The sequence below is a fragment of the Serratia sp. CY33802 genome, assembly GCF_052169095.1.
GTDB classification, from domain to species: Bacteria; Pseudomonadota; Gammaproteobacteria; order Enterobacterales; family Enterobacteriaceae; genus Serratia; species Serratia bockelmannii.
The window spans coordinates 224623-282293 of record NZ_JBJNLL010000001.1 but is presented as its reverse complement, the minus strand read 5'-3'; the positions used below and the strand labels follow the sequence as shown (position 1 = coordinate 282293).

The 57671-nt window shown below is 58.1% G+C and carries 48 protein-coding genes, 3 tRNA genes and 1 other RNA gene (1 of these 52 running past the window's edge); 28 read left to right on the top strand and 24 right to left on the bottom strand.

Features of this window, described 5'->3' with window-relative positions:
• Window positions 1–506, top strand: the 3' portion of a protein-coding gene (yeiP, locus tag ACJ8HA_RS01385) for an elongation factor P-like protein YeiP (RefSeq protein ID WP_004935725.1). The gene continues 67 nt to the left of window position 1, outside the view; 506 of the gene's 573 nt are visible here — the last part of the coding sequence; its start codon lies beyond the left edge, outside the window; the stop codon is at window positions 504–506.
• 42 nt (window positions 507–548) lie between these two features.
• On the opposite strand, the gene uxuA is transcribed toward yeiP, so the two are convergent.
• Window positions 549–1739, bottom strand: a complete 1191-nt coding sequence (uxuA, locus tag ACJ8HA_RS01380) for a mannonate dehydratase (RefSeq protein WP_049205260.1) — start codon at window positions 1737–1739, stop codon at window positions 549–551.
• A gap of 293 nt (window positions 1740–2032) precedes the next feature.
• Here uxuA and ACJ8HA_RS01375 point away from each other — a divergent pair, with 293 nt between their 5' ends.
• Window positions 2033–3505, top strand: coding sequence for a mannitol dehydrogenase family protein (locus ACJ8HA_RS01375; protein ID WP_213928345.1), 1473 nt, complete (start codon window positions 2033–2035; stop codon window positions 3503–3505).
• 61 nt (window positions 3506–3566) lie between these two features.
• Here the strand turns inward: ACJ8HA_RS01375 and ACJ8HA_RS01370 are convergent, their stop codons facing one another.
• Window positions 3567–3875 (bottom strand): type 1 fimbrial protein, encoded by a 309-nt coding sequence (locus ACJ8HA_RS01370; RefSeq protein WP_004935734.1) that lies wholly within the window; start codon window positions 3873–3875, stop codon window positions 3567–3569.
• A gap of 318 nt (window positions 3876–4193) precedes the next feature.
• Here ACJ8HA_RS01370 and ACJ8HA_RS01365 point away from each other — a divergent pair, with 318 nt between their 5' ends.
• The 8 genes from ACJ8HA_RS01365 to yejF all read left to right on the top strand — a co-directional run bounded on the left by ACJ8HA_RS01365 (window position 4194) and on the right by yejF (window position 14574).
• Window positions 4194–5168 (top strand): CobW family GTP-binding protein, encoded by a 975-nt coding sequence (locus tag ACJ8HA_RS01365; protein WP_025303551.1) that lies wholly within the window; start codon window positions 4194–4196, stop codon window positions 5166–5168.
• A gap of 78 nt (window positions 5169–5246) precedes the next feature.
• On the top strand, window positions 5247–5957 hold the full coding sequence (locus tag ACJ8HA_RS01360; RefSeq protein WP_025303552.1) for a phosphatase PAP2 family protein: 711 nt from the start codon (window positions 5247–5249) through the stop codon (window positions 5955–5957).
• A 409-nt stretch (window positions 5958–6366) separates the two neighbouring features.
• Window positions 6367–6942, top strand: a complete 576-nt coding sequence (mepS, locus tag ACJ8HA_RS01355) for a bifunctional murein DD-endopeptidase/murein LD-carboxypeptidase (RefSeq protein ID WP_025303553.1) — start codon at window positions 6367–6369, stop codon at window positions 6940–6942.
• 412 nt (window positions 6943–7354) lie between these two features.
• Window positions 7355–8941, top strand: coding sequence for a cyclic di-GMP phosphodiesterase (locus tag ACJ8HA_RS01350; protein WP_025303554.1), 1587 nt, complete (start codon window positions 7355–7357; stop codon window positions 8939–8941).
• A gap of 89 nt (window positions 8942–9030) precedes the next feature.
• The gene (locus tag ACJ8HA_RS01345) at window positions 9031–10839 is read left to right on the top strand and encodes an extracellular solute-binding protein (RefSeq protein ID WP_049205255.1); all 1809 of its coding nucleotides are present in this window, start codon (window positions 9031–9033) and stop codon (window positions 10837–10839) included.
• A gap of 9 nt (window positions 10840–10848) precedes the next feature.
• Window positions 10849–11940, top strand: a complete 1092-nt coding sequence (locus ACJ8HA_RS01340) for a microcin C ABC transporter permease YejB (protein ID WP_197822163.1) — start codon at window positions 10849–10851, stop codon at window positions 11938–11940.
• Window positions 11937–12962 carry an ABC transporter permease gene (locus ACJ8HA_RS01335; protein ID WP_025303557.1) on the top strand — a complete coding sequence of 342 codons (1026 nt, stop codon included), beginning with the start codon at window positions 11937–11939 and terminating at the stop codon, window positions 12960–12962. The genes ACJ8HA_RS01340 and ACJ8HA_RS01335 overlap by 4 nt, the downstream gene beginning before the upstream one ends.
• A gap of 1 nt (window position 12963) precedes the next feature.
• Window positions 12964–14574 carry a microcin C ABC transporter ATP-binding protein YejF gene (gene yejF / locus ACJ8HA_RS01330; RefSeq protein WP_197822164.1) on the top strand — a complete coding sequence of 537 codons (1611 nt, stop codon included), beginning with the start codon at window positions 12964–12966 and terminating at the stop codon, window positions 14572–14574.
• A gap of 8 nt (window positions 14575–14582) precedes the next feature.
• Here yejF and ACJ8HA_RS01325 read toward each other — a convergent pair whose 3' ends face one another.
• The 3 genes from ACJ8HA_RS01325 to rsuA form a co-directional block, all read right to left on the bottom strand.
• A complete protein-coding gene (locus ACJ8HA_RS01325) occupies window positions 14583–14927 on the bottom strand; it encodes a YejG family protein (protein ID WP_004935763.1) in 345 nt (114 codons plus the stop codon).
• A 594-nt stretch (window positions 14928–15521) separates the two neighbouring features.
• The gene (locus ACJ8HA_RS01320; protein WP_025303559.1) at window positions 15522–16718 is read right to left on the bottom strand and encodes a Bcr/CflA family multidrug efflux MFS transporter; all 1197 of its coding nucleotides are present in this window, start codon (window positions 16716–16718) and stop codon (window positions 15522–15524) included.
• A 41-nt stretch (window positions 16719–16759) separates the two neighbouring features.
• Entirely contained in the window at window positions 16760–17473 is a 714-nt protein-coding gene (gene rsuA / locus ACJ8HA_RS01315) for a 16S rRNA pseudouridine(516) synthase RsuA (protein ID WP_025303560.1), read from the bottom strand.
• Between the two features lie 318 nt (window positions 17474–17791).
• Between rsuA and ACJ8HA_RS01310 the strand changes: the two genes are divergently transcribed.
• Together ACJ8HA_RS01310 and rplY are read left to right on the top strand one after the other, a co-directional pair.
• Complete coding sequence (locus ACJ8HA_RS01310) at window positions 17792–19549, top strand: DEAD/DEAH box helicase (RefSeq protein WP_099817470.1); 1758 nt, start codon at window positions 17792–17794, stop codon at window positions 19547–19549.
• Window positions 19550–19711: 162 nt separating this feature from the next.
• Window positions 19712–19996, top strand: a complete 285-nt coding sequence (gene rplY, locus ACJ8HA_RS01305) for a 50S ribosomal protein L25 (RefSeq protein WP_019453645.1) — start codon at window positions 19712–19714, stop codon at window positions 19994–19996.
• Between the two features lie 84 nt (window positions 19997–20080).
• Here the strand turns inward: rplY and yejK are convergent, their stop codons facing one another.
• Complete coding sequence (gene yejK, locus ACJ8HA_RS01300) at window positions 20081–21088, bottom strand: nucleoid-associated protein YejK (RefSeq protein ID WP_025303563.1); 1008 nt, start codon at window positions 21086–21088, stop codon at window positions 20081–20083.
• A 210-nt stretch (window positions 21089–21298) separates the two neighbouring features.
• Between yejK and ACJ8HA_RS01295 the strand changes: the two genes are divergently transcribed.
• From ACJ8HA_RS01295 to ACJ8HA_RS01280, 4 genes are all read left to right on the top strand, one after another.
• Entirely contained in the window at window positions 21299–21526 is a 228-nt protein-coding gene (locus ACJ8HA_RS01295) for a YejL family protein (protein ID WP_004935782.1), read from the top strand.
• 9 nt (window positions 21527–21535) lie between these two features.
• Complete coding sequence (gene yejM, locus ACJ8HA_RS01290) at window positions 21536–23317, top strand: LPS biosynthesis-modulating metalloenzyme YejM (RefSeq protein ID WP_025303564.1); 1782 nt, start codon at window positions 21536–21538, stop codon at window positions 23315–23317.
• 78 nt (window positions 23318–23395) lie between these two features.
• A tRNA-Pro gene (locus tag ACJ8HA_RS01285) sits at window positions 23396–23472 on the top strand.
• 34 nt (window positions 23473–23506) lie between these two features.
• A non-coding RNA gene (locus ACJ8HA_RS01280) (RtT sRNA) lies at window positions 23507–23636 on the top strand.
• A 112-nt stretch (window positions 23637–23748) separates the two neighbouring features.
• Here ACJ8HA_RS01280 and ACJ8HA_RS01275 read toward each other — a convergent pair.
• The 5 genes from ACJ8HA_RS01275 to mhbT are packed head-to-tail and all read right to left on the bottom strand — an operon-like array spanning window position 23749 to window position 28748.
• Window positions 23749–24942: a 3-hydroxybenzoate 6-monooxygenase gene (locus tag ACJ8HA_RS01275; RefSeq protein WP_197759340.1), complete on the bottom strand. Its 1194-nt coding sequence runs from the start codon at window positions 24940–24942 to the stop codon at window positions 23749–23751.
• Between the two features lie 19 nt (window positions 24943–24961).
• On the bottom strand, window positions 24962–25606 hold the full coding sequence (maiA, locus tag ACJ8HA_RS01270; protein ID WP_142591668.1) for a maleylacetoacetate isomerase: 645 nt from the start codon (window positions 25604–25606) through the stop codon (window positions 24962–24964).
• 19 nt (window positions 25607–25625) lie between these two features.
• Complete coding sequence (locus ACJ8HA_RS01265; protein WP_025303616.1) at window positions 25626–26327, bottom strand: fumarylacetoacetate hydrolase family protein; 702 nt, start codon at window positions 26325–26327, stop codon at window positions 25626–25628.
• Window positions 26328–26342: 15 nt separating this feature from the next.
• On the bottom strand, window positions 26343–27380 hold the full coding sequence (gene gtdA / locus ACJ8HA_RS01260) for a gentisate 1,2-dioxygenase (RefSeq protein WP_043136456.1): 1038 nt from the start codon (window positions 27378–27380) through the stop codon (window positions 26343–26345).
• Window positions 27381–27398: 18 nt separating this feature from the next.
• Window positions 27399–28748 carry a 3-hydroxybenzoate transporter MhbT gene (gene mhbT / locus ACJ8HA_RS01255; protein WP_025303618.1) on the bottom strand — a complete coding sequence of 450 codons (1350 nt, stop codon included), beginning with the start codon at window positions 28746–28748 and terminating at the stop codon, window positions 27399–27401.
• A 125-nt stretch (window positions 28749–28873) separates the two neighbouring features.
• Between mhbT and ACJ8HA_RS01250 the strand changes: the two genes are divergently transcribed.
• Complete coding sequence (locus tag ACJ8HA_RS01250; RefSeq protein WP_043136460.1) at window positions 28874–29782, top strand: LysR family transcriptional regulator; 909 nt, start codon at window positions 28874–28876, stop codon at window positions 29780–29782.
• Between the two features lie 38 nt (window positions 29783–29820).
• Here ACJ8HA_RS01250 and ttrA read toward each other — a convergent pair whose 3' ends face one another.
• From ttrA to ttrB, 3 genes are read right to left on the bottom strand one after another with little or no spacing between them, the layout of a single operon-like run.
• Complete coding sequence (gene ttrA, locus ACJ8HA_RS01245; RefSeq protein WP_043136464.1) at window positions 29821–32892, bottom strand: tetrathionate reductase subunit TtrA; 3072 nt, start codon at window positions 32890–32892, stop codon at window positions 29821–29823.
• Entirely contained in the window at window positions 32885–33910 is a 1026-nt protein-coding gene (gene ttrC / locus ACJ8HA_RS01240) for a tetrathionate reductase subunit TtrC (RefSeq protein ID WP_043136468.1), read from the bottom strand. The genes ttrA and ttrC overlap by 8 nt, the downstream gene beginning before the upstream one ends.
• Window positions 33907–34644 carry a tetrathionate reductase subunit TtrB gene (gene ttrB, locus ACJ8HA_RS01235; RefSeq protein WP_043136471.1) on the bottom strand — a complete coding sequence of 246 codons (738 nt, stop codon included), beginning with the start codon at window positions 34642–34644 and terminating at the stop codon, window positions 33907–33909. The genes ttrC and ttrB overlap by 4 nt, the downstream gene beginning before the upstream one ends.
• Window positions 34645–34872: 228 nt before the next feature.
• On the opposite strand from ttrB, the gene ttrS reads away from it, so the two are divergent.
• The 4 genes from ttrS to ACJ8HA_RS01215 all read left to right on the top strand — a co-directional run bounded on the left by ttrS (window position 34873) and on the right by ACJ8HA_RS01215 (window position 38917).
• Window positions 34873–36594, top strand: a complete 1722-nt coding sequence (gene ttrS, locus ACJ8HA_RS01230) for a tetrathionate respiration histidine kinase TtrS (protein WP_442515264.1) — start codon at window positions 34873–34875, stop codon at window positions 36592–36594.
• Complete coding sequence (gene ttrR, locus ACJ8HA_RS01225) at window positions 36566–37165, top strand: tetrathionate respiration response regulator TtrR (protein ID WP_043136478.1); 600 nt, start codon at window positions 36566–36568, stop codon at window positions 37163–37165. The genes ttrS and ttrR overlap by 29 nt, the downstream gene beginning before the upstream one ends.
• A gap of 340 nt (window positions 37166–37505) precedes the next feature.
• Window positions 37506–38168: a VUT family protein gene (locus ACJ8HA_RS01220; protein ID WP_025303625.1), complete on the top strand. Its 663-nt coding sequence runs from the start codon at window positions 37506–37508 to the stop codon at window positions 38166–38168.
• Window positions 38169–38185: 17 nt separating this feature from the next.
• Window positions 38186–38917 carry a metallophosphoesterase family protein gene (locus ACJ8HA_RS01215; protein ID WP_442515161.1) on the top strand — a complete coding sequence of 244 codons (732 nt, stop codon included), beginning with the start codon at window positions 38186–38188 and terminating at the stop codon, window positions 38915–38917.
• Here ACJ8HA_RS01215 and ACJ8HA_RS01210 read toward each other — a convergent pair.
• Both ACJ8HA_RS01210 and ACJ8HA_RS01205 read right to left on the bottom strand, forming a co-directional pair.
• Window positions 38910–39398 carry a hypothetical protein gene (locus ACJ8HA_RS01210; RefSeq protein ID WP_043136490.1) on the bottom strand — a complete coding sequence of 163 codons (489 nt, stop codon included), beginning with the start codon at window positions 39396–39398 and terminating at the stop codon, window positions 38910–38912. The genes ACJ8HA_RS01215 and ACJ8HA_RS01210 overlap by 8 nt on opposite strands.
• Entirely contained in the window at window positions 39399–40052 is a 654-nt protein-coding gene (locus ACJ8HA_RS01205; protein WP_043136493.1) for a helix-turn-helix domain-containing protein, read from the bottom strand.
• Between the two features lie 871 nt (window positions 40053–40923).
• On the opposite strand from ACJ8HA_RS01205, the gene ACJ8HA_RS01200 reads away from it, so the two are divergent.
• Entirely contained in the window at window positions 40924–41166 is a 243-nt protein-coding gene (locus ACJ8HA_RS01200) for a DinI family protein (protein WP_025303629.1), read from the top strand.
• Between the two features lie 224 nt (window positions 41167–41390).
• On the opposite strand, the gene ACJ8HA_RS01195 is transcribed toward ACJ8HA_RS01200, so the two are convergent.
• The 4 genes from ACJ8HA_RS01195 to ACJ8HA_RS01180 all read right to left on the bottom strand — a co-directional run bounded on the left by ACJ8HA_RS01195 (window position 41391) and on the right by ACJ8HA_RS01180 (window position 42641).
• Window positions 41391–41466, bottom strand: a tRNA-Thr gene (locus ACJ8HA_RS01195).
• Between the two features lie 6 nt (window positions 41467–41472).
• Window positions 41473–41560: transfer RNA gene (locus tag ACJ8HA_RS01190), tRNA-Ser, on the bottom strand.
• Window positions 41561–41717: 157 nt separating this feature from the next.
• Window positions 41718–42047, bottom strand: coding sequence for an osmotically-inducible lipoprotein OsmE (osmE, locus tag ACJ8HA_RS01185; protein ID WP_025303630.1), 330 nt, complete (start codon window positions 42045–42047; stop codon window positions 41718–41720).
• 126 nt (window positions 42048–42173) lie between these two features.
• Window positions 42174–42641: a nuclear transport factor 2 family protein gene (locus ACJ8HA_RS01180; RefSeq protein ID WP_025303631.1), complete on the bottom strand. Its 468-nt coding sequence runs from the start codon at window positions 42639–42641 to the stop codon at window positions 42174–42176.
• 107 nt (window positions 42642–42748) lie between these two features.
• On the opposite strand from ACJ8HA_RS01180, the gene ACJ8HA_RS01175 reads away from it, so the two are divergent.
• Window positions 42749–43327: a TetR/AcrR family transcriptional regulator gene (locus ACJ8HA_RS01175; RefSeq protein ID WP_197813467.1), complete on the top strand. Its 579-nt coding sequence runs from the start codon at window positions 42749–42751 to the stop codon at window positions 43325–43327.
• Here ACJ8HA_RS01175 and ACJ8HA_RS01170 read toward each other — a convergent pair.
• Window positions 43321–43737, bottom strand: coding sequence for a VOC family protein (locus tag ACJ8HA_RS01170; RefSeq protein WP_025303633.1), 417 nt, complete (start codon window positions 43735–43737; stop codon window positions 43321–43323). The two genes, ACJ8HA_RS01175 and ACJ8HA_RS01170, sit on opposite strands and share 7 nt — an antisense overlap.
• A gap of 158 nt (window positions 43738–43895) precedes the next feature.
• Complete coding sequence (gene ompC, locus ACJ8HA_RS01165) at window positions 43896–45026, bottom strand: porin OmpC (RefSeq protein WP_025303634.1); 1131 nt, start codon at window positions 45024–45026, stop codon at window positions 43896–43898.
• Between the two features lie 702 nt (window positions 45027–45728).
• On the opposite strand from ompC, the gene ACJ8HA_RS01160 reads away from it, so the two are divergent.
• Genes ACJ8HA_RS01160 through rcsB form a run of 4 tightly spaced genes read left to right on the top strand, consistent with a single transcriptional unit; the run spans window position 45729 to window position 50711 of the window.
• A complete protein-coding gene (locus tag ACJ8HA_RS01160) occupies window positions 45729–46136 on the top strand; it encodes a DUF4186 domain-containing protein (RefSeq protein WP_062826730.1) in 408 nt (135 codons plus the stop codon).
• 54 nt (window positions 46137–46190) lie between these two features.
• Window positions 46191–47345, top strand: coding sequence for an MFS transporter (locus ACJ8HA_RS01155; protein WP_049294881.1), 1155 nt, complete (start codon window positions 46191–46193; stop codon window positions 47343–47345).
• 20 nt (window positions 47346–47365) lie between these two features.
• Window positions 47366–50068: a phosphotransferase RcsD gene (gene rcsD, locus ACJ8HA_RS01150; protein WP_049207299.1), complete on the top strand. Its 2703-nt coding sequence runs from the start codon at window positions 47366–47368 to the stop codon at window positions 50066–50068.
• Complete coding sequence (gene rcsB, locus ACJ8HA_RS01145) at window positions 50061–50711, top strand: response regulator transcription factor RcsB (RefSeq protein WP_004935900.1); 651 nt, start codon at window positions 50061–50063, stop codon at window positions 50709–50711. Before rcsD ends, rcsB begins: the two co-directional genes overlap by 8 nt.
• Before the next feature lie 61 nt (window positions 50712–50772).
• On the opposite strand, the gene rcsC is transcribed toward rcsB, so the two are convergent.
• Together rcsC and gyrA are read right to left on the bottom strand one after the other, a co-directional pair.
• Complete coding sequence (gene rcsC, locus ACJ8HA_RS01140) at window positions 50773–53634, bottom strand: two-component system sensor histidine kinase RcsC (protein WP_089181144.1); 2862 nt, start codon at window positions 53632–53634, stop codon at window positions 50773–50775.
• A 167-nt stretch (window positions 53635–53801) separates the two neighbouring features.
• Entirely contained in the window at window positions 53802–56444 is a 2643-nt protein-coding gene (gyrA, locus tag ACJ8HA_RS01135; RefSeq protein WP_043136507.1) for a DNA topoisomerase (ATP-hydrolyzing) subunit A, read from the bottom strand.
• 212 nt (window positions 56445–56656) lie between these two features.
• On the opposite strand from gyrA, the gene ubiG reads away from it, so the two are divergent.
• Window positions 56657–57382 carry a bifunctional 2-polyprenyl-6-hydroxyphenol methylase/3-demethylubiquinol 3-O-methyltransferase UbiG gene (gene ubiG, locus ACJ8HA_RS01130; RefSeq protein ID WP_043136511.1) on the top strand — a complete coding sequence of 242 codons (726 nt, stop codon included), beginning with the start codon at window positions 56657–56659 and terminating at the stop codon, window positions 57380–57382.
• Window positions 57383–57671: the final 289 nt, after the last annotated feature.

The window sequence follows — 57671 nt, the reverse complement described above, 5'->3', positions numbered from 1 at the left end:
AAGATATCGACGTGCAGAGCCCGAGCGCCCGCGGCGCCAGCACCCTGTACAAAATGCGCTTCTCCGACGTGCGCACCGGCCTGAAAGTGGAAGAACGCTTCAAGGGCGACGATATCCTGGACACCATTTCCCTGTCGCGCCGCAAGGTGAACTTCTCCTATATCGACGGCGAAGAATACGTGTTTATGGATGACGAAGATTACACGCCGTACATCTTCAAGAAAGACCAGATCGAAGACGAGCTGCTGTTCATTCCGGAAGGCGGCCTGCCGGGCATGCAGGTGCTGACGCTGGATGGCCAGGTGCTGGCGCTGGAGCTGCCGCAGACCGTAGATATGGAAATCGTCGAGACCGCGCCGGGCATCAAAGGCGCCTCCGCCAGCGCCCGCAACAAACCAGCCACCATGGCGACCGGTCTGGTGATCCATGTGCCGGAATACCTCAGCGCCGGCGACAAAATTCGCATTCATATCGCCGAACGCCGCTACATGAGCCGCGCTGACTAGTCGCGCCAGCGGGGCCGAGTCTCGGCCCCGTTTCATTTTCCGCTACGGCAATTCCGGGAAAAAGCGCCGCTTGAGCGCCAGCTCGACGCCGCGCAGCTCCGCCAGCCCTTTCAACCGCCCGATGGCCGAATAGCCCGGATTGGTTTTCTTTTTCAAATCGTCCAGCATCTGATGCCCATGATCGGGGCGCATCGGGATCGGCCGCCGATCGCCGGCCCGTTGCCGACGCAGCTCTTCGGTCAGGATCGCTTCGATCACCGCCACCATGTCCACATCGCCCTGCAGGTGCGCCCCCTCGTGGAAGCTTTTCGGGTTCTCCTCGCGGCAGGTGGCGCGCAGGTGGGTGAAGTGAATGCGATCGCCGAAGGTTTCAATCATCCGCACCAGATCGTTGTCGGCGCGCACGCCGTAGGAACCGGTGCACAGGGTGAAACCGTTATGAATGCTGTCGACGGTCTGCTTCAGCCACTGCATGTCTTCAATCGTGGAGACGATGCGCGGCAGGCCGAGGATCGGCCGAGGCGGATCGTCGGGATGCACCGCCAGCCGGATGCCGGCCTCTTCCGCCACCGGCACGATGGCGCGCAGAAAGACCGCCATGTTTTCGCGCAATTGCGCCTTGTCGATGCCGTCGTATTCCGCCAGGCGGCGGCGGAACTGATCCAGCGTATAGCCTTCTTCCGCTCCCGGCAGGCCGGCGATGATATTGCCGGTCAGCGTGGCTTTCTCCTCCTCGCTCATGGCGGCGAAATAGGCTGCAGCCTGACTGCGCTCTTGCGGCGTATAGTCCGCCTCGGCGCCGACGCGCTGCAGGATATGCAGCTCGAACGCGGCGAAGGCGATCTGATCGAAACGCAGCGCTTTGGCGCCGTCCGGCAGCGAATAGGCCAGATCGGTGCGCGTCCAGTCGAGGATCGGCATGAAGTTATAGCAGACGGTATCGATGCCGCAGGCCGCCAGGTTGCGCAGCGTCTGCTGGTAATGGGCGATATGCCGCTGCCAGTCACCGCTGTGAGTTTTGATTTCCTCATGCACCGGCACGCTCTCCACCACCGACCACACCAGTCCTTTTTCCGCCAGTAACGTCTGGCGCGCGCGGATCTCATCAATCGGCCAGACTTCGCCGTTCGCGATATGATGCAGCGCCGTCACGACTCCGGTCGCCCCGGCCTGACGCACATCATCCAAAGAGACCGGATCGTTCGGGCCATACCAACGCCATGTTTGTTCCATGTTTTGTCCTTATGCCTGTCTCGCATCGCGATGCTATTATACCAGTTTAACGTAGATGTCAGTTACCTTTAAGGTACTCTTTCGCAACGCGCTGTCAAAAGTGAACCGCGCATTGGTTGATCCACTTCACGATTTTGGCTTATTTTGGACTGACCAATTCCTTTAACCTGTCGACAGACCTACACTGGTCGCAGTTTTTTATCGCCGGCGCCACCCTGCCCATACGGCGGCAAACTGGTCCGCTAACTTGATGCAAGTGGCCCGCCAGCTGTCCTACACGCTTTGGAGATGAGATGAAAACGATCGCCAACACCCCGCTACCGGGCACCGTCCGGCAACCGAACTATGATCGCCGTGCCCTGCGCAGCCGTATCGTGCACCTGGGTTTCGGCGCGTTTCACCGCGCACATCAAGCGCTGCTGACGGATCGGGTATTGAACGCCCAGGGCGGCGACTGGGGCATTTGCGAAATCAGCCTGTCTGGCGGCGTGCCGCTGTTTGAGGCGCTGCGGCAGCAGGATCATCTGTACAGCGTGCTGGAGAAAGGCGCGGACGGCCATCAGGCCATTGTGATCGGCGCGGTGCATGAAAGCCTGCACCGCAAGCTGGAGGGCATCGCCGCAGTGCTGGAGAAGCTGGCAGAGCCGCAGGTGGCAATCGTCTCGATGACCATCACCGAAAAAGGCTACTGCATCGAGCCCGGCAACGGGCAACTGGATTGGCAGCATCCGGGGATCGTCGCCGATCTGGCGGCGCCGCATCAGCCGCAGACCGTGCCCGGCATTGTGGTAGAGGCGCTGCGGCTGCGGCGCGAACGCGGCCTGCCCGCCTTTTCCCTGCTCTCCTGCGACAATATTCCGGAGAACGGCCACGTGCTGCGCCGGGCGGTGCTCGATCTGGCGCAGGCGCGGGATCCGTCACTCGCCGATTGGATCGCCGCCGCCGCCACCTTCCCCTGCACCATGGTGGACCGCATCGTGCCGGCCGCCACGCCGACTACGCTGGATGAGATCGCCGCCGCGCTGGGCGGCGTGCGCGACGAATGCGCCATCGCCTGCGAGCCCTTCATTCAATGGGTGGTGGAAGACCACTTCGTCGCCGGACGCCCGGCGTGGGAGCTGGGCAGCGCCCAGTTGGTCAGCGATGTGCTGCCGTTTGAACACATGAAGCTGCGCATGCTGAACGGCAGCCACTCGTTCCTGGCTTATCTCGGCTACCTGGGCGGCTACCGCTATATCAACGAGTGCATGGCGGATGAGCACTACCGTCGCGCCGCCCTGCGATTGATGCTGGACGAACAGGCCCCGACGCTGAGCGTCACCGGCATCAGTCTGGCCGACTACGCCGCACAGCTTATCGCGCGCTTCAGCAATCCGGCGCTGCAACACCTCACCTGGCAGATCGCCATGGACGGTTCGCAGAAGCTACCGCAGCGTCTGCTGGACGCCGTGCGCTGGCATCTGCGGCACGGCGGCGACTATAGCGGGCTGGCGCTGGGCGTGGCGGGCTGGATGCGTTACATCGGCGGCGTCGATGACGCCGGACAGCCGATCGACATTCGCGATCCGCTGGCAGATGTGCTGCAACAGACTGTCGCCGCCACGCCGGACGATCGGCGGCGCGTAACGGCGCTGCTGGCGCTCAAACCGGTGTTCGGCGAAGCGCTGGCGACGCATGGGGGGTTTACCGACGCAGTGACGCAAGCCTATTTGTCACTGCGCGATCGCGGTGCGCGTGAAACGGTGAAGGAGTGGGTGAAGCGGTGAAGTGCCTGCAGGCTGAGAATAACCATGCCGACGTAACGTTACGCCGGCATGGCGGAACGACTTAACGATAAACGACCGTCATAACAGCAAGTTTCTTCTGTTGGTCTACCCACTTCATTTCGGTTGTGCCAAGATTCAGCGGAAGTTCTTTGCGTGTAGTATCAAAACCTGACAACGCTTGCTGGGCCTGATAATGCTGGCCGTTGCGGTAACATTGCGTATTCGCCTTAGAATCTGCAATCTTGACCGTGCAAGGACTTTCAACGATAGAGCCGACGAAGCGAATTACCCCGCCGGCCACTCCTGCCTGACTCACTGCCGTCCATGAAAACAACATTCCTACGATCAAAAATAACCGAAAGGTATTCATGGCAACCTCATTTTTAGTTAAGCCAATTTAACCATAGAGGATCTTGTTAGGAATAATCGCAAGGAAAGGGACAGGATTTGATCGTTAATCGCGTCATTAACAATGTAAAAACAAGCTACTAACAAAAGTTAACCGTATCTAATACAGGGTTTTATCTAAGAATTTTCTTGCAAAGAAAGGTGGATTTTATCGGTTGAAAAGCGCAGGGTGACGTGCAAAATTTGCGAGATAGAGCACAAATTAAATCGCGGTCGTTTCACCGATACGGCTGCGTAACTCATTTATTAAGCAGGTTAATTTTTGCGCCAGGAATGATTAATGACCAAAACCAATTTGATTACCGGTTTCCTCGGCAGCGGTAAAACCACCACTATCCGCCATTTGCTGGCTCATAAACCCGAACATGAACGCTGGGCGGTATTGGTCAATGAATTCGGCGAGATCGGCATCGACGGCGCGCTGCTGGCGGACAGCGGCGCGGTGCTCAAAGAGATCCCCGGCGGTTGCATGTGCTGCGTCAACGGCCTGCCGATGCAGGTGGGCTTGAATATGCTGTTGCAACAGGCCAAACCGGACCGGCTGCTGATCGAGCCGACCGGGCTAGGACACCCGAAGCAAATCCTGTCACTGCTGACCCAGGAGAGCTATGCCGGCTGGATCGATCTGCAGGCCACGCTGTGCCTGCTGGATGCCCGCCAGCTTAGCCAACCCCGCTACCGCGACAACGAAAATTTCCGCGATCAGCTGGCCGCGGCCGACGTTATTCTGGCCAGCAAAAACGACACCTATCAACCGCAAGACAGACTGGCGCTGGAAGCCTGGAGGGCGCAAGATTCGCTGCAGCGGCCCTGCTACGCCATCGCGCAAGGCGAAGCAGATGTCGCGCTGTTGTCACTTCCTCGCACAAATCGTACAGAATTGCCGGACGCGCAGCATCATCATGGTCAGGCGAAAAAGCAGGGGCTGGCGGCGCTGCGGCTGCCGGAACACGCCCGTTGGCGGCGAGCGCTGAACGAAGGGCAAGGCTTCACCAGCTGCGGCTGGATTTTTGACGGCGACACCCGGTTCGATACCGTCGGTTTCATGGAGTGGGTGCGGCTGGCGCCGGTCGAACGAATCAAAGGCGTGGTGCGCATCCCCGAAGGCACATTGCTGATCAATCGCCAGGGGCAGGATCTCAACATCGAAACCCGCCCGCTCGCACCGCTCGACAGCCGAATTGAACTGATCCACAGCGAAAATGCCGATTGGAACGCCCTGCAATCCGCCTTGTTTAAGATTCGTTTAAGTTAAACCCCGTACCGTTGCCCCCCGGTTGTCGCAGGGCAACCGGGTTTTGTTTCGTTTTCATTTTTCCAACAGGTTTATGTCATGACACGCCGCAATTTACCCTTCATTCTCTTCTTCAATTTACTGGGCGTTGCGCTGTTTCTGTCCTGGTTCCTGCCGGCCAATCACGGCGGCTGGTTTACCCTGGATTCGGCGATCTTCTTCTTCTTTAACCGCCATCTGGCCACCGACCCGGCGTTTTTGCACCTGGTCGCCATCACCAACAACCGCGCGTTCGACGCGATCTCGCTGCTCGCCATGGGGCTGCTGTATCTGTACTTTTATCTGAAGCAGGACGCCGCCGGCCGCCGCCGTCTGGTGATCACCGGCGTGGTGATGCTGCTGACCGCCGTGGTGCTGAACCAGCTTGGCCATCTGCTGCCGGTGAAGCATCCGAGCCCCACCCTGACCTTTGACAATATCAATCGCGTCAGCGAACTGACCGGCATCCCCACTAAGGACGCTTCCGGCGACAGCTTCCCCGGCGACCACGGCATGATGCTGATTATTTTTTCCTGCTTTATGCTGCGCTATTTCGGCCGCGGCGCCTTTGCCATCGCCCTGCTGATTACGCTGGTCTTCTCATTGCCACGCGTGATGATTGGCGCCCACTGGTTTACCGATATCGCCGTCGGCTCGCTGTCCGTGGTGCTGGTTGGTGCCAGCTGGGTGCTGATGACGCCTTGCAGCGACTGGATCGTCGATCGGTTGAACCGCCTGTTGCCCGGCAAGCACCGTCCCAGCCAACCATAATATGCATTTATGACTCATACCGGGAGGTGCCCGCCTCCCGGCCTTTCCCCTTCGCCGAGCGCAAAATGTCGCCACCAGTCGTTAACGCTTTTGCAACCTGATTTCACGCCAGATTCATACATCGGACAATTGGCGTTTTTTATATGAAGATTTACATTATGTTACATCACAAATTCATATAAAAAAGACGGGAAAAAGGCTCGCAATCCCCTATTTGTTCCGGTAATCTCAGATGCGTTTGTGCCTGGTTTAAGTCGAATCAGTATGGAATCCGATAAAAATGTGCGTTCTCGCACGTTTTCAACGGTAACTGGTTGTCGATGCAACAGGTGCGGACTAGGCTCGTTCCGTTTGGCATTTTTCAGGTAGCGACTTTCGTCGTTAAGGACTTCAAGGGAAAACAACAACAATGGTCAAATCTCAACCGTTTCTGAGATATTTTTTGCGGGTAGTCCCTGCAATTGCCGCTGCGGTTATGCTGTCAGCGTGCAGCTCGACTCACACTTCGAACTTGAATAACGCACAAACTGAGATGCGTGCAGTTAATGACAAAGACGGTCTTTTACTGCAAGCCTCTCAGGATGAATTCGAAGCGATGGTCCGCAACGTTGACGTCAAGTCAAAGATTATGGATCAGTACGCGGACTGGAAAGGCGTTCGCTACCGCTTAGGCGGTGACACCAAGCGCGGCATCGATTGCTCGGCGTTTGTACAGCGCACCTTCCGCGAACAGTTCGGTATGGATTTACCGCGTTCTACCTATGAACAGGAAGATCTCGGCAAGAAAATCCAGCGCACCAAGCTGCGCGCCGGCGATTTAGTGCTGTTCCGCGCCGGTTCTACCGGGCGCCATGTCGGCATCTATTTAGGTAACGATCAGTTCGTTCACGCTTCTACCAGCAGTGGCGTCATGATTTCCAAGCTGACCGATAACTATTGGAATAAACGTTATCGAGAAGCACGCCGAGTGTTGACCAACGGCTGACGGCGCAACGCCCTGAAGATCCTGAATACCAAACGAGCGATAAGCGCCGCCTACGGGCGGCGTTTTTTTTGGCTGTCGAATGGGTATCATCAAGATTGATCCCTGCCTTATCGTCACCGTTCCCGACTTAACACTGCCGCACGTCGTTATTTTGATAAACTGTTGGCAGGAAATCGCGCCGTCGAGGAAAAACTCGCCTATTATCGTCAGATGACGGCAACGGCGCCCCGGCGTTATTTAAAACGTTTCCGCTTAAAATAGGCGCATTATATTTCTGTCGGCGACGCCGCGTATTTAAACGGCGCCGCCGGTTGGTTCGGGATAAAAAGTCAAAAATGAAAAAAAAGCCGTTGGCACAATCCATTAACCGGCTGTGCGACACCCCTGACGCCCGGTTGCAGAGGACTCGGTTATGGGCTTGAAAAGAGCTTTTGCCCGCAGCGTGTCTCACCGACAGCGCAGCCTGGCTAAAAGCGGTGTCGCTGCCCTGGTATTTTTTACGCTCTTCACTGCGGTCACGCTTTCTTTGATCAACCACCAGCGCACGCAATATCAACACAAGGTCGAAGCGCGTACGCAAAAATTCACGCTGGGTTATATCTCGCACCTGACGGCAGTGATGCAGCAAATGATGCCGCTACTGGACAAGCCTTGCCTCTCCAGCCAGTCGGATATTACCTACCAAGCGGCCTTTACCAGCGGCGTGCGCACCTTCCTGTTGGTAAAAGGCGGCTACGCCTATTGCTCTTCCGCCACCGGTGACATGATGTTGCCGATGAAAAATCTCTACCAGGAAATCGACTGGGATCTGCCTTTGGATCTGAAGCTGCAGCAGGGCACGCCGATCGTACCGAACAAACCGGCGGTGGCGGTTTGGCTGCGGCATCCCGGCGAAAAGGCCACCGGCATCCTCGCTACGCTGGACATCGATCTGATGCCCTATTTACTGTTCACCTCGCATGACGAACAGGCGCCGGGCATCGCCATCGTGATGGGCAACCGCGCCCTGACCACCTTCAGCCCGAACCTGATGCCGGTCGATCAACTGCCGAAAGGCAAGGCGGATACCCTGACGATGCCCAATCTGCCGCTGACCATCCTGTTCTACAACGAGAAACTGACGCCCAATGACATTCGCCTGACGCTGCTGGGCAGCCTGGTGCTGTCGCTGATGATTGGCGTGCTCTGCTACTATATGCTGCTGTTGCGGCAAAGCCCGGAGCGTGCGCTGCTGCGCGGCATCAAGCGCAACGAGTTCTTTATCGAATACCAGCCGGTGTTCCATACCGACAGCAACAGCATTGGTGGGCTGGAAGCGCTGATCCGCTGGCAGCATCCGCTCGAGGGCCGCATCCCGCCCGATGTCTTTATCCCCTACGCCGAAAGCAACGGGCTGATCGTGCCGCTTACCCGCCATCTGTTCAGGCTGATCGCCGAAGATGCGCCGCAGCTCGCCAAAGCGCTGCCACGGGGAGGCAAAGTCGGTCTCAATATTTCCCCTGCCCACCTTAGCGCGCCGTCGTTCCATCAGGACGTGTATGAACTACTGACGCAGCTGCCGGGCGATTACTTTACGCTGGTGTTTGAAATCACCGAACGCGGCATGGTGGAAGAAGAGAGCGCGCTGGCGGAGTTTGACTGGCTGCACAAACAGGGTATCGAGATCGCGGTGGACGATTTCGGCACCGGGCACAGCGCGTTGATCTATCTTGAGCGCTTCACCATGGATTACCTGAAGATCGATCGCGGCTTCGTCAACACCATCGGCCAGGATACGGTCACCGCGCCGGTGCTGGATGCGGTGATCTCGCTGGCGAAAAAGCTGAAAATGCTGACGGTGGCCGAGGGCGTGGAAACCGCCGAGCAGATGCAGTTCCTGCAAGAACACGGCGTCAACTTCATGCAGGGCTACTACTTCAGCAAGCCGCTGAGCATCGATGATTTCGTCGCTTACTGCAATGCTAATCAGGTCTTTGATTATCAGGAAAAAAATAGTTAATCTTTAGGCAACTTTACCCTGCGCCCACCCGAAGAATGTTATGCTGGGCGCAGGTTGTACCTTATTCCACAGCAGGAGCTTACCGTCCGATGTCCGTGCGCATTTTCGCTGCTCTGGTGCTCTCGGCACTGAGTTTCGGTCTGCAGGCCGAAGCCCTCAACGAAAGCTACGCTTTCGCCCTGCTCGGTGAACCGAAATACGCCACCGACTTCAGCCATTTCGACTACGTCAACCCGGCGGCGCCCAAAGGCGGCGACGTACGGCTGGCGGCCATCGGCACCTACGACAACTTCAACCGTTTCGCTACCCGCGGCGTACCCGGCGAGCGCACGATGGAGCTGTACGATACGCTGTTCACCAACTCCGACGACGAACCCGGCAGCTATTACCCGTTGATTGCCGAATCGGCCCGTTTCCCGGCCGACATGCGCTGGATGGAATTGGATATCAACGCCCGCGCCCGCTTCCAGGACGGCAGCCCGATCACCGCCGCCGACGTGGCCTTTACTTTCAATAAATTCATGACCGAAGGCGTACCGCAGTTTCGCTCCTTTTACAAAGGCGTCACGGTCAAGGCCATTTCCCGGCTGACGGTGCGCATCGAGCTGCCTAAGGCAAATCGCGATCAAATCCTCAGCCTGCTCAGCCTGCGCGTATTGCCGGAAAGCTTCTGGAAAAACCATAAGCTCAACGAACCACTCAGCACCCCGCCGCTCGCCAGCGGCCCGTACAAAATCGGCGATTACCGCCTCGGCCAGTACATCACCTATCAGCGGGTGCGCGACTACTGGGCCGCCAACCTACCGGTGAATCGCGGCCGCTATAACTTCGACAGCATTCGCTACGATTATTACCTGGACGATAAAGTGGCGCTGGAAGCCTTCAAGGCCGGCGCTTATGATTTCCGCATCGAGCCGTCGCCCAAGAGCTGGGCCACCCAGTATCAGGGCGGTAATTTCGCGCGCAACTACATCATCAAACAGGACGAAACCAATCAGGCGGCACAGAATACCCGCTGGCTGGCGTTTAACCTGCAAAAACCGCTGTTCGCCGATCGTCGGGTACGGGAAGCGATCGGCCTGGCTTTCGACTTCAACTGGATGAACAAAGCGCTGTATTACAACGCCTATCAGCGCGCCGACAGCTATTTCCAAAACACCGCCTACGCCGCCCGCGGCTACCCGGACGCCGCTGAACTGGCCTTGCTGGCGCCGCTCAAAGGCCAGATACCGCCAGAGGTGTTTACCAGCATCTACCAACCGCCCTCCTCCGACGGCAGCGGCAACGATCGGCAAAACCTGCTGAAGGCGACCCAACTGCTGAAAGAAGCCGGTTGGGTGGTCAAAAATCAAAAGTTAGTCAACGCGAAAACCGGCCAGCCGTTCACCTTTGAATTGATGCTGCTGAGCGGCAGCAACTTCCAGTACGTGTTGCCGTTTCGCCACAACCTGCAGCGGTTGGGCATCGATATGCAAATCCGCGAGATTGACGCCTCGCAGTACACCCGCCGTCTGCGCGAGCGCGATTTCGACATGATGTCGACGGTGTATATGGCAATGCCGTTCCCCAGCGCCAACTTGCAAATCATTTGGGATTCGCAGTACATCGATTCCAGCTATAACACCCCCGGCGTCAAGGACCCGGCGGTTGACAGCCTGGTCAGACAAATCGCCGCCCATCAGGGCGATGAAAAAGCCCTGTTGCCGCTCGGCCGCGCGCTGGACCGGGTGCTGACCTGGAACAACTACATGCTGCCGATGTGGTACTCCAACCACGATCGCTATGCCTATTGGGACAAATTCTCCACGCCGTCGATCCGCCCGGCCTATGCGATCGGCTTCGACAACTGGTGGTACGACGTCAACAAGGCGGCGCGCTTACCGGCTCAGCGGCAATAAGGAGTCGGAATGGCGGCCTATCTGATACGCAGACTGTTATTGGTGATCCCCACGCTGTGGGCGATCATCACCATCAACTTTTTTATCGTGCAAATCGCGCCCGGTGGCCCGGTGGATCAGGCCATCGCCGCCATCGAGCTGGGGCACGGCAGCGGTTTTGGCAGCGGCGGTGTCGGCGAAGGCCTGGGCCATGCCCGGACGGGCATCGCGGCAGGCGACGGCCAATATCGCGGTTCGCGCGGCCTGGATGCGGAGGTGATCGCCGAGATCACCCAACGGTACGGCTTCGACAAACCGCTGCACGAACGCTACTTCACCATGCTGTGGAACTATATGCGCTTCGACTTCGGCGACAGCCTGTTTCGCGGCGCTTCGGTGATGCAACTGATTAGCCAGAGCCTGCCGGTCTCCATCACGCTGGGCCTTTGGAGCACGCTGATCATCTATCTGGTGTCGATCCCGCTCGGCATCCGCAAGGCCGTCCACAACGGCAGCGCATTCGATACTTGGAGCAGCACGCTGATCATCATCGGCTACGCCATTCCGGCTTTCCTGTTCGCTATCCTGATGATCGTGCTGTTCGCCGGCGGCAGCTACCTCGACTGGTTCCCGCTGCGCGGCCTGGTGTCCAGCAACTTCGACACTCTCTCGTGGCCGGCGAAGATCGCCGACTACCTGTGGCACATCACATTGCCGGTGCTGGCGACGGTGATCGGCGGCTTCGCCACCCTGACCATGCTGACCAAAAACGCGTTCCTTGATGAGATCCGCAAGCAGTACGTCACCACCGCCCGCGCCAAAGGGCTGGACGAAAAAAAGATCCTGTACCGCCACGTGTTCCGCAACGCCATGCTGCTGGTGATCGCCGGTTTTCCGGCCACCTTCATCAGCATGTTCTTTACCGGATCGCTGCTGATTGAGGTGATGTTCTCGCTCAACGGTCTGGGGCTGCTGGGCTACGACGCCACGCTGCAGCGCGACTACCCGGTGATGTTCGGCACGCTGTATATCTTCACCCTGATCGGCCTGCTGTTGAACATCCTCAGCGATGTCACCTACACCCTGGTCGATCCGCGCATTGACTTCGAGGCCCGCCAATGAGCCGCCTAAGCCCGATCAACCAGGCGCGCTGGGCGCGTTTTCGCCGCAACCGCCGCGGCTACTGGTCGCTGTGGATCTTTCTGGTGCTGTTCACCCTGAGCCTGGCCGCCGATCTGATCGCCAACGACAAACCGCTGTTGGTGCGTTATGAAGGCCGCTTGTACCTGCCGTTTATGATTAGCTACAGCGAAACCGCCTTCGGCGGCGAGCTGAACACCGAGGCCGACTATCAGGATCCGTTCGTCCAGCGGCAGATCGAACGGCACGGCTGGGCGGTTTGGGCACCGATCCGTTTCAGCTACGACACCATCAACTTCGCCACCGAGGTGCCCTTCCCCTCGCCGCCTTCGCGCCATAACCTGCTGGGCACCGACAGCAACGGCGGCGACGTGCTGGCTCGGGTGCTGTATGGTTTTCGCATTTCGATGCTGTTCGGCCTGGCGTTGACGCTGTTTTCCAGCCTGATCGGCGTGTGCGTCGGCGCGACCCAGGGGTATTACGGCGGGCGTTTCGACCTGTGGGGGCAGCGATTTATCGAAGTGTGGTCGGGCATGCCGACGCTGTTTCTGATCATCCTGTTGTCGAGCATCGTCCAGCCCAATTTCTGGTGGCTGCTCGGCATCACCATCCTGTTCGGCTGGATGAGCCTGGTGGGCGTAGTGCGCGCCGAATTCTTGCGCACCCGCAACTTTGACTACATCCGCGCCGCGCGCGCCATGGGCGTGCCGGATCGCGTGATCATGTCCCGCCATATGCTGCCTAACGCCACGGTGGCGACGCTGACCTTCCTGCCGTTTATCCTTTGCGGCTCGATCACCACCCTGACGTCGCTCGATTTCCTCGGCTTCGGGCTGCCGATAGGCTCGCCGTCGCTCGGCGAATTGCTGCTGCAAGGCAAAAACAATCTGCAGGCGCCGTGGCTCGGCATCACCGCCTTCTTGGTATTGGCAGTGCTGCTGTCGTTATTAATCTTTATCGGCGAAGCGGTGCGCGACGCCTTTGACCCCAGCAAGGCGCATTGATATGGCCACTCCTTTGCTCGCAATTCAAGATCTCAGCATCGCCTTCCGCCAGGGCGACACCGTCACGCCGGTGGTCAACGAACTCTCGCTGCAAATCGCGCCGGCGGAAACGCTGGCGCTGGTAGGGGAATCCGGCTCCGGCAAAAGCGTCACCGCCCTGTCGATACTGCGCCTGCTGCCCGCGCCGCCGGTGGTTTACCCTGCCGGCGATATCCTGTTCAACGGCGACTCGTTGCTGCATGCGCCGGAAGCGGCGCTGCGCAAGGTGCGCGGCAATCAGATCGCGATGATCTTTCAGGAGCCGATGGTGTCGCTTAACCCACTGCACACCATCGAAAAACAGCTGGCGGAAGTGTTGATGCTGCACCGCGGCCTGCGGCGCGAAGCCGCGCGCGCAGAGATCGTCGAGTGCCTGGAACGCGTCGGCATCCGTCAGGCCAAGAGCCGGCTGCAGGATTACCCGCATCAGCTGTCCGGCGGCGAACGCCAGCGGGTGATGATCGCCATGGCGGTGTTGACCCGCCCAAAACTGCTGATCGCCGACGAACCCACCACCGCGCTCGACGTTACTATCCAGGCGCAGATCCTGACGCTGCTGCAAGAACTGAAGCAGGAGATGGGCATGGGGTTGCTGTTTATCACCCATAATCTGAATATCGTGCGCCGCCTGGCGGATAACGTGGCGGTAATGCGTCAGGGGCGCTGCGTAGAGCAAAACTCCCGCACGCAGCTGTTCAGCCGGCCGCAACATCCTTACACGCAGCAGCTGCTGGCCGCCGAGGACGTCGGTGAACCGCTGCCGCTGCCTGCCGCAGCCAACGGGCGCCCCGGCGACGAGCGGCCGCTGCTCAAGGTGGAAGATCTGCAGGTGCGCTTCCCTATTCGACGCGGCCTGCTGCGCCGCACGGTGGATTATCACTATGCGTTGAAGTCATTGAGTTTCGAGCTGCGCGCCGGGGAAAGCGTGGGGCTGGTGGGAGAATCCGGCTCGGGCAAAAGCACCACCGGGCTGGCGCTGCTGCGCCTGCTGGCCTCTCAGGGCGCCATCTGGTTCGACGGCGAACCGCTGCACCCGCTCACGATGAAGCAAATGCTGCCCTACCGCAGCCGAATGCAAATCGTCTTCCAGGATCCCTATTCCGCCCTGAACCCGCGCCTGAACGTACAGCAGATCATCGCCGAAGGGCTGGAAGTGCACCAGCGGCTTACCGCCGAGCAGCGGGAACAGCGCGTGATCGCGGTGTTGCAGGAGGTCGGGCTGGATCCGCAGCTGCGCCACCGCTATCCCACCGAGTTCTCCGGCGGCCAGCGCCAGCGTATCGCCATCGCGCGCGCACTGATCCTGCAGCCACAGTTGCTGATCCTCGACGAGCCGACCTCTTCGCTGGATAAATCGGTGCAGGCGCAGATCCTGACGCTGCTGAAATCGCTGCAGCAACGCCACCGGCTGGCTTATCTGTTCATCAGCCATGACCTGCAGGTGGTGCGTTCGCTATGCCACCAGGTCATCGTGTTGCGACAGGGAGAAGTGGTTGAACAGGGAGACTGCCGGGCGATTTTCGCGGCGCCCGCCGCCGACTATACCCGTCAACTGCTGCAGTTGGCGGACTAGCGGCGAATTTAGAAAGGGTATTGCGCGCTGAGCGGTTCGGCGATCGCGGCGCCGACGTTTTTCAGGCGGCACATGGTGGCGCTCTCGTCGCTGCGCTGCACGAACAGGCAAGGTTCCCCTTCCCATTCAACAATCGCGCAGTCGACCTGAATCTCCTGCAGCGACAGATTGAGCTGTTGCATGACCTGCCAGGCCTCGGCCCCTTCATGGCTGAGTAACTTCAGACCAATCAGGTTGTTATCTTCGTCTATTCCGTTAAACGGAATCGGTTCGACCTTCACGCCGGTGAAACCAGATAGCCAACGATAACTTTGCGGCAAGCGATGCACTACCGAAAGTTGGATACTCTCCACATGAAATCCCTAGATTGAAAAGGTGAAACACTTTTACCTGACAGGGTTACTAAGTTATAGCCGCTGACTCCCGACTCTGCCGCGCACAAATGTTATTTAAATGTAAATTTTGCCGCTAGCCATTAACCTGACCCCGTGCTTGCCGATGCCGTGCCATTTTTTGGCGCGCCGTGCGGTGTTATTTCACGGCATTTTGCGACTCAGCTCGCATTTTTGCGTTATATGTAACCCTTTCCCGCAGCGATCTCAACTCTTTTTTCTTGCAATGCGACTACTTTTCAGACGCCATATTTTTACAATGAAGAAACATTTAGCCCGCCACGTTGGCGCAGCCTCCCCTGCTAATGCCTTGATTTACATCAATCCTAATACAAACCATCCGCAGCACTCAGCCGGCAGAACGCTGCGCCTCCCGAGGAATATTAGGCGATGCGGCGGTGGAATTTTTTAACAAAAAACACACAGAGGGGAAAACGGCCAATTAATTAGCTTGCGTATATTTAGCAACAAATTTTTCATTGCCAGTTGCACCCTGAAATGGCAAGGCGCAACCCTAAGGCGATGCGGGGCAAAACGCCCCGAATCGGGAGAACGTCAGGCTGCGCGATCGCGCGGCCGGCTGGCGTAAACATAGAACAGCACCGCCACGATGCTGCACAGCGCCATCGAGGTGACCATGGGCCAGGCGCTTTTGCCCGGCGCCATCGACAGCACCGCTCCCACCAGCGCACCGATGCTGAAGCGCAACGTACCGGCCAAGGAAGAAGCCGTGCCCGCCATATGCGGGAAATCATCCAGGATCACCGCCATGGCGTTGGAGGAGATCATCGCGATGCACCCCAGATAGACCGCAACGCCGATCACCAGCGCCCAGAAACCCAGACCGACAGCGCTCACCGCCAGCAGCCACAGCCCCATCGCCAGCTGTACCAGCAGCCCCAGCTTGAACATCTTGACCGCGCCGAACCGCCGCACGTTGCGGCTGTTAATCAGCGTCGTCAGGAACAGGAACACGATGTTCAGCGCAAAATAGTAGCCGAAGTGTTGCGGCGAAACGTGGTTCAGTTCGATGTAGACGAACGGCCCGGCGCTGAGGAACGAGAACATGCCGGCGAACGAGAAGGCGCTGGCCAGCATGTAGCTCAGCACCCGTTTGTGGCGGAACAACGAACCGAAGTTGCCCAGCGTGGTGCGCAGGTGGAACCGCTGTCGCCGTTCTTTCGGCAGCGTCTCCTTGATGAACAGGGCCACCAGCAGTGAACCGATCAACGCCGCGGCGCCCATGGTCCAGAAGATGGCGTGCCAACTGAACCACAGCAGCAGCGCCCCGCCGATCATCGGCGCCAGCAGCGGCGCGATGGTCATCACCAGAATGACGAACGACATCATGCGCGAGAACTCGTCCTTGGTGAACATGTCGCGCATCAAGGCGTTGATCACTACGCTGGCGGCGGCGGCGGCCAAACCGTGCAGGAAACGCAGCCCGATCAGCTGATCGATCGATTGCGCCATGGCGCAGGCGCAGCCGGCGATGGCGAAGATCAGCGTACCCCACAGGATCACCGGCTTGCGGCCGATGCTGTCCGACATCGGCCCATAGAACAGCTGCCCGAAGGCAAAGCCGAGCATATAGGCGCTGAGCGTCATCTGCACGCTGCCGGACTCGACGCCAAACTGGGCGGCGATCACCGGCATACTGGGCAGGTACATGTCGATGGCCAACGGCATCAACATGGACAACAGGCCCAGAATGAAAATCAAACCGAGATGAGAGGTTCGGTTCTGTTGCACGTTCCACGACTCCTTAATCGGCCGCAATCGATGATCGGTTATCAGTCCTGCAGGTGCGGCGCGCCCACGCTGGCGATCTCTTCTTCGGTCAGTGGGCGGTATTCGCCCGGCGCCAGATCGTCATCCAGCACGATGGCGCCGATGCGCTCGCGGTGCAACTCGATCACCCGATTGCCGACGGCAGCGAACATCCGCTTCACCTGGTGGTAGCGCCCTTCGCTGAGGGTCAGGCGCACCACGTGCTCGTCGACCTGCTCCAGCGTCGCCGGCCGCGTCAGATCTTTCTCGTTGTGCAGTTGCACCCCTTCGGCGAAACGCTGCGCGGTGTCTTCCGCCAGCGGGTGCTCCAGCGTCACCAAATAGGTTTTCTCACAGTGGTGGCGTGGCGACGTGACGCGGTGCGACCACTGGCCGTCGTCGGTCATCAGCACCAGCCCGGTGGTGTCGATATCCAACCGCCCGGCGGCGTGCAGCTTGTACGCGACCGGCTCATCGAGGAAGTACAGCACCGTCGGATGATCGGGATCGTCGGTGGAACAGACGTAACCCTGCGGTTTGTTGAGCATGAAATAGCGCGGGCCGTTCTGCTGCTGCAGCGGATTGCCGTCGAACGCCACTTCTTGCTCCGGGGTCAGTTTGACAGCCCCGCTCTTCACCACCTCACCGTCCACGGTGACGCGTTTAGCCCGAAGTTCGCGCGCAACCAGCGCACGGCTAATGCCTAACTGCTGAGATAAAAACTTGTCCAATCGCATGGGATCTGCTTTGCCTGTCGTTGTTATGATCGCATTGATCGTATTGCCAAAATATGACGCCCGCCGTTGCACCGGGTGCAAATGGCAGGTTCAGGGGGGAAATCGCGTGGGGGAACAGCGATTGCTGTCACACGAGTATAGCGGTACAACGCGTTGCCCGACAGGGGTAATTTTCACGCTTCTCGCACCGCGCGCGCGCAGAAGGCATAATAATAGAAATTTTTCGGCCGCCCGGCACGTAAAATGTCACGGTTTCTGTGGGAACAGAGGTGACAAAACCGGTTCCCGGCGGCCCATTCCAACCTACGGCGTTCATTTATGGCCTTTACCCTACGCCCCTACCAACTGGAAGCGGTCGAAGCCACCATCAACCATTTCCGGCGGCACCCCGAACCGGCGCTGATCGTGCTGCCGACCGGTGCCGGCAAAAGCCTGGTGATCGCCGAGCTGGCGAAGCGCGCCCGCGGGCGGGTGTTGGTGCTGGCGCACGTCAAGGAACTGGTGGCGCAAAACCACGCCAAATACTGCGCCTACGGCCTGGAAGCGGATATCTTCGCCGCCGGCCTGCAGCAGAAAGAGAGCGCCGGCAAGGTGGTGTTCGGCAGCGTACAGTCCGTCGCGCGCAACCTGCCGCTGTTCGACGGCGCCTTTTCGCTGCTGATCGTCGATGAATGCCACCGCATCAGCGACGACGACGACAGCCAGTACCAGCAAATCATCCAGCATTTACAGAAAACCAACCCGCAGCTGCGGCTGCTGGGGCTGACCGCCACGCCTTACCGACTGGGCAAGGGCTGGATTTACCAGTATCACTACCATGGCTTCACCCGCGGCGACGGCGCCAGTCTGTTTCGCGACTGCATCTACGAGCTGCCGCTGCGCTACATGATTAAGAACGGCTTCCTGGTGCCGCCTGAGCGGCTGGATATGCCGATCGTGCAATATGACTTCAGCCGGCTGGAGGCCAGGAGCAACGGCCTGTTCAGCGAAGCGGATCTGAACCGCGAGCTGAAGCGGCAAAACCGCGTCACGCCGCACATCATCAGCCAGATCGTGGAGTACGCAGAGGATCGCAAAGGCGTGATGATCTTCGCCGCCACCGTCGAACACGCCCGCGAGATCCACGGCCTGTTGCCGAACGGCGAAGCCGCGCTGGTCAGCGCCGAAACGCCGCCCGCCGAGCGCGATGCGCTGATCGACGCGTTCAAACAGCAGCGGCTGCGCTATCTGGTCAACGTCGCGGTATTGACCACCGGTTTCGACGCGCCGCACGTCGATCTGATCGCGATCCTGCGCCCCACCGAGTCCGTCAGCCTGTACCAGCAGATCGTCGGGCGCGGGCTGCGTTTGGCGCCCGACAAAAAGGATTGCCTGATCCTCGACTACGCCGGCAACCCGCACGATCTGTTCACGCCGGAAGTCGGCGTCAGCAAGCCGCACGGCGACAGCCAGCCGGTGCAGGTATTCTGCCCGGCCTGCGGCTTCGCCAACCTGTTCTGGGGCAAGTGCACCGAGAACGGCGATATCATCGAGCACTACGGCCGCCGCTGCCAGGGCTGGCTGGAGGACGACGACGGCCACCGCGAGCAGTGCGATTACCGCTTCCGGTTCAAGAGTTGCCCGCACTGCGGCGCGGAGAACGATATCGCCGCACGCCGCTGCCATCAATGTCAGGAAGTGTTGGTCGATCCCGATGACATGCTGAAGGCGGCGCTGAAGCTGAAAGACGCGCTGGTGCTGCGCTGCGGCGGCATGGAACTGCAGAGCGGCCGCGACGACAAGGGCGAATGGCTGAAGGCCACCTATTACGACGAGGACGGCACCAGCACCAGCGAGCGCTTCCGCCTGCAGACGCCGGCGCAGCGCAAAGCGTTCGAGATGCTGTTCCTGCGCCCGCATCAGCGCGCGCCGGGCGTGCCGTTCGCCTGGCACACCGCCGCCGACGTGCTGGCGCAACAGCAGGCGCTGCGCCATCCGGATTTCGTGGTGGCGCGCAAGCGCGGGCAGTTTTGGCAGGTGCGTGAGAAAGTGTTCGATTATCAAGGCCGTTTCCGCCGCGCCAATCAGTTGGCCTGAGCGAACTGTCCCCAACCTGGGCAGGTTTTCGTTGCCCTGCGGGCGGCTTTCCGTTAAAATGCCGCGCGCTTTACCTGGGCCTGCCCAGCGTTAAAGCGGGTTTCCGAACTTGCTACTTGGGTCGCCTGTAGCAGGGTAAATTTTCTTTTAAGAGAAAAAACAATGTTCACTATCAATGTAGAAGTACGTAAAGACCAGGGTAAAGGTGCGAGCCGCCGCCTGCGTGCAGCAAACAAATTCCCAGCTATCGTTTACGGTGGCAAAGAAGCTGCAGTTTCCATCGAATTGGACCATGATTCTGTTAAGAACATGGAAGCTAAACCAGAATTCTACAGCGAAGCAGTAACTCTGGTTATCGACGGTAAAGAAACCAAAGTTAAGGTTCAGGCTGTACAGCGTCACCCGTTCAAGCCAAAACTGGCTCACATCGACTTCGTTCGCGTTTAATCGCTACGTTTTCGAACCTTTCGGGACGCCGAAATAAAGAACGCCGCAATTGCGGCGTTTTTTATTGTCTGCGATTCGGCACGCTTACTTGCCGCTGCCGGTCCGGCGCTGCAGCTGATCGCGCAGGTTCGGCGGCGTGCCTCTGATGGTCAGCGTGTCAGTGGCCGCATCCCAGAAAATGCGTTCGCCCAGCAGCATGGCGTCGAAGTTCAGGCTGATGCCGCCGCCGCTGCCGGCAAATTTGGTCAGTTGGCGCAGCGTGCCGCGATCCGCCGGGAAGCTCTCTTCCAGCTCATACCCTTGCTCGCTGGAGAACTGCATGAAGTCTTTCTCGCCGAGCGGCGACAGCTCCTGCGACAAGGCCTGCAGTTCAATCTCTTCGCCGGCCTGCAGCTGTTCGTTGCAGTAGCTGTACACCTGCTGGCGCACCGACTGGCGCTCGTTCTTGTCCAGCTGCGCATCGGCGCAGTAGTCGTCTACCGCCTGCAGCAGCCCGCGGTTTTGCGCCTTGGTGTCCAACCCTTCGGACGCCGCCAGGAAATCCATGAAGAAGTCGGCGACCTTACGGCCTACGCGCCCGCGCAGGAAGGTCAGATAGCGGGTCGATTCCGGGTTGGTTTCCCATTCGGTCAGATCGATGCGCGCGACGATATCGGCGTTGTTGATGTCCAGATAGTGCGTGGTGTTGATATCCAGCTCTTCGTTGACGCGCATGCTGTTACGGCTGTTCAGCACCGCGATCAGCAGGTACTCCACCGCCAGATAACGGTATTGGCCGAACAGCACCACGCCGCCTTCGGCAAACGGATACTTCGCCAGTTCGTCGCGCAGGCGGCCGGTCGCCGCGCGGCTGAAGGCCAGAAAGTCCTTATCGTCCTTGCGGCAGGTGCGCAGCGCTTCCGCCAGCTCGCTACCTTCGTTGAACAGGCCTAAGGCCTTGCTCTTGGCGCTGTAGACGCGATGCAGTTCCGTCATCATTTCTTCCACCGCCGCGTTGGTAGGAAGCAAGGAATCGCGCAGCACCACGTCCAGCGTTTGCTCGTCGCGTTTCACCAACTGATGCAAAGCGATCTGGTCGATATCCAGACTCATGGTAAATCCTCCTGTTCTTTAGGCGCGTATTCAAACACTGAAGGCCCCGACCTGCAATACTAAAAACCGCGGCAAACCGGAAAGGCGCTGCGAGGAGCAGCCCCGCCACGGGCGCCCCCTTCCCCAAATGACAGGAAGTGATAAAAGAGCGGAAAATCACTGCCCTATACGGTAAGATAGGGCACTTTGCAGATTACTAAGCGCAATTTTATGCCACAATCATCCCGTTACAGTGACGAACACGTTGAACAACTGCTCTCAGAGCTGGTCAATGTTCTGGAAAAACACCATACCCCCACCGATCTTTCCCTGATGGTGCTGGGCAACATGGTCACTAATTTGATCAACACCAGCGTTGCCCCCGCGCAGCGGAAAACCCTGGCAAGATCGTTCGCGGAAGCCCTGCAGGCTTCTGTCCGTGAAGACAAAGCACATTAATATTGACTTATGGTGACAAACCGTCAGCGTTATCGTGAAAAAGTCTCCCAGATGATCAGCTGGGGGCACTGGTTCGCCTTATTCAACATCCTGCTCGCCCTTGGGCTGGGCAGCCGCTACCTGTTTGTTACCGACTGGCCCGCATCCCTGCTGGGCCGGGTCTATGCCTTTGTCAGCCTGCTGGGGCATTTCAGCTTTATCGTGTTCGCCGGCTATTTGCTGGTGATCTTCCCGCTCACCTTCGTGGTGATGTCGCAGCGGCTGCTGCGATTTATTTCCGCCGCGCTGGCCACCATCGGGCTCACGCTGTTGCTGGTCGACAGCGAAGTGTTCTCCCATTTCCACCTGCACCTCAATCCGGTGGTGTGGGATCTGGTGGTCAACCCGGACCAGAGTGAGCTGTCGCGCGACTGGCAGCTGATGTTTATCTGCGTGCCCGTGATCTTCCTAGTGGAGATGTTGTTCGGCACTTGGAGCTGGCAGAAGCTGCGCAGCCTGAACCGCCGCCGCTTCGGCAAACCGCTGGCGGCGCTGTTTATCAGCGCCTTTTTCGCGTCGCACCTGATTTACATTTGGGCTGACGCCAACTTCTATCGCCCGATCACCATGCAGCGAGCCAATCTGCCGCTCTCGTACCCGATGACCGCGCGCAAGTTCCTCGAAAAACACGGCCTGCTCGACCAGCAAGAGTATGAGCGCCGCCTGATGCAACAGGGCAACCCGGAAGCGGTGGCGGTGGAGTATCCGCTCAGCGATCTCAGCTACGGCGATAAAGGCAGCGGCTATAACCTGCTGATGATCGTGGTGGACGGCATTCGCGCCAAAGACGTGGCGCAGGACATGCCGGCGCTGACGCGCTTCGCCCAGGAAAACGTGCGCTTCAGCGATCACTACAGCTCGGGTAATCATGCCGACACCGGGCTGTTCGGCCTGTTCTACGGCATTTCTCCGACCTATCTGGACAGCGTGCTCGCCGGCCGCAAGCCGTCGGCGCTGCTCAACGCGCTCGGCGATCAGGGCTACCAACTGGGGCTGTTCTCTTCCGACGGTTTCAACGCCAGCCTGTACCGCCAGGCCCTGTTGACCGACTTCTCGCTGCCGACGCCGGCGCCGCAAAGCGACGCGCAAACCACGCAGCAATGGCAGCGCTGGCTGACGGATCAGGGCGGCAAAGAGCCGTGGTTCTCCTATATCAACTTCAGCGGCGCCGAGCCGGCCGAAGGCGACAAAACCCCGGCGCCGGCCGATTTTATCCAACGCTATCGCACCGGCGCGCAAGACGTGGATGCCCAGATAGCCCAGGTGCTGGATACCCTGAAACAGCGCGGTCTGCTGGACAAAACCGTGGTGGTGATCACCGCCGAACACGGCGTCGAATTCAACGACAGCGGCAAAGGCCAATGGGGCGCCGGCACTGCCTTCAACCAGGCGCAACTGCAGGTGCCGTTGGTGATCCACTGGCCGGGCACCCCAGCGCAGACCATCAGCAAGCTGACCGGCCATAACGACGTGATGCGCACCTTGATGCAACGGTTGCTGCACGTGAAAACCGCGCCGAAAGACTATTCGCAGGGCGAAGATCTGTTCACCGCCCAGCGCCGCAACGACTGGATCGCCACCGGCGATGGCAATCAGCTGGTGATCACCACGCCGACGCAGACGCTGATGCTGGACAACAGCGGCAACTATCGCGTCTACGATCAGAACGGCGAAGAAATAAAAGACGAGAAACCGCAGCTTGCTCTGCTGCTGCAGGTGCTGACCGATGTAAAACGCTTTATAGCCAACTAACTGCTTAAAACTAAAGCAATCAAGTGGCGAGGTGCTTGCATTAACATCGGGAATCGGTAGTATGATTTTTCATAGCGTCGGCATGTAGCGCAGCCTGGTAGCGCACCGTCATGGGGTGTCGGGGGTCGGAGGTTCGAATCCTCTCATGCCGACCAAATTTAAGAAAACCTGCTGTTACAGCAGGTTTTTTTTCGTCTGCACGTCGAGAGGATGAGAATCTCCGAAGGAGGTTTGAGCCGAACGTAGTGAGACCACGTTGCTTTAGCAACGGCCCGCAGGGCAAGCATCGAAGATGCGCATAATCCTCTCATGCCGACCAAATTTAAGAAAACCTGCTGTTACAGCAGGTTTTTTTTCGTCTGCATATTGAGAGGATTAGGCCGCACCGGTTTGGCCCATGCGCTAGCGGAGGCCTGGGCAGGGCCTCTCTCTCAGCGCGGCTGCAGGCAGTTTTCTTCTTTCCAGCCGTACAGCCATTCCATTCCGCGATAAAATTCCGCCTGAGATTTGCCTTTCCATAACAGATTACGCACCTGGCGCTCAACGCCTGCGGCGTGATAAACACGGCCCATCTCACGGGTTGACCAGACGATGCGCGCCGTGCGTGGAATACGTACCGACTCGTACAGGGCAAGCGCTTTTGCCGCATCCCCTCCATGCTCTTCCAGCGCTTTACCCAGCGTTACCGCATCCTCCAGCGCCATGCAGGCTCCCTGTGCCATATACTGTGCCACCGGGTGCGCTGCGTCTCCCACCAGCGTGATACGGTCGTTGCCCCATTTCTCCACCGGTTCACGATCGGCGGTTGACCAGCGGCGCCATGAGGTCGGCTTATCCAGCATCTGGCGCGGACGCGGGTGAATACCGGAAAAATAGGAAAGTACCTCCTCTTTACTGCCCTCCTTCACACCCCATTCCTCCTGCTGACGGCTATGGAACGTCACCACCAGGTTATACTGCTTCCCGCCGCGCAGCGGGTAATGCACCAGATGGCAATGCGGCCCCGCCCACAGTACCGGCGCGTTAATGCGTAAATCCTCCGGCATCTCATCGCAATTAATCACGGCGCGGTAAACCACATGTCCGGTCACCCGCGGCGCATCGCCCAGCAGGTACTGCCGCACCACCGACCTCACGCCATCGCAGCCGATCAGAATATCCGCCGTCCAGCGATTGCCCTGCTCATCAAATACCGTCACATCGTCCACCGTTTGGCTGATACCCGCCACCTGCGTTGAGGTACGGTATTCCACATCCGGATGGGTCAATACCGCTTCCCAAACAGAGGTGTGGATATCCGCCCGATGGATAACCGCATAGGGACCGCCAAAGTGATCGCGAAATGCTTGCCCGGTCTCAATATGCACCACCTCCTGGGCATTGACCGCATCCATCAGGGTAATGTGATCGGTAAAGACGGCGCGCTGACGCGCTACGCCGCCCACACCCAGGCTATCCAGCGCGGAAAAGGCGTTGGGGCCGAGCTGAATACCCGCCCCAATCTCACCAATCTCGTGCGCCTTTTCCAACAACATCACTTTAATGCCCTGGCGAGCCAGCGAGAGCGCAGTCGCTGCGCCGCCAATGCCTCCCCCGACGATAATTGCGCGCATCACTTTAGCCATTGTTTTCCTCCTTTCGGGCTCAGGCTGAGATTTTGTCTTGTTGGTTTTCGGGCGCCGCGGCGATGAACGCCGGGAGACGAGTACAGGCGTCGTAAACCGCTTTACAGCGCGGGTACCCGCTCAGATCGCACCCCATCCGCAGGGCATTCGCCCACTGAGGGATCAGGCAGCAATCCGCCAACGTCGGGGTATCGCCAACGCAGAAGGGTCCTGGCGGCCTCTGGAGCAACAGCTGTTCTACGGCGCTCAGCCCTTGTCGGATCCAGTGCGCATACCAGCGTTTTTTCTCTTCCTCACTCACCTTCAGCTCTTCACTCAGGTAGCGTAAAACCCGCAGGTTATTTACCGGATGAATATCGCAGGCAATAACATAAACGATTTCCAGTATCCGGCTGCGCGCCGGATCGGCCGTCGGTAACAGCGGCGACTGAGGAAAATGGCGATCCAGCCAGTCAATAATCGCCAGCGACTGGCTGAGAGACTCACCGTCGTCCGTGAGCAGCGTCGGCACCAGTCCGACCGGGTTCATTCGCCGATATGCCAGCTCATTCTGCTGCCCGATGCGAATATTGACCCCCACCGTCTGGTAATGGATGCCTTTCAGCGCCAGCGCAATGCGCACGCGGTAGGACGCTGAGCTATTAAAGAAACTGTACAGCTTCATCATTCACCTCTGAATCGGCTCAGACAATCTTCACGGCGATTGGGGTTAGCCCCTCTACATTGCCGGTAATCACATCGCCTTTCACCACCGCGCCCACCCCTTCCGGCGTCCCGGTAAAAATCAGATCGCCGGGCTGCAGCTCAAAAAAGCCGGACAGATAGCTGATGGTTTCATTCACCGACCAGATCAGATGGCGGATGTCGCTGCGCTGGCGATCGCTGCCGTTGACCTGCAGCCAGATAGGCGCGTTGTTCACGTCGGCGCTGTCGCCGGCTTTATGCAATGGCGCGATGGGCGCAGAAAGATCGAACGACTTGCCGATTTCCCATGGGCGTCCCATCTGACGCATGTCCATCTGCCGATCGCGGCGGGTCATGTCCAGGCCTGTGGCATATCCCCAAATGTATTCATGCGCCTTTTCCAGCGGAATATCGCTCCCCCGTTTGCCAATCGCCACCACCAGTTCGATTTCGTAGTGATAGTTGTCGGTTTGCGACGGATACGGCAACGCCAGCGTTTCGCCGGCCGCCACCGGCACCACCGCATCGGCAGGCTTGCAGAAGAAAAACGGTGGCTCACGATCCGGGTCAAAGCCCATTTCGCGGGCATGCGCAGCATAGTTACGCCCGACGCAGTAGACACGGCGCACGGGAAACTGTTTATCACTCCCCACAACAGGAACCGTCACGGGGGCTTGCGGTGCAAATACGTATTGCGTCATTTTGTCTCTCCCAAATTAATAACGTGCTTCGCGGAACAGTCCCAGGGCTTCCTGAACCGGCCTGTCCGAGAAACTGAATAACACGGTGTCTTCGTCCGCCTGAAACGACACGTCGAACCAGGTCGGCGCCACGAAGATATCTTTTGCCGAAAAGTGAAGGGTTTCGCTGCCGATGCTGACCTGGCCGCGCCCTTCCACCACGTGGTAAATGGTGCTGTCCGTGGTGCGCGCCTTCCGTGAGGAAAAGCCTTTCGGCAGCAGCTGCAGGAAGGCGCTCATCGAGGGCATGGGATAGCCGCCGGTCACCGGGTTGGCGTAGCGCATCTTGTAGCCGTCCCACTCGTCGGCGTCCCCCATGCGGGTGAGGTCGTGCAGCGCTTCCCGGCTGCGATCGTAGCGGTAGTTGAAAATGGGCGATGAGTTGCCTTTCTGATGGCGCAGCGGCAGCATATTGGCCGCATAGCGCGGTAAATAATCCCCCTCCTGGCGCGTCACGGGCTGCTGCTCTTGCGGATAGTCTTCCGCGAAACCGCAACCCAGCAGGTTCACCAGCGGCAGATCCAGCCCGTCCAGCCATACCACCGGCTCCTCGCCGGGATTACCGTGATCGTGCCAGCGCCACTGCGGCGTCAAAATGAAGTCGCCTTCATGCATTTGCGTACGTTCACCGTCAACGGCGGTAAATGCCCCTTTCCCCTCGACGATAAAACGCAATGCCGACTGATTATGGCGATGGCTCGGCGCGACTTCGCCCGGCATGATCAACTGCAATCCGGCATACAGCGTCGGGGTGATGGAGGACTGTCCGCGCAGCATCGGGTTTTCCAGCACCAGCACGCGGCGAACCGCCTCTTTGGCGCCAATCAACTCGCCGCTGGCCAGCAGGTGCGGGCGAATCGCCTGATAGTTCCAGTAAGCCGGAGCGCAGTTTGCATTCGGCGTTTGCGGCACCAAATGGTGCAGCGACTCCCACAATGGGGTCAGGTTCTGCCCTGAAATATGCCGGTAGAACTGCTGGCGGCTGGGATTAACATCCTGATTGCGTTCAGGCATAGGGATTCTCCTTTTCATTCACGACGCTGCGCGAGGCAACGTATCAGGGGCTGGAGCAGACTGGCGAACAACAGCCGTCAGCAGCATTAACATCACCGTGCTGATCGCCGCCGGCACGGCAATAATGAAAAATAGCGTATCGAATGAGAAATTCATCGCCATCATCACGCCGCCGGCAAGCGAGCCGACAATCGCGCCGCAGCGGCCAATGGCATTGGACCAGCTGACGCCGGTCGCCCGGCTTTGCGTCGGATAGAGCGTGGCGGTCAAGGCATTCAGCCCAACCTGCGAACCGCTGATGCCGATGCCGGTGCCGAAGATGGCCAGCGCCATCAGCCACAGGCCGTTCTCGCTCAGACCAATCATGACGATACACGCGGCGCCCAGGGCGTAGCTCGCCGCCAACACCCGGAAGGGATTGTATTTGTCCATCAACGCGCCCAGCCCCAGCGCCCCCAACGTTCCGCCCATCTGGAAAGCGGCGGTCACCCAAGAGGCATGCTGCAGATCTATACCGCGATGGTTAAGCAGCGTCGGCATCCAACTGGAGAGCAGATAGATAATCAACAGGCTCATAAAAAAAACCGCCCAGAGCATGAGAGTAATGCGCAGCTGGCGGCCGGCAAACAGCGGGCTGATGCTCCCTTTGGCCGCTGTAGCGGCTTCGTTGAGGTAAAAATGGGTCTCTTCATCGCACTCTCGGGTGATGCCGCTGACCGTTTTGGCAATCACCTTGCGCGGCAGTTGGCGGCGGACCTGCCAGCGCGGGGATTCCGGCAGGGCAAACAGCAGCACCACAAAGAGCATCAGCGGCAAAACGCCTCCGAGCACCAAAATGCCGTGCCACCCCATCACCGGCACCAGTTGGGCGCTGACGATCCCGCCCAGGGCTGAACCGAGCGTGAAACCGCAGAACATCAGCGTGACCAGCGCACCACGGCGGCGAGCAGGCAGATATTCAGAGGTCATCGTGATGGTGTTCGGCATCGCGCCCCCCAACCCCAGGCCGGTGAGAAAACGTAAAATGACCAGCGTTGGCATATCGGGGGAGAAGGCCGAAATCAGGCTCAGCGTGCCAAACAGCGCCACGCAAAGTTCGATGACGCGCTTGCGGCCAAAGCGGTCAGAAAGCGGGCCGCAAAGCAGTGCGCCCGCCGTCAATCCCAGCAGCCCCGCGCCAAACAGCGGTGCCAGTTCGCCGGCGGTCAGTTGCCATTGGGTACGGATGTCGGGTGCGATGAAACCAATGGCGGCGGTGTCAAAACCATCGAACATCACCACCAAAAAGCAGCAGATGATAACGCGCCACTGCGTCTTACCGATGGGAGCAGCATCGATCAGTGCTTGTAAATCACGCCGTTGAGTCATAGTGAGCGCCTCGGTGCAGGTAGGGAGATGTCTGTCTTGTTTTAGGTATGTTACGAATTTGTATCCTTAGCGATAAAATGTACAATGGCTTTTCAGGCAGAGACATAACCGGAGGGTTATAGCAAATGGCGAACTGGGCGCAGAAAATGAAACTTCACCATCTGCAAATGTTGGTGGCGTTGGGTGAGCAGGGAAATCTGACCCACGTTGCCCGGATGATGAACATCTCCCAACCCGCTCTGTCAAAATGGTTGTCACAGCTCGAAGATGAGATTGGGATCACGCTGTTTGAGCGGCATAGCAAAGGGCTGCGCCCCTCCGAGGGGGGGAAACTGCTGCTTCAGCATGCGCAGCGCTTGGTCAACGATCTCGAGCGTTCGCAGTCTGAAATCGCCCGCTTTAAGCAAGGCGGGCTGGTGGGAAGCCTGAAAATCGGCTGTTCGCCGGTCGCCACCGACTGCGTTTCGCAGGCCATATTGAGCCTGCTGCAGGAAATGCCAACGCTGCATCTCAATATTGAGGAAAAGGTGATGACCCCGCTGCTGCACGATCTGATCGCGGGCGCGGTGGACGTCGTCGTGGGCCGCGTTGGCGGGCGGGCGCTGCAACTGCCGCTCAACTATCAAGTGCTCTACACCGAACCGGTATGCTTTGTTGCCCGCCCTCACCATCCGCTGGCGGAATCCGCCTCCCTCACCTGGCGCGATCTCACCCACTGGCGCTGGATTGTCTGGCCGACCGGCACGCCCATCCGCCTCAGCATTGATAATGCGCTGGCGGATAACGGCGTGATGCTGCCCGAAAACACGGTTGAATCGGCATCCATGAACGTCAGTACCAACCTGCTGCAAAGCAGCGATATGATCTCCATTCTTTCCCTACGGCTGGCGCAGCGTTATGCCAGCCAGGGGCAGCTGGCGATCCTGAATCTGCCGAAGATAGAGCAGAAAGGCAGCGTGGGCGTCTTCTGGCGCAACAGCGAACCGCCTTTTACCGCGCTGAGCCGCTTTTTGCAGCTGCTTACGCAGGCTTAACACCCCCACCTGCAGCCACAGCAGATTTACGGCTGCGCCTACGCGGAAAGCTTGACGATGGTCGCAGGGATCCCCTGACGCACCGCCGCTCCGGTCACCCAATCCAGCCAGGTATTCGGCACTTCACGCGTCGGATCGGCAAAGCCCAAATCGTTGAGGTTGATGCCGGCGGCAATGCGCTCATCCATCGCCAGCGGTTCACCGTCCAGGTAGTGCTGACTGGCCCCCATCTCCCGGTGGCCGTAGCCGTGCTCCACCGCGATCACGCCGGGCATCACGCCCGCCAGTAAACTGATCCGCACCTCTCGACTGCCGCCCGGCGTGCTGATACGTACCCGGTCGCCGTGTTGAATGCCGAAACGTGCCCCGTCTGCCGGATTCAGCGCCACCAGGTTCACCGGTTTCACGTCGTGCAGGCGCCGGATCACCGCGGTGGAGCTGCTCATCACGTTGGATTTGAAGGACATCAGGCGCAGTGGCCACTGCTGCTCAGGGTAGAGCGCTTCCACCGCGCGGCCGTCCGACAAACGCGCCGGATAGCAGGTGGGGCAGCCGCTGAAACGCTCACCGGTGATCGCATGCCGGTGCTTCGCCACTTCCGCATTCCAGATCTGCAGCGGTTTCTCCCAGCGGTTGCCCACGCTGCCGTCGCGGCGGCCGCTGTCGTGAACTGCGAACCGGCCGCCGCGGCTGTAAATAAACGCCACGCGGTCGATTTCATCGGCGCGCAGCGTCTGCGCAAGCTGCGGCAACAAGCGATCGACACCGCTCAGCGTCAGTTCGTCCGCCCTCGCGGCCGACACCGGCGCCTTGCCGGCAAACGCCACGTTGGCGGCGGCGCGCAGATAATAATCCTCGGCGCAGTTGAGCGGCAGCAGCTCGCCCTGGCCGTCGCCGATAGCGCGATCGCCGAACCCCGGCAGCGCCAGGCGTTTAGCGACGGCGATGCAAAACGCCTCCATGGAAATCGGCTGCCCTTGCGCCGTTTTCGCGGTCGCCGGCGTCACTATCGGCCAGCGCGCGGTAGTGGCCTTGCTGGCGACGCCGCCCCAGGGGGCGCTGAACCCCCAACTCTCAAAATTATGGGTGTCCGGGACGATATAGTCGGCCAACGCCGTCGTTTCGTTGATAAACGCATCGATAGCGATAAACAGCGGCAAACGCGCCGGATCTTTCAATCGTTCCTCCGCCACGCCGCGCAACCCGGCGATGCCGTACAAGGGGTTGGTCATGTTCGAGATCCAGGCTTTCAGCCCGTACGGATACCCCGCCAGCGCCGATGTCAGCAGCTCGGTCAGTTGCCCGGCGACGAACGGATACCAGGGCGCCCTGGCCGGCCAGGGGGAAACGCCCGCCGCTACTTTTTCGCGGTACTCGTCGGAGGTTTCATAGGCGGCCTTGCTGCGTGCGATATTCAGCCCCTTCGGTTTTACCAGGCCGGGAAACTCGACCAGGTTATAGCGCGGCCCCTCAGCGAAGCCGTTGAATTTTCCGCCGCCGACGAACACGCCCCCCGCCAGGCTCAGGTTGCCGATCAACACGTTAAGCATCATCACCGACCAGGTATTGTAAAACCCGTTTGCCGCCATCATCCCGCCATGGGCGATCACCGCCGCCTTGCGCCCGTGGGCGGTAAAGGCCTCGGCCAGTGCCGCGATGCGTGCCACCGGCACGCCGCATTGCCGGCTGTACGCCTCCGGCGACAGCTTGTCGGCGGCCTCTTTCAAACACTGGAAGCCGCTTTTCACCCCCACCTGCACGCCGTCGTGCAGCGTCACCGTACGGCTTACCCACAGCTCGGCGCTGTCGCACGCCTCGGCCGCCACCAGTTCCCCCGCGCCGTTGACCACCAACGGCGACGCCGACTCGGCGCCATTCAGATCGGCCAACGTCAGATGCTGCCCCGCCCGCGGATGCTCGCTCTCGGCGATCACCAGATGCGTGGCGTTGGTCCAGCTCTTCTCGCCGGCACGTTGCATGGCGGCCTCGGACGGGATGGCGAGATAACCGGCCTGATAACGCCGGTGGTCGAGGATCCAACGGATCATTGCCATCGCCAGCGCCGAGTCGGTGCCCGGCAATATCGGGATCCAATGGCCATGATCGTCCGCCAATGTGGTGGTCAGCGGCAGCGCCGGCGCCACTACCGCATAACGGAACTCGCTGCGCAATCTGGCGCTGGCCAGTTGCCGAGCCTGCCGCTTGAATGGGTTGCCGGACTGCGCGGGCGAGGTCCCCATAAACAGCGCGAACTCGACCTGTTCCCAGTCGGGCTTTACATGCGGATTTTTGTCCAGATCGTTCATCAACGCACCGGAACCAGCACGGTAGGCCAGCCCGCAGTAAGCGCCGTGCGCGCCGAAGTTTTTGCTGCCGAAACTGTTCTGGGCGAAACGCCGCAGGAAGCTGTCGCGCCCGTCGTCACCGGCGTTGGTCACCAGCAGCTGATTGGCTTTCGGCCCCAGCCCCGGCTGTCGGGCATCGATCGGCGTCTCCAGATCGCGGATCGCCCGCAGGCCCTCCACATACCCCTCGCCGAACAGATCGCCGCCCTCCACCACTTCAGCGATCAACTGCTCGAAGCTGATGCGCTGCCACTTGCCCTCGCCGCGTTTGCCGACGCGCTTCATCGGCTCCAGCACGCGCAGCGGGCTGTAAAGCCCTTCCAGCAGCGTGGCGCCGCGCGCGCAGGCGGTGGAGCGGGCGTCGAGGCCGCTTTCGCCGCCCAGCTGCGCCAACGCGTCCTGCAGCGGCAAGGCCGAGTCGACGTGCCGTTCCTGAGACAGCGGATGATACGGGTTGCCGGCAATGCGCAATACCCGGTCGGTCTGCCTGTCCACCCGCACCCGCACGCCGCATTGCGTCCAGCAGCCGAAACACTGGGTCATCGAGATGGCCTGCTGCGGATTGCCTTGCCATTCCGGCCTTGCCCGCCCTTCGGGCGGCAGGGAGTTGCCGTTGATGCGATCCAGGGTCACCCGCCCTGAAGTGCCGTGAATCAAGCCGTCGATCGCCCGTTTGGCGACCTCGCGATAGCTCAGGCCAAAGGCGGACAATCCGCCGAAGGCCAGGCCCACTTTCAACCACTGACGCCGGGTGAGTTTAGCCATGTTGTTTTCTCCGCAGTAAAAACGCCTGTGCTTCACGCACCATGATCATTAACGCCAGCCACAACCCGAAAGTGCCGACGATCGCCAGCAAGCCATCGGTGCCGAGCGGCAGGCTATAAGGGGAATACGTCGCGTTGTATTTCGGGATGGTTTGCACCTCGATCAACAGCGTCCAGCGCATCAGCCAACTCAGCCCCAGTGCGCCGGCCACCAGCAGCGTCGTACCGCCGCGCGGCAAGCGCCGAGAGCCGGCCCAAGCGGCGCACGCCAGCGTCAGCCCCCACAGCGCAATCCATCCCACGGCATACCGGCGCGCCATCGCCTGCGTCTGCAGCCAGTGGCGTACCGCCGCGCCGGATAACGTATCGCCGCATACCCACAGCAGGATCGCCCCGCCGAGCAGCAGTAACGTCAGCAGCATCCCGCGCGCCAGCGGCGCCTGCAGACCGGGCCGTTCGCGCAATGTCAGCAGCAGCAAGGCCAAGAGCGCCTGCAGCGCGCTGAGGAACATCACGATCGGAAATCCGTAGCTGAACCAGATTGGGCGGGCACGCACGACGGAAACCTCACGCCCGGTGTACAACAGCAGGCCAATAGCCACCAGCGCGCAAGCGGGCGCAATCCCACGCAGCAGCGCAACCGGCCTGCCCGTCAGCCGCGCAAATTCGAGTGCGAGAAACCACAGGCCGATCAGCAGGGTAAACAACGGCAAGAACAGTGCGCCCCACGGCATCCAAGACCAGGGCGTCGGGTAGGCGTAGAAATGCCAGAAGCGGGCGGTTTGATGCAGGTCGGCGGTCAGCGCCAGCGGCGCGGTGATGGCGCACGTCAGCCCGATAAACAGCGCCATGCGCTCCAGATGCGCGGCGTTATCTCCACCGCGCCAGCGCCACACGCAGGCCAGCAGCGCGGCGCAGGCGGCGATGCCGATAAAGAAGAAATATTGTACGGCCCACGGCAGCCAGCTCACCGCCTGCGGTTGGCTCAGCACTTCTGCGATCATCAGTTGGCGACTCATCGTCCCTCCCCCCATAAGGCGACCTGCGCCCGCCCCGGCAGCGGCGTGACGAAGGCGTCATCCAGCCCCAGATAGAACACATGGGGCGCGGTTTGGTTCTCCGGCTTGAGGACGTTGATCTCGGCCTCATGGCGCCGCAGCATTTTGCTCAGCGTGCTGTGCGGATCGCGCATGTCACCAATGATCCGCGCCCCGCCCACGCACGACTCCACGCACGCCGGCAACAATCCCGCCTCCAGCCGGTGTACGCAGAAGGTACATTTGTCCGCCGTTTGGGTGGCGTGATTGATAAAGCGGGCATCGTACGGGCAGGCCTGCACGCAATAGGCGCACCCCACGCAGCGTTTGTTGTCGACCACCACGATCCCGTCCTCGCGCTGGAAGGTGGCCTGCACCGGGCACACCGGCACGCAGGGCGGGTTGTCGCAGTGGTTGCACAGCCTGGGCAGCAGCACGTTGGTCGCTACTTCTTCCCCTTCGAGGCTGACCTGGTACTGGTTTACCGTGGTGCGAAACTCCCCGTGCGGCGTCTGGTTTTCAATGGCGCAGCTCACGGTACAGGCCTGGCACCCGACGCAGCGTCGCAGGTCGATCAACATCGCATAGCGGCGGCGAACATCCCCCTCGCGCCGCGTCGGCGCTAACGTCAGCCCGGCCTCCGCCACGGGGATCAGCGAAGCCCCCGCCGTCAACACGCCCAGCTGCTGCAAAAACTGCCGTTTACTGAAGTCCATGCGCCTCTCCCACGCCCTGGGCATCACCCCGATCACGCTATTGATGCCTGTTAGATGAATAAACAATGTCGATGATTTACAGTGTAAAAATGGCATCGATGGCGCTCTATTGTGGTTAACCACATACCGGCCCCAACGTTGATCTAAAACAAGTGGCGGCAGGCAAATTGCCCATCAGGAGGGGCTGTGAGGGTCGTGTTATTACTGCTGTTCAGTCTCGGTTGGGGGATGGCGGCACAGGCGGGAGAGTGGTCGGTCGGCGTGCTGGCGATGCGCGGCGATGCGGCGACCGCGCGTGACTGGCAGCCGCTGATCGACAGCCTCAACGGCAGTGTCGGCGGTGAGCGCTTCCGCCTGCAGCCGCTCGATCTGACGCAGATGCGCGAAGCGGTCAATCGGGGCAGCGTGCAGTTCGTGGTCACTAATCCGGCGCAGTTCGTGCAGTTGAACAGCCGCTATCATCTGCGCTGGCTGGCATCATTGCGCGCCGCCAACGGCGATCGGGCAACGGGCAACATCATCGGCAGCGTGATTCTGGTGCGGCGCGACAGCGGCATCACGACGCCGCAGGCGCTGATGGGCAAAACGGTGGGCGCCATCGATCCGCAGGCCTTCGGCGGCTATCTGACCGGCTATAAGGCGCTCAGCGATGCCGGTATGCGGCCCGATCGCGATTTCCACCTGCGCTTTACCGGTTTCCCTGCCGATGCCCTGCTCTATCTGTTGCGCGAGCGCGCCATTCAGGCCGCCATCGTCCCCGTCTGCCTGCTGGAGAAAATGGATCGAGAAGGCCTGATCAACCCGGCGGATTTTCGCCCGCTGTTGCAACGGCCCACATCGGTTCCCTGCGTCAGCAGCACGCCACTTTACCCCAACTGGTCGTTCGCCGCCCTGCCCGGCCTGGATAACTCACTGGTGGATGCGGTGGCAAGAGCCTTGCTGACCGCACCTCCGCAGTCTCCCTTTCAATGGGGCGCACCGGTCTCGACCAGCGAGGTGGAAGCCTTGCTGCGCGCCGTCAATCAACACCCGGAACAGCGGCGGCTGTGGCTGGATATCAAGAGCTGGCTGATCCAGCATCAGACGGCCGTCGGCCTGTCGCTGGCGGTGCTGGCGCTGTTGATCGTCAACCATATCTGGATCGCGCTGCTGGTACGCCGGCGCGGGCGGCAGTTGCTCCATGCCGGAGAGCAACTGCAGCGGCAGGAGCAGGCGCTGGAGAACGCCAGGCAGCTGAACGTGCTGGGGGAAATGGCCTCCGGCTTCGCGCACGAGCTCAATCAACCGTTGGCGGCTATTCGCCTTTATGCGCAGGGATGCCTGATCCAACTGCGCAAAACGGACGCCGGGCATCCGCTGTTGGGTCCGCTGGAAAATATCGACCGACAGGCGCAGCGCGGCGGCGAGACGATTCATAACCTGCGCCAGTGGGTGCAGCCCACCGCTGAGGCGATAGATCAAACGCGCTGGCGACCCGCGGTGGTAAGCGAAACCGCCGAGCGGGTGTGGACGCTGCTGCGCCTGACGCAGCGCTATCCCGACCTGAAACTGTTCAACAACGTGGCGCCTTCGCTGACGCTAACCCTGCCGCCGGCGCTGCTGGAACAGCTGCTGGCGAACCTGCTGCTGAATGCGGCGCAGGCCGGAGCCAATGCCGTCTGGCTTTCCGCCGTCCAGAGCGAACGGGCGATCGAGTTGCATCTGCAGGACAACGCGGGCGGCATGACAACGGCCGGGCTGGAACAGGCTTTTCGCCCCTTCAACACCACCAAAGCCGGCGGCATGGGGCTGGGGTTAGCCATTTGCCGGCGCCTGGCCCGCTACGGCGGCGGCGAAATCCGCCTGGCTAACCGCCCCGCCCCCGACAGCCGCAATGGGCTGTGCATAACGCTGCATTTCATATTGAACGATGAGGAAAACCATGTCGCTAATTCATCTGGTGGACGATGACGCCGCCGTCACCGACGCCTGCCATTTTTTGCTGACCAGCCTCGGCCACGACGTGCAGTGCTGGAATGACAGCGCCGGCTTTTTGGCGCAGGCCGATCTGTTTCAGACCGGGATCGTCTTGCTGGACATGCGGATGCCGATACTCGATGGGCATCAGGCCTACGCTGAGCTGCGCCGCCGCGGTAGTACGCTGGCGGTGGTGTTCCTGTCCGGCCATGGCGACGTGCCGATGGCGGTGGAGCAGATGAAGTACGGCGCGGTGGATTTCCTGCAAAAACCGATCGCCGCAGAACCGCTGATCGCCGCCCTCGAACGGGCACAGCAGGTCTCGGCCAAAGCCCAGCAGCGCCATGAAACTTGCGGCCGCTACCGCACGCTCACGCCGAAAGAACGCGACATCGCGCAGCTGGTGGTGCGGGGCATGATGAATCGGGAAATGGCGGAGCGGCTGAATATCGCCCTGCGCACCGTAGAGGTTCACCGGGCAAAAGTGATGGAGAAAATGCAGGCCGCCAGCCTGGCGGAATTGGTGATTCAGCTGCAGGCTCTACCGCCCACGCCCCGGGAGTGAATGCATAAAGCCCTCATCAAGCTAACGTCCCGTATTCCTCTTTCCTTGATTGACACAGCGCGATCCAGGCAATATATTTATTAGAAATATTAATGAATTACGGTGAGATCACCTTTTCTCAACCAACAGGCTATCAGCATTCTCCGCAAAACCCAGCGTAGCGCTCTCGCCTTCAGGAACCCCGTGAGGGAAAGAAGGGGCGTTGCCTTGAATGAAGAGAAATGATGGCCATGCAACATGGCTCGAGCATCATTACGCCACTATCTGGCCATCCGGTTAACGTTTTAAATAAGTATGGATTATGAATAACAGAAGAATACGGACTAAATAAGGAATAAAAATGCAAGGAAATCTCAAGCTCTATGGCCTTTTTGTTGGCCTGACGGTGACCATTATGATCACCTGCGACACGTTGGTTTATAAGGTCTTTGATATCTATGGTTTTAAAATAACGGCAAGCGGCATTGTATTCTCCTTGTGTTTCTTGATATCCACATTGCTGACTGAGGTTTATGGCTATAAATTGTCGGTAAGAGCAATATGGATCATGGTGTTCTGCCAAAGTTTATATGTCATAATACTTAATCTCTCAGCCGTTATTCAGCCAGAAAACAACGATATCGCCACACACTATTATTCTTTATACCATGAATTCTGGCGAGTCATGATAGGCACCTGGGTGTCCGTTCCGGTCGCTTATTTCGTCAATGGTTTTATTATTTCAAAGATGAAGATTATCTTCTCCGGCAAATACTTCTTTATCCGATATATTGTTGGCTCCATGTCTACACAGGCCGCCCTGTTGCTGACAGCCTATCCGATCAGTCTTTCAGGAAAATACACCTTCATGGAGTTGGTTAATATCATAAGCACGACGTGGTCTTATAAAGTTGTCGTCTCTATTGTATTACTGCCGCTCGCCATCGCCTTAGTCGAGTGGGTGAAGAAGATAGAAAACACCGATCATTATGATTGGGGCACCTCATACAATCCATTTAAGTAATATCAACAGGGTCTCGCATGAAAGTAATTCAGATTAGCGACATACATATTATGCCTAATGAAAGCGCGCTGGCTTCGAAGCATCTTGCTAATTTCGACAGGGCCATTGACTTCATTAATGCCAATGCCGATAAAATCAATGCCGACTTAATCATTGTGACGGGTGACATCTCTCATGATGGCGATATCCCCTCTTATGAGCGCTTCTTTAAGATAATGAACCGCACTTCCTTACCTTTCTATTTTTTCCCAGGCAACCACGACAACAAAAAGAACCTGGACGTTACAGCCCGTAAGCAGGGTGGCAGCTACGATATAAACTCGTTTGAAGATGACGAATGGCGCATGCTCAGCATCGACTCGGTGGTTGATAATGAAGATTTCGGCAGAATCTCGACGCAATCGCTCGACACGCTTGAAAAAGCCATCGTCGCAAGTGACAATAAAAAGGTCGCCGTCTTCTTGCATCATCACCCTATTCCGGTAGGCACCCCGATTGTTGATAGCTGTATGTTAAACAATGCCGAGGAGTTTTTGAGCCTCTGCCAACGATTAAACGTTAAGTTTATCGGCTCAGGCCATGCACATACGCTATTCCAAAGAAAGCTGGGGGAAACCTTAGTCTCTGTTTCCCCAGCGATTTGTTCGCAATGGAAGAACGGCACAAGCGCTGTCAGCAGCATAGACAATTCTGCCTTCAGCGTGATTACGTTCGATGAGCATATTCACGTCGAACCCTGGTTTATTTAATCAACGTCAGTATTGTTTTTTTAGATCTGTCGCTTTTCTTAGCATTTTTCAATGAGGCAGAGAGTGCTCTGCCTTCCTTTACCCCGGCATAGAAGGCTATTTTCGTCGCATCCAAGGACTCGGTTTTGTCGACAAGATCGCGATCCCTTAGAAAATCCGCCCCTGATATTGATATCGAGTCAACATCGTTTTTCAACGTCCACATACAGTTTCGTTTCTCTTCATGAATCGACAGTTTGGCCGAGGCGATTTTTATTTTAGATTCGGTCTCGGCGATAAAAGCGATATCTTTCGGGTTAACATGCCTGAGAAAATCGCCCTCGATGAGTTGCCCCCAGTTTTTTTTCACGAAAGTATGGGTGCCAAACTCTTTGAAAAGCCAATATCCATCCGCCGTTCGGATCACGCTACGATCTAACGTATAGAGGTAACTGGGAGAGTATATTTTTCTTAACCTTCTCATTATGTTAAATAAGTCCATTTATTTCAGCCTCTTTATCGTTTTCAATAGAACACCGACGATCGCATAATCGCTATAGGACTTCACACTGCTATCTGAATCTAATGAGATGTTTGTAAACAACAAGTCGCCGTCGGAAACAAAAACTCGCCTTAAGCATATTGGGTAATTTTTCAGCTTAACCAGGACGATATCGCCATCGCAAAATGGCTCCTTGAGCGAGATCACACAATACGTTCCACGGTCTAATTCAGGCGACAGTGAATTATTCGTTATCTCTACCACAAACAGCGAATCGTCCGTCATGTCATCGACTTCTGTCGTATAGGTATCTGCCGTTCTGATCGTGTTGGCCAGAAAACGTTCTACATCGCTGTAGCTAATGAGCGGAAGCGATCTCACATTGTGTTTGGCCTCTCCCGTGACGCTTAAATCCTTGTCAGTCAGCTCCCCTACTTTTACGCTGAAAAATTCACCAATGGACGCAAGCGTAGAGATCGTGGGATTCCCCACGCCTTTCCTCAGATTATTGATCGTGGCAATACCTATCCCTGTTTCGCTGCTCAACCGACTGGCGTCAATCCCGTGCATGCGCATGAGGTAAGTAAGGTTTTCACCTATCATTTTCAATGACATACCATTTTCTTCTGATATTTTAATGTTGTTTGGTTGCATTATAATGTTTTAAACCTATACTTTAGTGTCATTAAAGTGAATTAAAAACATTAAACCACTTCTAGGGTGGCTATGACAATGACTCGGGGCCTTTTGTATACGAAATATAAATATAATACATTGTAATATAATAATTTTATTGTAAATCACCGGTCTTGCCGAACATGACTGGCTGCCTTTTAAATGATTCAATTTACTTATAAAAATGCTGTCTGCACAGGCTAACTCATATGCCCGTTCATCAAACATCAGAGGCGCTTTACAACGCCCGGGATATCTTCATCGCATTCACGCCATAGCCGACGTGGGAGAAACCCAAAATGCTAAACATTAACCCCGCAGCAATTTAACGCACAGAAGCCAACCTGGAGAGCAAACCGCATCCCGGTTCGATAATTTTAAAGGAAATGAGATGAGTGCTTTATTCATCGCTCTTCGAGCGACCATTGGCCAATACTCGGGATTTTTTCTCTGTCAGAACGCGAAGAAGCTGCGTCAGCGCCCGTAGCGCCGAGTTCCGGCGCATACCTGCATTGATCGATATTATGCCAAGAACGGCGACCAGAAAGGTGGCGTCGGGCCCCCAACACCAGGGAGCCCCCAGCCCGACGCCACCGCCTTACATACTGATTAGTAAGGGAGAAAAATGTAGGTTGCGGAGGATAATCGTGCCCTTTGAATATTCACGCACGAAGTGAGCGAGGAAAATGCAGACCACTGGCCAGACGTAAAGAAAAGATTCAGTGGCAGGCTTGGCAGCCCGCTGCGCAAGTAAGAATAAACGCCTTATGCAAAATTGCGCCCCCCTCTTGCCAACCCGCCTTCCTCAGGCCAGAATACTGTACATTAAATCAGTGTTTACAGGTGAGTCATGTTTGTAGAATTAGTGTACGACAAGCGCAACGTCGCTGGGCTACCCAACGCCGCCGAGATTATTCGCAACGAGCTGGAAAAACGCGTGCATGTGCTGTTCCCGGAGGCGGAGGTGCGCGTGAAGCCGATGCAGGCCAACGGCCTGAACTCCGACGCCAGCAAAAGCGATCGTGAGAAGCTGAACCGAATGTTGGAAGAGATGTTCGAAGAAGCGGATCAGTGGCTGGTCACTGATATTTGAACCTGTCTGATAGCCGGGCTCGCCCACCGGCTATATTTCCGCCAGTATATGCAAACGTTCAGCCCTTGGCTAATGGGATTGACGCGGTGCCTCCCCCATCCGGTTATCGGTTGGTTAATGTTAATATCGATGCTATTCCAAGCGCGCACTGCTGCAGTGTGCACTTTTCTAGTGCACCAATACCATAACAAAAAGCCCCAGCATCGCTGCTGGGGCCTCTGTCATGGTGCCGGCTACCGGAATCGAACTGGTGACCTACTGATTACAAGTCAGTTGCTCTACCTACTGAGCTAAGCCGGCTGAATTTGGCGGAAGGACAGAGATTCGAACTCTGGGAGCTGTTACACTCGACGGTTTTCAAGACCGTTGCCTTAAACCACTCGGCCATCCTTCCAATGGGCGCTGATATTAGCGATACCGTTATGAAATGTCTATCGTTTTGATGCAAAAAAATGGCACAACCGGTGCAGTTGCCTAAACTTCAGGCCTTAAACGCTTAAAAAATGAAAAGCCCCGCGCAAGCGAGGCTTTTTTGGTCGGCCGAAACGCGATTATTTCGGCTGAGAATCGTAGTCTGAACAGGTTTGATAGCCCTTGTTCATGACATGGCCCGTGTCGTTGTAGCTGACAAAGTAGGTTTGCACCTTGCCGTCGCGCGGCGCCACCGCATAGGTGTCGCAGGTGCCCTGCGCATGAACCAGTGTGGCAGTGGTCGACGGTGGACCCGCGATAGCCCGCACCTGCTGCTTGGTCATCCCTACTTTGACATCGCTGACCACCGGCTCATTGACATAGCTGGCTGCGCGATCATAGGTGGTACAACCGGCAAGAATGGAGAATACCGCCGCAGTGCCGACGGCCAAAACCAACTTCTTCGTCATAGCTTGTCCTCTTGGAGTGCATTTGTTGTTCCCTAAGTCTAGAAGCGGGAAGGCTTTTCTACAAATTCCCCTTTGTCGATCGGTGCGCTTTTGCTCTCAAAAGGCCATCGCAGCATCCCATCAGATTCAAAAACCGAAATCGCTCAGGGCCGGGACATCGTCCGGGCGCCGGCCGAGCGGCCAATGAAAACGCCGATCCTGTTCGCGGATCGGCATGTCGTTGATGCAGGCGTGACGGTTGATCATCAGCCCCTCCTGATTGAACTCCCAGTTCTCATTGCCGAAGCTGCGATACCAGTTGCCGGAATCGTCGCGCCATTCATAGGCAAAACGCACCGCGATGCGCGCGCCGTCAAACGCCCACAGCTCCTTAATCAGCCGATACTCCAGTTCTTTCGCCCACTTGCGTTGCAAAAAGCCGACCACCGCCGCGCGCCCATCGACAAATTCCGCGCGGTTACGCCAGTGGGTATCGAGGGAATACACCTGCGATACACGTTCGGGATCGCGGCTATTCCAGGCATCCTCCGCCAGCCGCACCTTCTCGATAGCGGATTCGCGGGTAAAAGGCGGCAATGGGGGTTTAATGCTCATGTTTATCTCCTAAGTGAAGGCGTGTAGACAACTCTGTCTACATCATTACGCTAGCGCATGTAGACAGAGTTGTCTACAATCACTCGGAAATAGCCAGGGAGAAAATGATGACCGCCGATCTCAACGCCTTACCCGCCCGCCAGCGTATCCTGCTGACGGCGCACGATCTGTTTTATCAAGAAGGGATCCGCGCCACCGGCATCGATCGCATCATAAAAGAATCGGGCGTGACCAAGGTGACCTTCTATCGCCACTTTCCCAGCAAGAATGATTTAATTACGGCGTTTTTGACCTATCGCCATCAGCAGTGGCTCACCTGGTTCAGCACATCGCTGGCCCATCATGTGGCGCAAACCGGTGGGCTGCTGCCGGCGTTGGCGCCCTGCCTGGCGGAGTGGTTCGACGAACCGCGCTTTCGCGGCTGCGCATTTATCAATACGGCGGTGGAAATCGCCGATCTGCTGCCGGAAAGCCTGCACATCGCCAGCCGGCATAAGCGGCAAATGGCGGAGGAACTGGCACGTCACCTGCCCGCCGGCCCACGGCGGGAACAGCAGGCAGCAATGCTGGCGATGCTGATCGACGGCGCCATCGTCAGAGTGCAGATAGAGCGGCAACCGCAGGCGGCGCTGCAGGTGCTGAATGCCGCTCTGGCGTTGCTGGCACTAGGCGGGTTCGATCAGTAATTGGCCCAGATGCCCGGCGTCACCAGTTCTAACAGGTGGGCGTCGGGATCGCGAAAATAAATACTCTCCCCGCCGTGTTCCCAGCGCATCCGCCCCTCAATCTCCACGCCGTTGGCCGTCAGATGCCGTTCCCAGTGTGGCAGTTGCGCTTTCGCCACCGCCAGCCCGATATGCGCCGGCCCCACGCCATCGTGCGCAGGTATAAACCCGGTAGGATAGTGCGCCCCGCGCAGCGAGTCGCCCTCGATAAACAGCAACAGTACGCTTCGATCGCCGACGTTATAGGCGCGAAACCGTTCGTTAGCGACCATCGCCGGCAGTTTCAGCACCTCCCGGTAAAAAGCGTCCGCGCGTTCAATATCGCTGACGTACAGCACCGTTTCGATCACCTTGTCGATCTTGAGTTCCATATCATCCCCCTCTTTTTCTTTACTGACAGCGTAGGCTTAGAGGAGGAAAACCACGGTACTTCCCGTGCCGATAGCGGATCAATCCGTGCTTTTTTACCGGCTTACAGGCAAAAAAAACGCGGCCCGAAGGCCGCGCGATGACGTTCACACTGAGGTGCTTAGAACTGGTAAACCAGGCCCACGGCAACCACGTTGTCGGTGTTGATACCGGCAGCGTCGGTGAAGTCGTTGTTGTCCACCAGGTTGATTTTGTAATCAACATAGGTGGACATGTTTTTGTTGAAGAAGTAGGTCGCACCCAGGTCGACGAATTTGACCAGATCTTGATCGCCGTAGTCCTTGCCGTTGCCGGCGCGGCCCAGGTCTTTACCTTTGGTCTGGTTATAACCCACGAACGGACGCAGACCGAAGTCGAACTGGTAGTGCGCGTAGGCTTCGAAGCTCTGCGCCTTGTTGGCGTAGCCATAAACGCTGCTGTCAGAACTACCGAAACGCGCCGCATTGTAGGACTGGGTGAACATCACCGCCAGGTAGACGTCGTTGGCGTCATATTTCAGACCGCCGGAGTACCCTTCGGCCTTGTCGCCGCGACCCATGATGTTCTGATGACCGTTACCGCCGTTCTGCTCGCTGGTACGACGCGAGTTGAAGAAGGCACCTGCGGCGCTGATGCCGTAGCCCATGTCATAGCTCATGGACATACCGTAGCCTTCGCCGTTTTGACCCAGAACGTCACGACCGTTGTTGGTCTCTTCGCCGTTGCCGTTTTTACCCTGGTACTGCAGGGCGAAGTTCAGGCCGTCAACCAGACCGAAGAAGTCGTTGTTACGGTAGGTCGCCAGGCCGCTGGAGCGCTGGAACATGAACTGGTCGGCGCCGTAGGTCATACCGTCGAACTCAGGCTGCAAGTCGGTATACGCCGCGACGTCGTACAGCACGCCGGTGTTACGGCCGTAGTCGAAGGAGCCATAGTCGCCGAATTTCAGACCGGCGAAGCCGTAACGGGTGAAGTTCTTGTTGTCCTGGCTTTCAGCGTGATTCAGGTTCGCCTGATATTCCCACTGGCCGTAACCGGTCAGCTGATCGCTGATTTGCGTTTCGCCGCGCAGGCCAAAACGCATATAAGACTGATCGCCGTCCACGCCGTTGTTGCTGGAGAAATAGTGAAGACCGTCGACTTTACCGTACAAATCCAGTTTATTACCGTCTTTGTTGTAGATTTCCGCCGCGCCTGCTGTGCCTGCAACCAGCAGTGCGGGTACCATCAGAGAGAGTACTCGAAGTTTCATCGTTATTATCCTCGTTAATTATGTCGAGCTACGGCCACTGCCCTTTTCGAGCATTATTAGCACGACTGTGCATTACCATTCTGGTAACAAGGGTTATATTAATCCAGAAAGAAAATGATACCAAGTATCCGATAGTGTTTCAGTGTAATTAATAAAGGTTTCCAAATGTAAATACGCGCGAACTTTCACAAAACATTACAGACAAACAAAATAAAGCACTTAAAGACAAAGAATAGATTAATTGATAAAAAATCATGTAGTTATACATATCTTTAAGAAAAAAAAGCCAACCATACAATTGAGCCAGACAATAAGCACATTGTGCCAAAACGCCGTCCGCACGCAGCCGCTATAATCACCTCGCTATCATCATTATTTTCATTATTACCTTCATTATCCGAGATCCGAGGATAATTTCTGCACTCCTTTAACCGGCTTCTGGCCGGTTTTTTATTTTTCTCCATACTCTCCTCACAATTCCGACTCGTACAAATAGCACGCAAATAAATAACCTAATGATATAGTTTCATTAATTTACTTTCGCACTAATTGCTAATCTTTTCCCTTATTTTAGTCTACAAATTGAAATTACTTTTCATTTCGTGCTTTATCCCACCGATTATTTCCCGCCACAGGCACAATTAGCCGCAGAGTTTCAATTCTGATAACCTGAAAAAAGTGCACCTCCAGCGAGTAAAATTCATGATGCCCTTTCAACCCGACGTGCTGTGGCGGCGGCTACAAACCTCCCCCTTCCGCGCTCGCTTCCGTTTAAATGCCAAAGACCAGACTTATCTCGACGGCAAGGGATTGCCGCTGATACTCAGCCATGCCCGCGATTTTATCGACCGCCGCCTGGCCGCCGCCCATCCTAAGAATGACGGCAAGCAAACACCGATGCGCGGCCACCCGGTGTTCGTCGCCCAGCATGCCACCGCTACCTGCTGCCGCAGCTGTCTGGAAAAGTGGCACGGCATACCGCAAGGCGTCGCACTGAACGAGCAGCAAAAGGAGTATATTGTCCAAGCTATCGCGCTGTGGCTGGTGCGCAGAGGCGGTGCCAGGGAGATGTCAGGCGCGAATATTTTCGATCCGGATCGCGGATTGTGATAAAAACTGTCAGTAACTTTCACCATTCTTTTGACCCAAGATCCTGACGCTTACATGACAGCTACCTTGTGCAATGAACAGCAAACGCCCGGCATTCCTCAACAGATCGCCACCCGTCTGGCCTTTTTCGTCGCCGGTCTCGGCATGGCCGCCTGGGCGCCGCTGGTCCCCTTCGCCAAAGCGCGCATCGGTATCGATGACGGTTCGCTCGGCCTGTTGCTGCTCTGTATCGGCGCCGGCTCCTTGTTGGCGATGCCGCTGACCGGTTTCCTGACCGGCAAACTGGGCTGCCGCGCGGTGATCCTGATGGCGGGTCTGGGATTGTGTATTGATCTGCCGCTGTTGGCACTGATGGATTCCCTCGGCGGCATGGCCGTAGCGCTGCTGCTATTCGGTGCGGCAATCGGCATGATCGACGTAGCGATGAACGTTCAGGCGGTGATCGTCGAACGCGCCAGCGGCAAGGCGATGATGTCCGGCTTTCACGGTTTCTTCAGCATCGGCGGCATTGCCGGCGCCGGCGGCGTCAGCGCGTTGCTGTGGTTGGGGCTGACACCGCTGCAATCCACCCTGCTCACCGTGCTGGCGGTGATAGTCCTGCTGGCGCTTGCCAGCCGCCATCTGCTGCGTGAGAGCGGCGCCGACGACGGCGGGCCGATGTTCGTCTTGCCGCGCGGTTGGGTGATGTTCATCGGCATTCTGTGCTTTATCATGTTTCTGGCGGAAGGATCGATGCTCGACTGGAGCGCGCTGTTCCTCACCACGTTGCGCGGTGTCGAACACAGCCAGGCCGGTCTGGGCTATGCGCTGTTTTCCATCACCATGACGCTCGGCCGCCTCAATGGCGATCGGGTGGTGAACTCGCTGGGCCGCTACCGGGTGCTGCTGCTGGGCAGCCTGTGTGCCGCTTTCGGCCTGGGTCTGGCCATCGCCTTCAATCACGCCACCGTTTCGCTGGCCGGTTTCATGTTGGTCGGCCTGGGCGCCTCGAACGTCGTGCCGATCCTGTTCAGCGCCGCAGGCAACCAGCGCGACATGCCGGCCAATTTGGCGATCGCTTCCGTCACCACCGTCGGCTATGCCGGTATTCTGGCCGGCCCGGCGCTGATCGGCTTCATCGCTCAGTTTTCCAACCTGACGGTGGCCTTCGCCTGCGTAGCCGCTCTGCTGTTGGCGGTGACCGCCAGCGCCAGGGCCGTCACTCGCTGATTCAGGAATGCGCAGCCACTATGCAAAATAAACAACTGACCATAAGCTCCAGCAACATTACCCGCTGCTTCCTGCTGTTTATCGTGCTGCTGACGATCGGCATCGGTCTGTATGGCTACAACTACACCAATGCCTGGCTGGCGGAAAAGAAGTACACGCTCAATAGCATCGCCGGTTCGCTGCAAAAGCGTATCGATACCTACCGCTATATGACCTATCAGGTCTATGACAAATTCGGCAATGCGCCGGCGCAGAATGTCGATCCTGGTTTGCAGGAAACCCGCCTGCGGCCCGACGTCTATTATGTCGAGAAACCGCACAAGAAAACCGACGCGGTGATCTTCGGCAGCCATGACGAGAACACGCTGGCGATGATCGCCAACATCTCGGACTACCTGGATACCCGCTGGGGCGCCAAGACCGAGAACTACGCCATGTATTACCTCAATGGTCAGGACAACAGCCTCAGCCTGATCACTACCCAGCCGCTCAAAGAGCTGGCTTCGCGCTTTCGGGAAAGCTACCTGACCACCTCGGCGGACGAACGCCGCGCCGAGATGCTGCAGCAGGCCAATATGCTCGACGAACGCGAGAGCTTTTCCGATCTGCGCAAGCAACGCTTCCAGAACGCCTATTCGTTTTCGATTCGCACCACCTTTAATCAGCCGGGGCATCTGGCGACGGTGATCGCCTTTGATTTGCCGATCAACGACATCATTCCGGCCAATCTGGCCCGCGCCAATTTCCTGCTGCTGCCGGATGATGTCGATCTCGACGACAGCACCATCCCGTCGGAAACCGTCCTCGGTACCCATGCAACGATGAGCGGGGGCTGGGTGGAGTTCAGTGCCGCCCTGCCCAATGCGCCGCTGAAGGTGGTGTATCGCGTTTCGGCTATCAATCTGGCCATCGATCTGCTGCGCAACAACATCTGGCTGATCGCAGTCAACTTGCTGCTGCTGGCGCTGTCGATGCTGAGCATCTACTTTATCCGCCGCCAGTACATTCGCCCGAGCGAAAACATGGCAGTGGAACTGGAGGCCGAGCGCGCGCTGAATCGGGAGATCGTCTCCAGCCTGCCCTCCGGCCTGCTGGTCTACAGCTTCGCCAACAATACGGTGATCGCCAGCAACAAAATCGCCGAGCACCTGCTGCCGCATCTCAGCCTGCAAAAGATCGCCCATATGGCCGAACAGCATCACGGAGTGATCCAGGCGACGGTCAACAACGAGGTGTATGAAATTCGCATTTTCCGCAGCCAGCTCTCACCGGACACCTACCTGTTCCTGATGAACGATCAGGATAAAGAGGTGATGGTGAACAAGCGGCTGCAGCAGGCGCGGCGCGAATACGACAAAAACGTTCAGGCGCGCAAACTGATGCTGCACAATCTGGGCATCGAGCTGAATCAGCCGGTACGTCAGATGCACGATCTGGTCGACCGCCTGCACAACCGGCCGGATGAGGAACAACAGCAGGCGCTGCTGGGCCAGCTGACGACGGCGTCGGCTTCGGTACTGGAGTTGATCGATAACATCACCCTCCTGACCCGGCTGGAAACCCAGGACTGGCAACCCACACGCGAGCCGTTCAACCCAACGGCGCTGATCGACGAGTTACTGCTGGAGGCCCTGCCAGCCCTCAATCAAAAGGGGCTGGCGCTGTTCAAGCATTTCCAGCTGGACGTCGAGCAGAACTATATCGGCGACGCCAACGCGCTGCGCAAGGTGATCTCGCTGCTGGTGCATTACGCCATTATCACTACCGCCTGCGGCAAGATTTCTCTGGTCATCGACCATGAGCCCGAGCACCCTGACCGCCTGATTTTCCAAATCAACGACACCGGCTCCGGCATCTCCAACGAAGAGATCAGCAACCTCAACTATCCGTTCCTCAGCCAGACGCTGGTGGACCGCTTCAACCACGGTTCCGGCCTCACCTTCTTCCTGTGCAATCAGCTGTGCAAGAAGCTCAACGGCCAGTTGGACATTCGCAGCAAGGTGGATATCGGCACTCGCTACACCATTCGCGTCGCCATGGAGATGGAGAAAAAAGAACCGCAGGAGCAGGAAAAGCTGCTCGACGGCGTCACCGCCCTGCTGGACGTCACGTCGGATGAAGTGCGCGGCATCGTGACCCGCCTGTTGCAGGCCTACGGTGCCGACTGTCTCGTCGCCGAAGATCGCGCGGTCAATCGCGATTATGACGTGCTGCTGACGGATAACCCGCAGCGGGCCGATGACTACACCCTGCTGCTGGCGACCGATGAGCCGGGTTGGCAAGCGCTGGATAAACGCTACATTCGGGTGAACTACAACCTGAACGGCGCATTAATCGACGCCGTGCTGATGCTGATCGAACAGCAAATGGCCGCGCTGGAACAGGAAGAAAGCCCGCTTTCATTGAGTTCAGAAGATATCCAACTCTATGAAAAACAATTGAAATCAAGTGATTACTATGGGCTGTTTGTCGATACAGTACCCGACGATGTCAAAAAACTGTATACTGAGGCGGGCAGCAGTGATTTCAATGCGCTGTCACAAACCGCACACCGCCTGAAAGGCGTGTTTGCCATGTTAAATCTGCTTCCCGGCAAGCAGCTGTGCGAATCGTTAGAACAGCGCATCGCAGAAGGTGATGCGCCCGAGATCGAGAATAACATCAGTCAGATTGATTTTTTCGTCAGCAGACTGCTGAAGCAAGGTAGCCAACAACATGAATAACCTGAACGTAATTATTGCTGATGACCATCCTATCGTACTGTTTGGCATCCGGAAGTCACTTGAGCAAATTGAATGGGTGAATGTCGTTGGGGAGTTCGAAGACTCAACCGCACTGATCAACAATCTGTCCAAGCTGGACGCCAACGTGCTGATCACCGATCTGTCGATGCCGGGTGACAAGTATGGCGACGGCATCACGCTGATTAAGTACATCAAGCGTCACTATCCGCAGTTGTCGATCATCGTGCTGACCATGAACAACAACCCGGCGATCCTGAGCGCGGTATTGGATCTGGATATCGAAGGCATCGTGCTGAAACAAGGCGCGCCGACCGATCTGCCGAAGGCGCTGGCCGCCCTGCAGAAAGGCAAGAAGTTCACGCCGGAAAGCGTCTCTAAACTGCTGGAAAAAATCAGCGCCAGCGGCTATGGCGACAAACGCCTGTCGCCGAAAGAAAGCGAAGTGCTGCGTCTGTTCGCCGAAGGTTTCCTGGTGACCGAAATCGCTAAAAAGCTCAACCGCAGCATCAAAACCATCAGCAGCCAGAAAAAATCGGCGATGATGAAGCTGGGCGTCGAGAACGACATCGCCCTGCTCAACTATCTCTCGTCCGTCAGCATGACGCCGTTGGACAAAGACTAAAGCCCGCCTCACGGCAGGTGAACGCCAAACAGGCACGGCATCCGCCGTGCCTGTTTGTTTTTCAAGCCTCGCTGCGGCTGTAGCGCACCTGTTGACTGTAGTAAGCCAGCGTCTGTTCCAGCGTCTCCAGCGTAACCGGTTTCGACAGGCAATTATCCATGCCCGCCTCGAGACAGCGCTGCTTCTCTTCCGCCAGCGCGTTCGCCGTCACGCCGATTACCGGCGAGCTGAACTGCATCTGTCGCAGTTCCTGCGTCAGGCGATAACCGTCCATGTTCGGCATATTGACGTCGGTCAGCACAATATCGACGTGATGCTGTTTCAGTACGCCGAGCGCGTCGACGCCGTCGTTGGCGGTCACCACCTGATACCCCAGCGACCCCAGCTGATCGGACAACAGGCGACGGTTGATCGGATGATCGTCGACCACCAGCAGATGAATATCGCCGTTGTCCGCCGCGCTGGCCTTGGCGGGCACCGGCAGCTGCACCAGCCCCTCTGCCGCGCCGCCGCCGACGCCAAACAACCGGTTGAGCAAGGTCAACGTTTCACGCGGCGTGGAGGTGCTGTGCATCCAATAGCCTGGCCGGGTTTCCTGCGACGGGCCGATATGCTCGGTGGAGAATTGGATCTGAGCCAGCAGCGGCGTGTCCAGCATCAGCGGGTAATCGCTGAGCAGCACCTCACCGGCAGCGGTCTCCTGCCCGTCATAGCGTTGGATATCGGCGCCGTAACCGCCCAGGATCGCCATCAGGTAGCTTTCCAGCCGCTGATTGCGGATATCCAGCCACAGCCGCCGGCCCTGCCAGGTATCGCTGGCCTGCGGGATCGGGAACTGGGCGTTGAACAGCGGAATGCGAATGCTGAACAAGCTGCCCAACCCCGGTTCGGACTCGACAGAGACATCGCCGTCCATCAGGTTGACCAATTTTTCGCAGATCGCCAGCCCCAAACCGGTTCCCTGGAAGTGGCGCTGAACACCGGTCCCCACCTGGAAGAACGGGTCGAACAGGCGCGAGACCTCTTTCTCCGGAATACCGACGCCGGTATCGCGCACGCTGAACTCCAGGTAGCTGCCGCGGGTGCAGACCTGCAGCACGATACAGCCGGTATCGGTGAACTTGATGGCGTTGTTCACCAAATTGGAGAGCACCTGCTGTAACCGCACCGGATCGCCGAAGATGCGCTCCGGCACGTTCTGTTCGATAAAGCAGTACAGCCCCAGACGTTTCTTGACCACCAGCGGCAAATAGTTGCCGGCGATATGGGTGATCACCTCCAGGCAGGAGAACTCGCGCGGTTCGATCTTCAGCTGCTCGGACTCGATTTTGGAGAAGTCGAGAATATCGCTGATGATTTTCAGCAGCAGGCCGGAAGAGTTGTTCATCGCATTGACCAGCCGATCGACCCCTTGCGGCAACGCCTTGGTTTGCAGCAGATCGAGGTTGCCGATAATGCCGTACAGCGGCGTGCGCAGCTCATGGCTGACGGTAGCCAGGAACATCGATTTGGACTGGCTGGCCTGCTCCGCCGCCGCCGCCATCTCCTGCAACGACTCTTCCATCTTCACGCGCGCGCTGACGTCCACCAGCACGCAAATCGCCACCTCTTCGTTACGGTAGCGCGAGTGAACAAAGCTGATCTGCAGGTTGTTGTTGTTGCTGGTCATCACATCGACGAAATTCGCCTGCTGTTCGCAAATGATACGCGTAATGCGATCGCGATCTTCGTGGGTCAACAGGTTGATGTAGTTATGCGCCAGTTCGTTACTCAGGATATTGGTACCGTCGCTGATGCGCAGGATACAGATACCCACCGGCGCCGAGGCGACGATCTTGCGGTTGAACTGCTCGTGCTCTTCCAGGCGAAACGCGTTGTCCTCCGCCGGCAGGAACATCTTGCGCTCAAACAGCCACGCCAGCGTGAACAGCACGATGGCTGACAACAGGTTCAGCAACAGCGCGTTGAGGATCAGCATTTTGAAGCGTTCCACCACGCTTTTCACCGGCAGTGCATAGACGATGCTCAGCGAAGAAGGTGGCAGCGCTTTCTTCAGAATCAGGTCGCGGTAATTGTCGACATAGCCGAAGTACGCGTGCTCTACGGGATAGCTGTTAAGTGAGGCGGCATAACGATCGCCGTCCGCCAGACGCAGCACCGGCTCGTTGTTCTCATCCAGCAGCGTGACGCCGATCGGCAGGTTGCCGGCGGTAACGAAATCCTCCAACCGAACGGTTTGTTCGATGCCCAACAACGCCTCCAGCTTGTTGCCGATATAGATCGGCGTCAGTACATACAGATAACCGACGTCCGGCCGCTGCGCGCTGGGGCTGATCCAATACAGGTTGTTGTCTTTGTCCTGATTCTTGGCGTTGCGGTATTTCAGAATGCGCTCGTGCAGTGACTTCAGCACATTTTCCCGATTGGCACTCGCATTGCCGCCGCCGAATTCTGCCATACACAGGCTATCGCCGCCGATGAAGAACACCCGGTTGAGATCGTATGCCGCTACGAAGTTCTCTTTCCAATACTGGATCAGGCCGCTCAGTGAATCGAGCGAACTGCGGTAGGTGGTGCTCAGCGCACAGTTGGACTCCGGGTACAGCGGAAAGAATTGCGGCGGGCTGCCCTTGCCGGGAAACACGCCGCTGAACATGTCCAGGCTGCTGACTGACCCGTTGAGGCGGTTCTCCGCCATATACTTGATGTCGCGGATGATGTCGGCGGAATGGCGGATATAGCCCTGTGCCTGGTCGAAATTGAGGTTGTACTCCTGCCGGATGTCCGATTCTTTCTGATGCAGGATATTCAGAATATAAAAGGTGGTGAGCAGCGCTCCCAACGACCACAGCAAAATCGCCAGCACCCGGAACAGATAGCGGGATATCTTCAGCGTAGTTCGAAAAGAGGCTAAGTATTTCAATCGGATACCATACGAAAGTCAGTGGCGGCGCACGCTATCGCCGGCACGGCGGCCGGCGGCTCGGTGCGCCAATTAAACCATATAACTGAAAAAGGGCCTAGCATCGCTGCCAGGCCCTTTTGTCTCAGTGCATTACGGTGTCGGCATGCCGACGCCCTCACCTTGCTTTAAACGTTGTCGTCGTCCATCGGCTCAGCCGCGTCGTCGCCATCGTCCAGCGGCGTGGTGTCTTCTTCCACCGCTTCCGCGCCCGGTTCCAGGCTATCCAGCTCTTCGTCTTCCACCGGTTCGGCCACGCGCTGCAGACCGACGACGTTTTCGTCTTCCGCCGTGCGGATCAGCGTCACGCCCTGGGTGTTACGGCCCACCACGCTGACTTCCGAAACGCGGGTGCGCACCAGCGTGCCGGCATCAGTGATCATCATGATCTGGTCGCTGGTTTCCACCTGCACGGCGCCAACCACCTGGCCATTACGCTCGCTCACCTTGATGGAGATAACCCCCTGGGTGGCACGTGACTTGGTCGGATACTCGGTCACGGCGGTACGTTTACCGAAGCCGTTTTGCGTGACGGTCAGAATGTCGCCTTCGCCGCGCGGCACGATCAGTGAGATCACGCTGTCGCCTTCGCCGAGGTTGATGCCACGTACGCCGGTCGCGGTACGGCCCATCGAACGCACCTGCGCTTCCGGGAAGCGCACCACTTTACCGTTGGCGGAGAACAGCATCACTTCGTTGCTGCCGTCGGTCAGATCGACACCAATCAGCTCGTCGCCCTCGTTGAGGTTGACGGCGATGATGCCGGCGCTGCGCGGACGGCTGAACTCGGTCAGCGCGGTTTTCTTCACGGTACCGCTGGCGGTGGCCATGAACACGTGGCGCCCTTCTTCATACTCGCGTACCGGCAGGATGGCGGTGATACGCTCATCGGCTTCCAGCGGCAGCAGGTTGACGATTGGACGACCGCGCGCGCCACGGCTGGCTTCAGGCAGTTGGTACACCTTCATCCAGTACAGGCGGCCACGGCTGGAGAAGCACAGGATCGTATCGTGGGTGTTGGCCACCAGCAGGCGATCGATAAAGTCTTCTTCTTTAATACGCGCGGCGGACTTGCCTTTGCCGCCGCGGCGCTGGGCTTCATAGTCGGACAGCGGCTGATACTTCACGTAGCCCTGGTGAGACAGGGTCACCACCACGTCTTCCTGGTTGATCAGGTCTTCGATGTTGATGTCGGAAGTATTGGCGGTGATCTCGGTGCGACGGCCGTCGTTGTACAGCTCTTTGACCGCCACCAGCTCTTCGCGGATCACTTCCATCAGGCGCTCTGGGCTTTCCAGAATAAAGATCAGCTCGGCGATGAAGTTGAGCAGCTCTTTATATTCTTCCAGCAGCTTTTCGTGCTCCAGGCCGGTCAGTTTCTGCAGACGCAGATCCAGAATCGCCTGAGCCTGCTGCTCGGTCAGGTAGTACTTGCCGTCGCGGATGCCGAACTCCGGCTCCAGCCACTCAGGGCGGGCGGCGTCGTCACCGGCGCGTTCCAACATGGCGCTGACGTTGCCCAGATCCCACGGCTGAGCTACCAGCGCGACTTTCGCTTCCGCCGGGGTCGGCGCACGGCGAATCAGTTCGATGATTGGATCGATGTTGGCGAGCGCGATAGCCAGCGCTTCCAGGATATGGGCGCGATCGCGGGCCTTGCGCAGTTCGAAGATGGTGCGGCGGGTAACCACTTCGCGGCGGTGGCGCACGAAGGCTACGAGGATGTCTTTCAGGTTCAGCAGCTTAGGCTGCCCCTGATGCAGAGCGACCATGTTGATGCCGAAGGTGACCTGCAGTTGCGTCAGCGCATACAGGTTGTTCAGCACCACTTCGCCGACCGCATCGCGTTTGACTTCGATCACGATGCGCATGCCGTCTTTATCGGACTCGTCGCGCAGCGCGCTGATGCCTTCCACGCGTTTTTCTTTCACCAGCTCGGCGATCTTCTCGATCAAACGCGCCTTGTTCACCTGATACGGGATCTCGTGAACGATGATGGTTTCACGCCCGGTCTTGGCGTCGGCTTCCACTTCCGCGCGCGCGCGCAGGTAGATTTTGCCGCGCCCGGTGCGGTAGGCCTCTTCAATACCGCGGCGGCCGTTGATGATCGCCGCCGTCGGGAAATCTGGCCCCGGAATGTGTTCCATCAGCCCTTCGATGCTGATGTTTTCATCGTCGATATAGGCCAGGCAGCCGTTGACGACTTCCGCCAGGTTGTGCGGCGGAATATTGGTGGCCATGCCCACGGCGATACCCGATGCGCCGTTAACCAGCAGGTTCGGGATCTTGGTCGGCATGACGGCCGGGATCTGCTCGGTGCCATCGTAGTTAGGCACGAAGTCGACGGTTTCTTTTTCCAGATCCGCCAACAGTTCGTGAGCAATCTTGGACATGCGCACTTCGGTATAACGCATCGCCGCGGCGGAGTCGCCGTCGACGGAACCGAAGTTACCCTGACCGTCCACCAGCATGTAGCGCAGTGAAAACGGCTGAGCCATACGCACGATAGTGTCATAAACCGCGCTGTCACCGTGTGGGTGATATTTACCGATCACGTCCCCGACGACACGGGCCGATTTCTTGTATGGTTTATTCCAGTCGTTACCCAATACGCTCATCGCGTACAGAACGCGGCGGTGAACCGGCTTCAGTCCATCACGAACATCTGGCAGCGCACGTCCGACAATAACGGACATCGCATAGTCCAGATACGAGTTTTTCAACTCGTCTTCGATGTTTACCGGTGTGATTTCTCTGGCAAGGTCGCTCATGGAGCTGCTATCCCTCTACTAATGATTCATCTGCCCGCTGCCATAGTGGCAAAGGTGTAAAACTATATCACAAAGCACGCTTTACGGGAAAATAACCGCCGCTGTTTCACGGAAATTGTGCAGATAAGTGCGCTAAAAACGCATCGGCGCAGACGATGCCGCGCCGGAACATGTATAATCCGCGCAACGAGAACAAGGAGCCAGACCCGCCCATGAACGCAGAATCATCCAGCCGAGTGCAAAACGTTGACCATCAGGAAATCGCCAAGTTCGAGGCCGTCGCCTCCCGCTGGTGGGATCTGGAAGGCGAGTTCAAACCGCTGCACCGCATCAACCCGCTGCGCCTGAACTACATTATGCAGCGCGCCGGCGGCATTTTTGACAAGCAGGTGCTCGACGTGGGCTGCGGCGGCGGCATTCTGGCGGAAAGCATGGCGCGCGAAGGGGCGCAGGTGACCGGCCTCGACATGGGTGCGGAGCCGCTGCAGGTCGCCCGGCTGCACGCGCTGGAAAGCGGCGTCAATGTGACTTACGTGCAGGAAACGGTGGAAAGCCACGCTCAGGCCAATCCGCAGCGCTACGACGTGGTCACCTGCATGGAGATGCTGGAGCACGTGCCCGATCCGGCCTCGGTGGTGCGCGCCTGCGCCCATCTGGTGAAACCGGGCGGCCACGTGTTCTTTTCAACGATTAACCGCAATACCAAAGCCTGGCTGATGGCGGTGATCGGCGCCGAGTACGTACTGAAGATGGTGCCGCAGGGCACCCACGATCATAAGAAGTTTATTCGCCCGTCCGAACTGATCGGCTGGGTCGACGGCACGCCGCTGCGCGAAAAGCACATGATCGGCCTGCATTACAACCCGATCACCGATCATTTCAAGCTTGGGCGCAACGTTGACGTGAACTACATGGTGCACACCCAGCACGAAGGTTAAGCACGGTAAACCGCGCCGGCCCTGCATTACCGGGGGGCGGCGCCAACGCGGTATTAGGAAAAATACCTAATTTCCGCGACTTCGATCAAAATAGCGGTTGTAGACAGTTTTTTAGAATATTAAATCAGATCAATATGCCGTTTTTTTCTAACGTTTAATAAAGCGCCAAACGATCGGTTTTTTCAGTTTTTCAGTAAAATCTGATCGTGCTTATTGACAAGCTTGTCGCGCCAGTCACGGCGCGCACTGCGAACGGCAAGTGGCATTTCACCCCCAAGTTATCCACAAA

Bases quoted from the DNA above. Each gene is read 5' to 3' on its own strand.
- ACJ8HA_RS01310 (WP_099817470.1), top strand. From the start codon at position 17,792: ATGGCCTTTACCCTACGCCCCTACCAACTGGAAGCGGTCGAAGCCACC.
- ACJ8HA_RS01175 (WP_197813467.1), top strand. From the start codon at position 42,749: ATGACCGCCGATCTCAACGCCTTACCCGCCCGCCAGCGTATCCTGCTG.
- ttrR (WP_043136478.1), top strand. From the start codon at position 36,566: ATGTCGCTAATTCATCTGGTGGACGATGACGCCGCCGTCACCGACGCC.
- ACJ8HA_RS01170 (WP_025303633.1), bottom strand. From the start codon at position 43,737: ATGGAACTCAAGATCGACAAGGTGATCGAAACGGTGCTGTACGTCAGC.
- maiA (WP_142591668.1), bottom strand. From the start codon at position 25,606: ATGAAGCTGTACAGTTTCTTTAATAGCTCAGCGTCCTACCGCGTGCGC.
- ACJ8HA_RS01375 (WP_213928345.1), top strand. From the start codon at position 2,033: ATGAAAACGATCGCCAACACCCCGCTACCGGGCACCGTCCGGCAACCG.
- ACJ8HA_RS01360 (WP_025303552.1), top strand. From the start codon at position 5,247: ATGACACGCCGCAATTTACCCTTCATTCTCTTCTTCAATTTACTGGGC.
- ACJ8HA_RS01265 (WP_025303616.1), bottom strand. From the start codon at position 26,327: ATGACGCAATACGTATTTGCACCGCAAGCCCCCGTGACGGTTCCTGTT.
- ACJ8HA_RS01370 (WP_004935734.1), bottom strand. From the start codon at position 3,875: ATGAATACCTTTCGGTTATTTTTGATCGTAGGAATGTTGTTTTCATGG.
- ACJ8HA_RS01220 (WP_025303625.1), top strand. From the start codon at position 37,506: ATGCAAGGAAATCTCAAGCTCTATGGCCTTTTTGTTGGCCTGACGGTG.
- ACJ8HA_RS01275 (WP_197759340.1), bottom strand. From the start codon at position 24,942: ATGGCTAAAGTGATGCGCGCAATTATCGTCGGGGGAGGCATTGGCGGC.
- ttrA (WP_043136464.1), bottom strand. From the start codon at position 32,892: ATGGCTAAACTCACCCGGCGTCAGTGGTTGAAAGTGGGCCTGGCCTTC.
- osmE (WP_025303630.1), bottom strand. From the start codon at position 42,047: ATGACGAAGAAGTTGGTTTTGGCCGTCGGCACTGCGGCGGTATTCTCC.
- ACJ8HA_RS01340 (WP_197822163.1), top strand. From the start codon at position 10,849: ATGGCGGCCTATCTGATACGCAGACTGTTATTGGTGATCCCCACGCTG.
- yejF (WP_197822164.1), top strand. From the start codon at position 12,964: ATGGCCACTCCTTTGCTCGCAATTCAAGATCTCAGCATCGCCTTCCGC.
- ACJ8HA_RS01160 (WP_062826730.1), top strand. From the start codon at position 45,729: ATGATGCCCTTTCAACCCGACGTGCTGTGGCGGCGGCTACAAACCTCC.
- rcsB (WP_004935900.1), top strand. From the start codon at position 50,061: ATGAATAACCTGAACGTAATTATTGCTGATGACCATCCTATCGTACTG.
- mepS (WP_025303553.1), top strand. From the start codon at position 6,367: ATGGTCAAATCTCAACCGTTTCTGAGATATTTTTTGCGGGTAGTCCCT.
- ACJ8HA_RS01180 (WP_025303631.1), bottom strand. From the start codon at position 42,641: ATGAGCATTAAACCCCCATTGCCGCCTTTTACCCGCGAATCCGCTATC.
- ACJ8HA_RS01250 (WP_043136460.1), top strand. From the start codon at position 28,874: ATGGCGAACTGGGCGCAGAAAATGAAACTTCACCATCTGCAAATGTTG.
- uxuA (WP_049205260.1), bottom strand. From the start codon at position 1,739: ATGGAACAAACATGGCGTTGGTATGGCCCGAACGATCCGGTCTCTTTG.
- ACJ8HA_RS01200 (WP_025303629.1), top strand. From the start codon at position 40,924: ATGTTTGTAGAATTAGTGTACGACAAGCGCAACGTCGCTGGGCTACCC.
- mhbT (WP_025303618.1), bottom strand. From the start codon at position 28,748: ATGACTCAACGGCGTGATTTACAAGCACTGATCGATGCTGCTCCCATC.
- ACJ8HA_RS01335 (WP_025303557.1), top strand. From the start codon at position 11,937: ATGAGCCGCCTAAGCCCGATCAACCAGGCGCGCTGGGCGCGTTTTCGC.
- rcsD (WP_049207299.1), top strand. From the start codon at position 47,366: ATGCAAAATAAACAACTGACCATAAGCTCCAGCAACATTACCCGCTGC.
- rsuA (WP_025303560.1), bottom strand. From the start codon at position 17,473: ATGCGATTGGACAAGTTTTTATCTCAGCAGTTAGGCATTAGCCGTGCG.
- ubiG (WP_043136511.1), top strand. From the start codon at position 56,657: ATGAACGCAGAATCATCCAGCCGAGTGCAAAACGTTGACCATCAGGAA.
- ttrS (WP_442515264.1), top strand. From the start codon at position 34,873: ATGGCGGCACAGGCGGGAGAGTGGTCGGTCGGCGTGCTGGCGATGCGC.
- ttrB (WP_043136471.1), bottom strand. From the start codon at position 34,644: ATGGACTTCAGTAAACGGCAGTTTTTGCAGCAGCTGGGCGTGTTGACG.
- yejK (WP_025303563.1), bottom strand. From the start codon at position 21,088: ATGAGTCTGGATATCGACCAGATCGCTTTGCATCAGTTGGTGAAACGC.
- ompC (WP_025303634.1), bottom strand. From the start codon at position 45,026: ATGAAACTTCGAGTACTCTCTCTGATGGTACCCGCACTGCTGGTTGCA.
- ttrC (WP_043136468.1), bottom strand. From the start codon at position 33,910: ATGAGTCGCCAACTGATGATCGCAGAAGTGCTGAGCCAACCGCAGGCG.
- ACJ8HA_RS01295 (WP_004935782.1), top strand. From the start codon at position 21,299: ATGCCACAATCATCCCGTTACAGTGACGAACACGTTGAACAACTGCTC.
- ACJ8HA_RS01365 (WP_025303551.1), top strand. From the start codon at position 4,194: ATGACCAAAACCAATTTGATTACCGGTTTCCTCGGCAGCGGTAAAACC.
- ACJ8HA_RS01345 (WP_049205255.1), top strand. From the start codon at position 9,031: ATGTCCGTGCGCATTTTCGCTGCTCTGGTGCTCTCGGCACTGAGTTTC.
- ACJ8HA_RS01155 (WP_049294881.1), top strand. From the start codon at position 46,191: ATGACAGCTACCTTGTGCAATGAACAGCAAACGCCCGGCATTCCTCAA.
- yejM (WP_025303564.1), top strand. From the start codon at position 21,536: ATGGTGACAAACCGTCAGCGTTATCGTGAAAAAGTCTCCCAGATGATC.
- gtdA (WP_043136456.1), bottom strand. From the start codon at position 27,380: ATGCCTGAACGCAATCAGGATGTTAATCCCAGCCGCCAGCAGTTCTAC.
- ACJ8HA_RS01215 (WP_442515161.1), top strand. From the start codon at position 38,186: ATGAAAGTAATTCAGATTAGCGACATACATATTATGCCTAATGAAAGC.
- rplY (WP_019453645.1), top strand. From the start codon at position 19,712: ATGTTCACTATCAATGTAGAAGTACGTAAAGACCAGGGTAAAGGTGCG.
- ACJ8HA_RS01205 (WP_043136493.1), bottom strand. From the start codon at position 40,052: ATGCAACCAAACAACATTAAAATATCAGAAGAAAATGGTATGTCATTG.
- ACJ8HA_RS01210 (WP_043136490.1), bottom strand. From the start codon at position 39,398: ATGGACTTATTTAACATAATGAGAAGGTTAAGAAAAATATACTCTCCC.
- ACJ8HA_RS01350 (WP_025303554.1), top strand. From the start codon at position 7,355: ATGGGCTTGAAAAGAGCTTTTGCCCGCAGCGTGTCTCACCGACAGCGC.
- gyrA (WP_043136507.1), bottom strand. From the start codon at position 56,444: ATGAGCGACCTTGCCAGAGAAATCACACCGGTAAACATCGAAGACGAG.